Here is a 57,111-nt window from a genome sequence, read left to right on the forward strand (position 1 = left end):
CCTTTTCCGCCCCCCCCCCCCACGGCGCCGCCCACCGGCCCCGCCGCCGCGGGGGCGGCGGCGGGGCAGGTGGCCGGGTGCGCAGGTGGCTCGGAGCGCCCGGAGCGGTCAGGTTTTCTTGCGGGCCGTCATGGCGCGCTGGATCAGGATGAAGGCGCACAGCAGCACACCCGTGGCGATCTTCGTCCACCAGGAGCTGAGCGTGCCCTCGAACTGGATGATGCTCTTGATCAGGCCCAGCACCAGGACGCCGAACAGGGTGCCCAGGACGTAGCCGGAGCCGCCCGTCAGGAGCGTGCCTCCGATGACGACCGCGGCGATCGCGTCGAGCTCCATGCCGGTGGCGTGCAGCGGGTCACCGGACTGGATGTACAGGGTGAACAGCAGACCGGCCAGGGCCGAGCAGAAGCCGCTCACGGTGTACACAGCGATCTTCGTACCGCCCTGCGGAAGGCCCATCAGCAGGGCCGACTGCTCGTTGCCGCCGATGGCGTACACCCGGCGCCCGAAGCGCGTGTAGTGCAGCACGTAGAACGCCACGCCGAGGACGACCAGAGCGACGATCGCGCCGATCGACAGGAAGGCCCCGCCCAGTGACACCTGCGCCTGGGCCATGCTGCTCACCGAGGCGTCGCCGATGGAGATCGACTCCTTGCTGATGACCAGGCACAGGCCCCGGAAGAGGAAGAGCCCGGCGAGGGTCACGATGAAGGGCTGGATCTCGAAGTTGTGGATCACGTAGCCCATCACGAAGCCGCCGAGCGCGCCCACGGCCAGGGCCATGGGTATCACCAGCAGGATCGGCAGACCCTGACGCTCCACCAGCCACGCCGTGAACATGGTGGTGAAGCCGATCACGGAGCCCACGGACAGGTCGATCCCGCCGGACAGGATGACGAACGTGGCACCGACGGCGGCGACCAGCAGGTAGCCGTTGTCGATGAACAGGTTCAGGAAGACCTGCGGTTCGCCGAAGCCGTAGTTCGCGTAGCGGCTCAGCCCGCCCACGTACATCGCCAGGAAGAGCGCGGCCGTCACCAGGACGGGCAGACGCCGGTCGCCGAGCAGACGCGCGGCCTTGGACGCCGTACGGCCTTCCGACGCCGGCGCCGGACGGGTCTTGGTGGTCGCGCTCATCGCGACACCTCCATCTTGGGAGCGGCCTCGGCCGTCGCGGCGGTGTCCGTCGGCGCCGCGGACCGGCGCCCCTTGAGGCCCTTCGCGCCGAAGACCTTGGCGCGGAACTTCGGGGACTGCAGCAGGCAGACGACGATGACGACGACGGCCTTGAAGACCAGGTTGGTCTGGGTCGGCACGCCGATGGTGTAGATCGTGGTGGTCAGGGTCTGGATGACGAGGGCGCCGATCACGGTGCCGCCGATGGAGAACCGGCCGCCCAGCAGCGAGGTGCCGCCGATCACCACGGCGAGGATGGCGTCCAGCTCGATCCACAGGCCGGCGTTGTTGCCGTCCGCGGCCGAGGTGTTGGAGCTGATCATCAGGCCCGCGATGCCCGCGCACAGCGCGCAGAACACGTAGACCATGATCTTGATGCGCAGGGACCTGATGCCCACCAGGCGGCTGGCCTCGGCGTTGCCGCCGACCGACTCGACCAGCAGGCCGAGGGCCGTGCGGCGGGTCAGCGCCACGGTGATGGCGACGACCGCGGCCACCACGAAGATGGAGAAGGGCAGGGTCAGCCAGTAACCGCCGCCGATGAGCTTGTACGGCTCGCTGTTGATCGTGATGATCTGGCCGTCGGTGATCAGCTGGGCGACACCGCGCCCGGCGACCATGATGATCAGGGTGGCGATGATCGGCTGGATGCCCATCCTGGCGACCAGGAAGCCGTTCCACAGACCGCAGACGACCGCGGCCACCAGGCCCAGGCCCATCGCGAGCAGCACTCCGGACAGAGCGCTCTGATCGGCCTGGTCACTGATGTACGAACAGGTCAGGGCCCCGGTGATCGCGACCACGGCGCCGACCGAGAGGTCGATGCCGCCAGTGGCGATGACCAGGGTCATGCCGACCGCCACCAGGATGAGGGGCGATCCGAACAGCACGATCGAGACGAGGCTGCCGTAGAGGTGGCCGTCCGTCATCTTGATCGCGAAGAAGTCGGGGGTGAAGGGAACGTTGACGAGCAGCAGGACGACCAGCACGGCGACCGGCCAGAACAGGTGATGCTGCGTCAGCGCTCGCCATCGGGGGGTGGTGGTCACTGGTGCTCTCCGCTCGCGATGGTCTCCAGGATCCGGGTGGGGGTGATCTCGGGCCCGTTGGCGATCTGTGCGACCAGCTTGCGGTCACGCAGCACGCCGATGGTGTGACTGAGCCGGAGCACCTCCTCCAGCTCGGCCGCGATGTACAGCACGGACATGCCTTCCTCGGAGAGCGAGACCACGAGTTTCTGGATCTCCGCCTTCGCGCCGACGTCGATGCCGCGCGTCGGCTCGTCCAGGATCAGCAGCTTCGGCTGGGTGATGAGCCAGCGGGCGAGCAGCACCTTCTGCTGGTTGCCGCCGCTGAGCTGGCCGACGCGGGCCTCGGGGTTGGCGGGGCGGATGTCCAGCGCCTTGATGTACTTGGCGACGAGTTCGTCGCGCTGGGCGGCCGGGATGGGCCGGGTCCAGCCGCGCGAGGCCTGCAGGGCGAGGATGATGTTCTCCCGCACCGTCAGGTCGGGCACCAGGCCCTCCGCCTTGCGGTTCTCCGAGCAGAACGCGACGCCCGCGCCGATCGCGTCGTTCGGGGCGCTCATCGAGACCTGCTTGCCCGCGATGGTGACCTTGCCGCTGTCCGGCTGGTCGGCGCCGAAGAGCAGCCGGGCGAGTTCGGTACGCCCGGAGCCGAGCAGGCCGGCCAGTCCGAGGACCTCGCCCTTCTTGATCTCCAGGTCGAAGGGGGCGATGGCGCCGGTCCTGCCGAGGCCGTCGGCGTGGACCAGCGGTTCGCCGACGTCGGCGCGCAGCTGGTGGTCGTGGAGCTCCTCCAGCTGGTCCAGGGCCTTGCCGATCATCAGCTGGACGAGCCCGACCTGGTCGAGGTCGCCGACCATGTGCTCGCCGACGAGGGTGCCGTTGCGCAGGACGGTCATCCGGTCGCAGATCTCGTAGATCTGGTCGAGGAAGTGCGAGACGAACAGGATCGCGACGCCTTCGTCCCTGAGCTGCCGCATCAGGCGGAACAGTTCGAGGACCTCGTCGCGGTCGAGGCTGGAGGTCGGCTCGTCCAGAACCAGCACCTTGGTGCCGGCGCCCGCGCCGTCGCTGTCGCCGGTGCCCACCGACCGTACGATCGCGACCAGTTGCTGCACGGCCAGCGGGTACGAGGACAGGGGCGCGGTCACGTCGATGTCGAGGCCGAGCCGGTCGACCAGCTCCGCCGCCTCCTTGCGCATGCGCTTCCACTGGATGCGGCCGAAGCGGGTGGGTTCACGTCCGATGAAGATGTTCTCCGCCACCGACAGGTTGGGGCAGAGGTTCACCTCCTGGTAGACCGTGCTGATGCCGGCCTGCTGCGCCTGCAGCGGGCTGTCGATCCGCACGGCCTGCCCGTCGAGGGTGACCGTGCCGCCGTCCAGCGAGTAGACGCCGGTCAGCACCTTGATGAGGGTGGACTTCCCGGCCCCGTTCTCGCCCATCAGGGCGTGGATCTCGCCGGGGAAGAGCCGGAAGTCGACACCCGACAGAGCCCGTACCCCCGGAAACTCTTTGACTATGCCCGTCATCTCCAGGACGGGCAGCGGCTCTGCCATGGCAGCGCTCCTCATGGATTTCGTTTCAGGCCCGCAGGGAGCCCCCTGGACAGCCCTCTCGACGGAGGGACGGTCGGCGGAGGGCTCCCTGCCGGTGGGTGCGGTCGGTCAGTACTTGCGAGTGGGGAGCGCGGCCTTGGCCTGGTCCTGCATGAAGTCGCTCTCCTTGGTCTTGATCCAGCGCTCGACCGTCTCGCCGTCCTTGACCTTCTGGACGACCTCCATCAGCTGCGGGCCGAGCAGCGGGTTGCACTCGACGATGGCGTTGATCTTGCCCTCGGACATGGCGACGAAGCCGTCCTTCACGCCGTCGATCGTGACGATCAGGATGTCCTTGCCGGGCTTCTTGCCGGCCGCCTCGATGGCCTGGATGGCACCGATGCCCATGTCGTCGTTGTGCGCGAAGAGCACGTTGATGTCCGGGTTGGACTGGAGGAAGGCGGCCATGACCTGCTTGCCGCCGGCGCGGGTGAAGTCACCGGTCTGGCTGACGACGATCTTCCAGTCGTCGGCGTGGTCGGCGTCCATGACCTCCTTGAAGCCCTTGGCACGCTCGATCGCGGGGGCGGCACCGGTGGTGCCCTCCAGCTGTGCGATCTTGACGGCGCCCTTGTGGCCGGCCTTCTCGAGGACCTTCTCCAGGATCTTGGCCGCGCGCCGGCCCTCGTCCGTGAAGTCCGAGCCGACGAGCGTGACGTACAGGGACTCGTCGGAGGTCTCGACGGAGCGGTCGGTGAGGACCACGGGGATCTTCTTGGCCTTGGCTTCCTTCAGCACCGCGTCCCAGCCGGTGACGACCACCGGCGAGAAGGCTATGACGTCCACGCCCTGGGTGATGTAGCTGCGGATCGCGGAGATCTGGTTCTCCTGCTTCTGCTGCGCGTCGGAGAACTTGAGGTTGTAGCCCGCCTCCTTGGCCGCCGACTTCACCGAGTCGGTGTTGGCGCTGCGCCAGCCGCTCTCCGAACCGACCTGGGAGAAGCCCAGGGTGATCGTCTTGCTGCCACCGGCGGAGGAGGAGCCGGAGGAGTCGTCCTCCTTGGCGCACGCGGCGAGGCCGCCCGCAGCCGCCACGCCGACCGCCGCAGTGAGGAAGTTCCGTCTGTTGAGCATGTGCTTCTCCTTTGAAGTGCTGGTCCGGACGGACCGCTCGTACTCGATGGGACCGGCCACACTGCGTCCAGCCTGTCGATCATCGTTCGGAATATCGACCGCACCAAGAGGTGGAAGACGGTCGGTACCGGGTCAGGTGGGAGCACGCTCCGGTTCGGGGGCGATGCTCCGAGTGGTGTGTTGTGGGGCGTGAGGGAAGGTACTGGCGCGGACGACGAGTTGCGGTTCGATGGCGATCCGGGGCGCCCCGGGGTGTTCCCGGCCCTCGATGAGATCCAGGAGCAGGGCGATGCTGTGCTTGCCCACGGCCGAGAAGTCCTGCCGGACCGTGGTGAGCGGAGGTGCGAAGTACTCCGACTCCGGTATGTCGTCGAAGCCGACCACCGCGACCTCCTCGGGAGTTCGCACACCCGCTTCCCGCAGGGCCCGCAACACCCCCAGTGCCATCTGGTCGTTGGCGACGAAGACCGCGGTCAGCCCTCGTCCCACCCAGCCCGCCAGTTCTTGGCCGGCCCGGTATCCCGACAGCGGACTCCAGTCTCCGCGCAGCATCAACGGCGGCTCGACACCGCCCGCTTCGAGGGTCGCCCGCCAGCCGGCCGCCCGGTCGGCGGCCTCCTGCCAGTCGTCGGGCCCCGCGAGATGCCAGACCGTGCGGTGACCGGCCGCCAGGAGGTGCCCGGTGGCCAGCCGTGCGCCCAGGTGTTGGTCCACAGTGACGCAGGGGATGCCCACGTCGGCTCCGCTCCCCACGGTCACCACCGGGAACGGATGACGCAGTCCGGCCAGGGCCTCGACCGCCGATCGCTGGGGGGCGATGGCGACGACCCCCTCCACCCCGCCGTCGCCGAGGTGGTCCAGGGCTTCGGAGAGGGTGTCGACGGTCAGCTTGCGCACGCTGACCGTGGAGACGAGGTACCCCTCGGCCCGTGCCGCCTCCTCGAGCGCGAACAGGGTGCTGGCCGGTCCGTAGAGGGTGGTGTCGGAGGCGACCACACCCAGGGTGCGGGTGCGGCGGGTCGCCAGGGCTCGTGCGGAGGAGTTGCGCCGGTAACCCATCTCCTCGATCGCGCGCAGCACCTTGGCCCGTGTCTGGTCCCGGACGTTGGGGTGGTCCGCCAGCACCCGGGACACGGTCTGGTGGGACACGCCCGCCAGTCGTGCGACGTCGGCCATGGTGGGCGGCCGAAGCTGCGGTTGAGCCACGGCCGTACCTCCTTGGCGGTCGCCTGCCGATAAGACCTGCACTGCGTGCGGATGTTCTCGCGTGGACGGGTTCACGGCGGCCCCTGCGGCAGCCGTGCCGGCCGACGGGCCGGCAACCGTCCGTGCGGTCCGTCCCTTCCTGCCGGGGAGGCGAGCCTGGGCCTTGCGGTCATGTCGGTCACACCTCCACGGTTGGTCGCTCTGCCGACTGATGAACGTGGAGGTCATTGTGAGCGCTAACAATTCCTGGCGGTCAAGAGGATTGCAGCGGGAAGTCGTCACGGTTAAATAACGTGCCGGTACGGCCGGGCTCGCAGCGATCACCGGCACCGGCGGAACCTGCCCTCCGGGTCAAACGCCCCGGCCAAAAGGGGTTGACGCACCTGCGGAGCAACCCTATCTTCAGCAACGAAACTTCGAACCGTGTCCGAAGTATCGAATGTGGGCGTTGTTCATGGGTACCACCGGAGGAACATCCGCGACGTTGCCGGGCCATCGGCCGCTTGCTCCACCACCACATGGGCCAGGCCGACGCCGGCCGATGCATGGGCGCGCACATCAGCGGCCTGACACGGTGTCAGCCCGGCCCGAAACCGAACCGGCCCGCGCCCCCATCCTCGCCGTGCCGCCGTGCCCCGGCCGTCGACGGCCCCGCGGCCGCAACGAAGCTCGTACGGCACCCACGTCACCCGGGCGCGACCGCGGACGGCCCCGCAGCTCCGCACGCGGCGGCTGGCTCCGCGCGGGGCCCTGACGTCGGACGCACCCGTCACCGGGCAAGGCTGAGCCGCCGCGCAGGCGGCCCACGGCATCACCGGAGGGCCGACGCCGCGACGCCCGCGTACGCGCGCTGCTCTGCCCCGGCGCCCGGTCCCGGCTCGCCCGAACCCACGGCTCGTACCGGCGCATCGGGCGTCGGAGCCCCTCGGCAAGCTCGAGGGCGTACATGCGGGCAGGAGGGCGTCGGCGGCGCTCTGTGGGCCCGATCCCCGGGGGCGGCCACGCGGCTCTCCACCTGCAGCCGGCGCACGATCTCGGCAGTGCCCAGCGCGTCGCGGCACCCCCCCACCTTCTCCAGGCGCCTTCCCCGTGCACCGATTTCCGGCAGGCGGAGCCGGGCCTCGGGATACCCGAGGCCCGGCTCAGTGCTGATCCGTCAGCCAGGACCGGCTGGGACCGGCTAGGACCGGCCAGGACCGGCTAGGACCGGCTAGGACCGGCTAGGAGTTGAACGGTGTGGCGCCGTCGTCGGTGACGATCCGCCACAGGTGGTCGGCGGTGCCGGTGTCGTCCCACTGCAGGGCCGCGGCGCCCGATGATGTGGACATCCCGTCGATCCCGAGGACCATGCCACTGTTCTTGTTGACGATCTTGCAGTAGCCGCTGCCGGCGTCCACCACGGACCACAGATGGTCGGCGGTGAGGGTGTCGCCCCACTGCAGCGCGGTGGCACCGGCCGTCTTGGAGGCGTCCTTGATGCCGAGGACCTGGCCGCTGTTGGTGTTGAAGATCTTGTAGTAGCCGTTCTCCGCGGGGGCGATCGTCCATCGGTGGTTGGCCGTGGTGTTGGCCGTCTGCTGCTGGACAGCGCCTCCGGCGGCGATCGAGGAGCCGGCGATGCCGAGTTCCAGGCCGCTGTTCTTGTTGACGATCCTCACCGCCGGTGTCTCCGGGTACCAGGACTCCAGCTCGGTGACGCCGACGAACTTGCCTGCCTGCGGGGTGAGGACGACGCGGAACTGGGAGGTCGTGACCGTCGGGAAGGTCACCTCGTTCGAGTTGTTCGCTCTCGGTGTGGCCGGGCTCTTGACCTGACTGGGGACGGACGTCCACGCGCCGTCCTTCAGGTACTGGACGGTGTAGCTCGCCGGAACACGGATGTTCGCGCCGTCGTCGTAGGTGTAGAACTTGACCTCGTTGATCTTGCGTGGCGCACCGAAGTCGACACCGAGGTGGTCGGTGGCGTTCGGGGAGCCGGAGTTGGTCCACCGGTTGTCGGGGATCTTGTCGTAGCGGATCCAGCCGTCGGTGGCCCGCAGCGGGGCGTCGAAGGTGGTGGGCTTGCAGGTCTGGCCGCTGTGGCAGTGCGGACCGTTGGAGACGGTGTTGGTGTAGGAGGCGAAGGCCTTCGGGTAGGGCTGTGTGACCGTGCGGCCGAGCCAGTCCTGCTCGGCGGTCAGCGGGTTGGCCGCCACGTTCATCATCCGCGGGGGCTGCGCCGGGGTGACGGGGGCGGCCACGTTCACGGTGGTGTTGCCGACCGTCGAGGACTGGTGGATGCGTACGCCGTCCTGGAAGACCTGCAGGCCGGTGCCCTTGCCGTAGTGCGTGCCGTCCCGGTCCCAGCGGATCGAGAGGGTGTGCCCGTGGTAGGGGACGTTCTCCGCCGCGAAGTAGTCCCAGCCGGCCGGGATCAGCGGCTTCAGTACCAGCGTGTTGCCCGCCTGGGGCTTGATGCCCAGCAGACCGGAGAGCACGAGGTCGTTGAAGCTGGAGTGGTTGTAGTGCTCGCTGAAGTTGAAGCCGTCGTAGATCCAGTCGCCGGTGTCACCGTTGGCGGCCTCGGCGATGTAGGGCTTGCCGTCCTTGTGCTGGAGACCGGCGAACTGGGCCAGCATGGTCTGGTAGTCCTGCTTGGTGACGTAGCTCTGCGCCGGGTAGTCCTGGAGCAGGTTCGCCATGCCGGTCAGGATCTGGCTCGTCTCGAACGGCCAGCTCGGGCCGTTCCAGTGGCAGCAGTTGGCGTCGTCGCGCTTCTGGACGGCGGGGATCGCCTGGTAGTTGAAGTAGGGGTTCGCCGCGATCCGGTCGAGCTCGGCGAAACCCGTTCCCTTCGTGAACTTCAGCGTGTTGGCGCCGGCCTTCATCGGGACCTGCACGGTGACGGACTTCGACTCCGAGAACTGGCCCCAGCTGCCGGTGGGGGCATAGCTGACGGTGACCGGGTTGGCGGTGTCACCGTTCACGACGACCTTGTGGTTCGAGGTGGTGGAGGTTCCGTTGGCGTAGTGGACCGTCACCGGATACGTACCGTCACCGGGCGCGTCCACGGTGAAGGTGACCTCGCTGTCGGCGAAGTCGATCTGACCGACGTACTTGCCGTTGGAGGCCGTCGACGAGTCGTGGACGTTCGCATGAGTGACGGCGGCCTGCTCGGCCTCGAAGTCGTGCACCCGCTCCAGCGTCGTGGGCCCGAACGCCGCCCCGAACCGCTTCGGGTCCGTCAGGTACTTCCACGCCGAGGAGTACTGCGCGTCGGGCAGGTTGAACGCCCAGGGGGCGAAGCCCATTGCCTCACGCCAGGTCGTCCTGGTCTGCTTCAGGGTGCCGTTGGTGCTGTTCGTGTTGTAGACCTGCATGAAGAACTGGCGCTGCGGGTCCCAGAGCGAATTCTGCACCCCGGCCTTGAGCGAGGCGGCCTTGTCGCCGTACTCGGTCGCGGTCGCGCTGTCCCCGGTCATGGTGGCGATCTTGCTGATCGCCTGGGCGGCGCCGAACATGTACGCGTTGATCGTGGGCCGGTAGCCGGGACCGCCGCTGAACCAGTTGGTGCTGTGCATCGACGTCTCGGTGTATTCCGTGGCGTCGGACAGCGGCGTCTGGTGGTACAGGTCGCTGGTGGAGGGTGCGCCGTTCACCGTGATGTCGTTGGTGGAGTTCGAGTCCCACCTCTTGTACAGCGCGATGAGCTGCGGGAGTTCGGCCTTGATCTCGGTCGCGTCACCGGTGACCAGGAAGCGCTGGTATGCGGCGCTCGTGATCCACTCGCTGAAGTTCCGCGCGCCCGAGTTGCCCGCCCCGCGCAGCCAGAAGTCCAGGTAGTCACCGGCGTAGTCGCGGTTGTGCAGCCAGCGCCCGTCCAGGAGGTGGTAGCCGGTGGCGTCCGGGAGCGCGGTGTACGGGTTCCCGGCGTAGCCGATCGGCACGTCGTACTCGGTCGACACGTACCCGGTGCCCGGCACGGTGTAGCGGAGCGCGCGCTTGTAGGTGCTCCACCGGTAGTAGTAGACCTCGTCGATGGTGTTGTCGGGTGTGTCCAGGAACGGGATGTTGTCCTTGTACCACTGCGGCTCGTCGAGCTGGTTGGCAGCGAGGATCGCGTCCTTGTCGAGAGCGACCGCGTTGGGGTCGTCGGCCGCCTGAGCGGTACCTGCCCCGGGCCCGCCGGCCAGCAGGGCCATCGCCAAAATCGAACTGGACAGGGCAGCCGCCAGGGGTCTGCCACGTCTGGGGGATCGGTCGTGCATAGGGGTGTCCTCCGTCGCACACGCCACATTCGAGTCGTTCGACTTGTCGAACGATGTTCGAAATTCTGCGCGACGGTAGTGACACGCCCGAATTGAAGTCAAGAGGACGGACAGAACCGGGCTGAGCACCTCCCGCCCGACATCGCTCCCGAGAGCCGACCTGCGTCGAATCTCATGACGCGCTTCCGTAGCAGGCAGTCTGGATGTGCGATCCAGTGGACCTGCGGCACCGGCACCAACCAGCGGTTCAGGCGCGGGGCCTGAGCGGCTCCGGCGGCCCCAGGGCCGGGCCGCCGGAGCAGGCCCTTACCTCACCCCCCGCACTGGTCCAGCATGATCTGCCGGTCGGGCGCGGTCACCGCCAGTTCGTACTTGAGGGCGACCTGGGTGAAGCGGACCGCGTAGGCGCAGCGGATCTGTTTGTTCGGCGGGAGCCAGGACGCGGGGCCCGAGTCGCCCTTGGACGAGTTGGCCCGGCCCTCGGCCGGGACGAGGTTGAGCGGGTCGTTCGCCAGCTGCTCCCTCTTGTCCTCCGACCAGCGCGAGGCGCCCATCTGCCAGCTGTAGGAGAGCGGCACCACGTGGTCTATCTGCACTTCGGAGGCCTTCTGCTTGCGCCACTCGATGGTCGTACCGGTGTACGGGTCGTGCAGGGTCATGGCGATGACTACGCAGTCGGAACCGGAGCGGAAACGCAGGCCCTGGCCGTCGCGCTGCAGTAGGTCGTTGCGGGTGTCGCAGCCGTTGCGGGCCAGCGGGACTCCGTCGGCCGTGTCCATCCACGCGTAGCCGAACTCGTCCCGGTCGTAACCCGTCTTGGGTCCACGCCCCTTCGTCCGCAGGGTCTCGATGAGCTTGCGGGCGGCGGCCTCGTCGGGCTCGCTCGTCAACGGGGCGAGGCCCGGCTTGGTGCCGTCCGGGTTCTTCAAGGGGCTGACGGCACGACCGTCCTGTGCCGGTGCCGCGGCACCGCTGCCCGTTGAAGAGCCGCCCTCTTCAAGGCCTTCGCACCCGGCGACGAGAGCCATGGCGGCGAACACCGTAAGTCCGGTCCTGACGGCGGCTTGCGCCCCGCCCCTCAGACGCGTCATGCCGCGCCCCTCCCCTCGCCTCCCCGGTTCCCGCCTCCACACGGGCGGGGTCTGCCGGTCTCACCGTAGCGGCCGAGAGGTCCAGACCATACGGGGCCAAAACGAGCATTGTGCACAAGTCGGGCGTATCGTCGATGGCGAGTAGCCCTGGAAGGAGCTCTGGATGGGCATCTTCGACAAGTTCAAGCACCAGGCGAAGGGCAGCAAGGGCAAGGACATGTCCGACGCCGCGGAACGCAAAGCCAACGAGAAGTCGGGCAACAAGTACGAGAGCCAGGCCGACGACGCGCAGCAACGGATCGAAGGCCAGCTCGGCATGGATCGCGACAGGCCCGAACAGCCGTAGGCCAAAGACTCACGGAGGTCTCGAAGACCGCCGGGCACAGCGACCCGGCCGGGCTCCCTGAACCACCAGGCATCAGCGGCCGCCCGCGGAGACCCACCTCCCGCGGGCGGCTCCCTGATTTTCATCACCCGGGGGCACGGCGAACGCCCGACCCACCCGCACCCGGCCGACGCCCGCCCCTCAACCCGCTTCACACCTTCCCGATCCCCAAGGTCGTCTCCGAGGGCAGCAGTCCGGACGACAGCACCGCGACCCAGAAGTCGCCGAGCAGGTCGGCCAGGCGGTCGACCCCCTCCTGCCCGAGGGACTGCCAGGGGGCGGCGGCGAGTCGGTCGGTGTCCCGCTCGACGCGGCGACGCAGCTCGCGGCCCTCCTCCGTGGCCGTACCGTCCGCGTCGAGCAGACCGCGGGCGGACAGGCGGTCGCGTGCGGCTGCCCATTGCGCGGCGCTCCAGCCGCGGCTCTCGAAACGCTCGACGCTCGCGGCGCCTATCGCGGCGAAGGACACCAGCGACTCGACGGGGTCGAGGCCGGCGACCAGCAGGGCCGCGATGTGGCCGTCGCCGCGGTGCTCGCGCAGGATCGTCGCCGCATGCCACAGCTGCAGGTGCGGGGCCTTGGGCCACCCCAGCGCGGCGTTGGCAGCGGCGAGGGGTCGGCCCGCGGTGTTCGCCGCCTCGGCCGCGCGCCGGGCGAGGGCGGCGGCCTCCGCCAGTTCGGCGCCGTCCGTCCGGTCGCCGAAGATCGCGCGGTACGCCCCGTCGATCCCTCGCAGCCGCGCCTCCAGCATCGCCTCGGGGCTCGCGACCGACCACGCCGAGTCGACGTGCTCGGCAACCATGCTCGGGCTGAAGCTGTAGAAGGCGGACGTCACACGCTCGGCGCCCACCGGGCCCAACGGGGCCGCGCGGTACGGGAAGTAGGTCGGCCAGCGCTCCTCCGTGTCGTGCCCGAGTGCCGCGGCCTGTGCGAAGACCTCCGGCGCGTAGTACAGCACCGCGTGCAGCGGCTCCAGCAGGTGCCAGAGCTGACGCACGCGGGTGAGCTCCACACCATCGCCGCCGACCCCGCCGTCGTACTCCCCCATGACGTGCTCCCTCGCCGTATCCCACTCATCGACACAACTTGACACTGACAAGATTGCCCGACCCGCTTGAACTTGTCAATGCCTAGATCGGGCGTACGCTGCTGCTCATGAGCCCAAGCCCTGGCCCGAGCCCCAGCGAACCGAAGAAGACGAGCGCCTCCCACCCGGGCGCACCCCGCCCGGACACTCCCCGCCCGGAGACCCCCCGCCCCTACCACCACGGCGACCTCCGCCGCGCCATCCTCACCGCCGCGCTCGACGTCATCGCCGCCGACGGCCCCTCCGCGCTGAGCCTGCGCGACCTCGCCCGCCGGGCCGGCGTCTCGCACGCGGCGCCCGCCCACCACTTCAAGGACCGCACCGGACTGCTCACGGCGATCGCGGCCGAGGGCTTCGGGCTGCTCGCGGCCACCCTCAACGAGGCCGCGGACCTGAAGGACGCGGGGGTGCGCTACGTGCGCTTCGCACGCGAGCACCCCGCGCACTTCCAGGTGATGTTCACGCCCGAGCTGCTGCGCGGCGACGACCTCGAGCTGACCACGGGCCGTGCCCTGGCCGCCGACGCCCTGCGCGAGGCGGTCTCCGCCGTACGGGCCGAGGACTTCGGCGTCGACGCCCGGCTCGCCGGCGTCGCGGCCTGGTCCCTGGCCCACGGCTTCGCCACGCTGCTCCTCGGCCACAACCTGGACGGCGCGGTCGGCGGCCGGGACCCCGAGGAGGTGTTCCGGACGCTGGCGACCACGCTGTTCCGCTCCGCCTGACGCCCGCTCCAAGGGGCCCCGAAAGACCCCTACGACCCCAGAATCGACGCCAGGAACTCACCGACCCAGCCGAGCAACTCCCGCCCGACCAACGGCTTCCCGCCCACCTTCGCCGTCTTCGGGCGCGGCACCAGTACCTGATGTGCCGCCGGCTTGATGACGGTCCCCGGGTACAGCCGCTTGACGCGCAGTTCCTGGGACTCCCTCAACTCCACCGGCGCGAAGCGGATGTTGTTGGCCTGCAGGACGACTTCGCCGACACCACACGCGCGCGCGAGCATGCGCAGCCCCGCCACCAGGAGCAGGTTCTCCACCGGCTCCGGCAACTTGCCGTAGCGGTCGACGAGTTCCTCGCGTACGGCCTTGATGTCGTCCTCGGTGTTGATCGAGGCGATCGCCCGGTACGCCTGGAGGCGCAGCCGCTCGCCGGGGGCGTAGTCGTGCGGGACGTGCGCGTCGACCGGGAGCTCGATCTTGACCTCGAGGGGAGCCTCCTCCTCGACGCCGCCCTCCATGGAGGCGCGGTAGTCCGCGACGGCCTCGCCGACCATGCGGACGTACAGGTCGAAGCCGACGCCCGCGATGTGGCCGGACTGCTCGCCGCCGAGGAGGTTTCCGGCGCCGCGGATCTCCAGGTCCTTCATCGCGACGTACATGCCCGCGCCCATCTCGGTGTGCTGGGCGATGGTCGCGAGGCGCTCGTGGGCGGTCTCCGTGAGGGGCTTCTCCGGCGGGTAGAGGAAGTACGCGTAGCCGCGCTCGCGGCCACGGCCCACCCGGCCGCGCAGCTGGTGCAGCTGGGAGAGGCCGAAGTTGTCGCCGCGCTCCACGATCAGCGTGTTCGCGTTGGAGATGTCGATGCCGGACTCGACGATCGTGGTCGACACCAGCACGTCGAACTTCTTCTCCCAGAAGTCGACGACGACCTGCTCCAGCGACTGCTCCGACATCTGGCCGTGCGCGGTCGCGATGCGGGCCTCGGGGACGATCTCCCTGAGCCGGGCCGCGGCCCGGTCGATCGACTCCACCCGGTTGTGGATGTAGAAGACCTGGCCCTCGCGCAGCAGTTCGCGGCGGATGGCGGCGCCGATCTGCCGCTCCTCGTACGGGCCCACGAAGGTCAGCACCGGGTGGCGCTCCTCGGGGGGCGTGGTGATCGTCGACATCTCCCGGATGCCCGTGACCGCCATCTCCAGGGTGCGCGGGATGGGGGTCGCGGACATCGTCAGGACGTCGACGTTCGCACGCAGCTTCTTCAGCTGCTCCTTGTGCTCGACGCCGAAGCGCTGCTCCTCGTCGACGATGACCAGGCCCAGGTCCTTGAACTTGGTCTCGGCGGAGAACAGGCGGTGGGTGCCGATGACGACGTCCACCGAGCCGTCGCGCAGGCCCTCCAGGACCGCCTTGGCCTCGGTGTCGGTCTGGAAGCGGGACAGGGCGCGGACGTTCACCGGGAACTGCGAGTAGCGCTCGCCGAACGTCCCGAAGTGCTGCTGCACCAGCAGGGTGGTGGGGACGAGCACGGCGACCTGCTTGCCGTCCTGGACCGCCTTGAAGGCGGCGCGGACCGCGATCTCCGTCTTGCCGTAGCCGACGTCGCCGCAGACCAGGCGGTCCATGGGGACGGTCTTCTCCATGTCCTCCTTGACCTCGGCGATGGTGGTGAGCTGGTCGGGCGTCTCCGCGTACGGGAAGGCGTCCTCCAGCTCGCGCTGCCAGGGGGTGTCCGGGGCGAAGGCGTACCCGGGGGCGGCCATCCGCGCGCTGTACAACCTGATCAGGTCGGCGGCGATCTCCTTGACCGCCTTCTTCGCGCGCGCCTTGGTCTTCGTCCAGTCGGCACCGCCCAGGCGGTGCAGGGTGGGGGCCTCGCCGCCGACGTACTTGGTGATCTGCTCCAACTGGTCGGTGGGGATGTAGAGGCGGTCGCCGGGCTGGCCGCGCTTGGCGGGGGCGTACTCCACCACCAGGTACTCACGGGTCGCTGCCTGCACGGTCCGCTGCACCATCTCGATGTAGCGGCCCACACCGTGCTGCTCGTGGACGATGTAGTCGCCCGCCTCCAGGGTGAGCGGGTCGATGGTCTTGCGGCGCCGGGCGGGCATCCGGGCGCCGTCCTTGCCGGCCGCCTTCTGCCCGGTGAGGTCGGTCTCCGTCAGGACGGCGAGCTTCAGCGCCGGGTCGACGAAGCCGTAGTCGATCGAGCCGCACGCCACGTGCACGACGGAGGGGCTCAGCGAGGCGAGGTCCGCGTCCAGGCGGGCCGCGATGCCCTCCCCGCCGAGCACCTCGACGGTACGGGCGGCCGGGCCGTGCGCCTCGGTCACGTAGACCGCGCGCCAGCCGTCGGCGAGCCAGCCCTTGGTGTCGGCCAGGGCCTTCGCCGTGTCGCCGCGGTACGTCTCGGGCGCGTGCATGCCGAGCTTGAGGGTGTCCGCGTCGAGCTCTTCGTCGGCGGCGAAAGGCGACACCGACCACCACATCATGTCCAGCTCGCGCGCCCGGTCCCGGACGTCCGCGATGGCCCACAGGGACGCCGCGTCGACGTCGATGGGCGCCTCGCCGCCGCCGGCGGTGGCCGCCCAGGACGCCTGCAGGAACTCCTGTGAGGTCGCCACGAGGTCGGAGGCACGCGTGCGTACCCGCTCGGGATCGCAGACGACGGCCATGGAGCCCTTGGGCAGGACGTCGAGCAGCAGCTCCATGTCGTCGACCAGAACCGGCGCCAGGGACTCCATGCCCTCCACGGCGATCCCCTCGGCGATCTTTCCGAGCAGCTCACCCAGCTCCGGGTGCTCCTCGGCGAGGGCTCGCGCACGCGTGCGTACGTCTTCCGTCAACAGAAGTTCACGGCAGGGCGGCGCCCACAGGCCGTGCTCGGCGACTTCGAGGGAGCGCTGGTCGGCGACCTTGAAGTAGCGGATCTCCTCGACGTCGTCGCCCCAGAACTCGACGCGCAGCGGGTGTTCCTCGGTGGGCGGGAACACGTCGAGGATGCCGCCTCGTACGGCGAACTCGCCGCGCTTCTCGACGAGCTCCACGCGCGCGTACGCGGCAGCGGCGAGGGCCTGAACGATCTCGTTCAGGTCGGCGTTCTGCCCGGTCCTCAGAGCCACCGGCTCCAGGTCGCCGAGGCCCTTGACCTGCGGCTGGAGCACGGATCGTACGGGCGCCACGACGACGGAGACCGGGCCGGTCTCGGGGTCGTCGGGGCGGGGGTGGGCCAGGCGGCGCAGCACGGCGAGGCGGCGGCCGACGGTGTCGCTGCGGGGGCTCAGGCGCTCGTGCGGGAGCGTCTCCCAGGACGGGTACTCCACGACGCCCTCCGGCGGGAGCAGCGAGCGCAGGGCGGCGGCGAGGTCCTCCGCCTCGCGTCCGGTCGCCGTCACCGCCAGCACGGGGCGGCCTGCCTCGCGGGCGAGCGCGGCGATCGCGAAGGGGCGGGCGGCGGGCGGGCCGACCAGGTCGACGTGCATGCGGTTGCCGTCTGCGGCCGCGGTGATCGCTTCCGCGAGGGCGGGGTCCTTGACTACGGCGTCGAGCAGACCGTGCAGGCTCATTCGGGGGCGGCTTTCGTCCGGGGGTGGGCAACGCGAATCGCCCGACGCGCGCAGCGGGCCGGGGGTGCCTCCAGCGTACGTCGCTGCGCGGGCGGGTGCGGGAGCTGTGGACAACGCCCTGTGGATGACGTGCGTCGCCTGGTACTCGGCGTCGGTGTGGGCGTACCAGGGGCTCCGCCCCCTGGGCCCCCGGCCTGTGCCCACCCACCGCCCGACGCAGTGCGTCGAAAGGTGAACCTCGAAAGACGACAAGAACCCGGCGCCGAGAAGTCCCCCGTGACTTCTCGGCGCCGGGCGTCCCCCGTCCGCGGTGGCTATTCGGTCGCGATCGCGGCCAGTACGTTCATCCGCCCCGCCCGGAACGCCGGGATCAGCGCCGCGAACAGGCCCACGAAGGCCGAGCCGACGAAGACGCCGATGATCGTCGGCCAGGGGATCTCGAGGACGTTGAGGCCCTCCAGGGCGAGGAGCTTCTGGGCGGTGGCGCCCCAGCCCATGCCCAGCCCCAGCCCCAGCAGCGCGCCGAACAGCGCGATCACCACCGACTCCATGCGGATCATCCGCCGCAGCTGGCGCCGCGAGAGGCCGATGGCCCGCATCAGGCCGATCTCGCGAGTCCGCTCGACGACCGACAGCGCGAGGGTGTTCACCACACCCAGGACCGCCACGATGATCGCCAGGGCGAGCAGGCCGTAGACCATGTTCAGGAGCTGGCCGATCTGGTCCTTCAGTTCCTGCTTGTAGTCGGTCTGGTCGCGGACCTGGTACTGCGGGTAGTGGTCCAGCGCCTTCTTCAGCGCCGCGTACGCCTGCTCGGTCTGACCGGGCTCGGCCTTGGCGAACATGATGGTGTTCGGCGGGATCTGGTCGGCCGGGACGTACTTCCGCATCGTCTCGATGCTGATGTAGCGCGCACCCTGGTCGAGGGCGCTGTCGTCGTCCGTGATGGCCGCGACCTTCAGCTTCGCCGTCTCGCCGCCCTTGAAGGCGACGTCGACGGTGTCGCCGACCCGCACGCCGTGGGCCTTGGCGTAGTCGGAGCCGACCGACATGGCGTCCTTGCCGTACGCGGCAGTCAGGGTGCCCGCCGTGGTCGCCCGGCGCAGGTCCTCGGCGTACGAGGGGTCCGCGGCGGTGACGCCGGACGTGTCGGTCTTGCCGTCGGGCGAGGTGAGTGTGGCGTTGAGTTCCTTGTAGCTGGTGACGTGGGCCAGGCCGGGGCTCTGCTCCATCGCCTTCTGGGCCTGCGGGACGATCCGCTGGTTGCCCTGGACGATGAAGTCCGCGCCGACCGACTTGTCCAGCTCACTCGTCGCCGAGGCCACCATCGAGGAGCCGACCACCGACAGACAGGCCACCAGGGCCAGGCCGATCATCAGGGCGGCACCCGTGGCACCGGTACGGCGCGGGTTGCGCAGGGCGTTGCGTTCGGCCATGCGTCCCACCGGCCCGAAGGCCCGCAGCAGCACCGCGCTGATCACGCGGACGACCCCGCCGGCCAGCAGGGGGCCGATGACGACGAAGCCGATCAGGGTCAGCACCACGCCCGCGCCCAGCATCAGCGAACCGTCGCTCGCCTTGTCGGCGGTGCCGGCCGCGTAGAGGGCGAGCCCGCCCGCACCGGTCAGCACGAGCCCGATCAGGCCGCGCACCAGGCCGGCCCTGCCGTCGGCCGGCGTACCGGCGTCGCGCAGTGCGGCCATCGGGGAGACCTTCCCGGCGCGGCGGGCCGGGAGGTAGGCGGCGAGGACGGTGACCACGACGCCCAGCAGGACACCCGCGACCGGGGTGGTCGCCTTGATGGTCAGGTCGTCGGTGGAGAGGTTCATGCCGGCCGCCGACATGAGCTTCATCAGGCCGATGGCGATGCCGACGCCGGCCCCGACGCCCAGGATGGATCCGACGACGCCCAGCAGTGTCGCCTCGACCAGCACGGACCGGTTGACCTGCCCGCGGGACGAGCCGACGGCCCGCATCAGGCCGATCTCGCGGGTCCGCTGGGCGACCAGCATCGAGAACGTGTTGATGATCAGGAAGATGCCCACCAGGAACGCGATCCCGGCGAAACCGAGCATGGCGTACTTGATGACGTTCATGAACTCGCCGACGTCCTTGCGGTTCTCGTCGGCGTTCTCCTTGGCGGTCTGCAGCTTGAACGTGCCGTCCAGCGCCCGGTCGACGTTCTGCTTGAGCTGCGTGTCGCTGACGCCGGCCGCGGCCGTGACGTTGACCTGCGTGAACCGGCCGGTGGCGCCGAGGAGTTCGCGCTGTGCGGTCGGGGTGTCGAAGAAGACGATCGCGGCACCGGGGTTGGTCACCTTGAAGGTGGCGACACCGACGATCTTCGCGGTGAAGTCACCGGCGACGGAGATCGTGCGCAGTTCGTCGCCGAGCTTGAGGTCGTGCTTGTCGGCGGTGTCGGCGTCGACCATCAGCTCGGTCGGCCCGCGCGGGGCGTGCCCGGAGGTGATCTCCATCGACCGCAGGTCGTTCCTGGTCCAGTTGCCGGCGATGGTCGGGGCGCCGTTGCTGGAGCCCATGTTCTTGTTGTCCCTGTCGACGACGGTCACGTTCATCGAACTGACCGCGCCCTCGACCGACTTGACGCCGTCCGCCTTCGTCACCCGCTCCAGCGTGGATGCCGGCAGGGACTCGGGCTTGCCGTTCTGCGGGGTGTCGTCGCTCTTGGCCTCCTTCGGGGAGACCGTGACGTCGGACGCGCTCGTCGCGAACAGCTTGTCGAAGGTGGTGTTCATCGTGTCGGTGAAGACGAGCGTGCCGCACACGAACGCCACCGACAGCAGGACCGCGACGGCCGACAGGGCCATGCGTCCCTTGTGCGCGAAGAAGTTGCGCATCGAGGTCTTCAGGACGGTCATGACGTACGCCCCCGGGCGTCGAAGTCCTTCATGCGGTCCAGGACGGTCTCGGCGGTCGGCTTGTACATCTCGTCGACGATCCGGCCGTCGGCGAGGTACAGCACGCGGTCCGCGTACGAGGCCGCCACCGGGTCGTGCGTGACCATCACGATGGTCTGGCCGAGCTCGTCCACCGACCGGCGCAGGAAGCTCAGTACTTCGGCACCCGCGCGCGAGTCGAGGTTTCCGGTCGGCTCGTCACCGAAGATGATCTCGGGCCGGGCGGCCAGGGCACGGGCCACGGCGACGCGCTGCTGCTGACCGCCGGAGAGCTGGGTCGGCCGGTGCTTGAGCCGGTCGGAGAGCCCGACGGTGTCGACGACCCGCCCCAGCCACGCCTTGTCGGGCTTGCGGCCCGCGATGTCCATGGGCAGCGTGATGTTCTCGAGCGCGTTCAGCGTCGGCAGCAGGTTGAACGCCTGGAAGATGAACCCGATCCGGTCCCGGCGCAGCTGGGTGAGCTTCTTGTCCTTCAGCCCGGTGATCTCGGTCTCGTCCAGGTAGATCTGCCCGGACGTCACGGTGTCGAGCCCGGCGAGGCAGTGCATCAAGGTGGACTTGCCGGACCCCGAGGGGCCCATGATCGCGGTGAACTGACCGCGGGCGATGTCCACGTCGACGTGGTCGAGCGCGACGACGCGGGTCTCTCCGGACCCGTACGCCTTCACGACCTGCCGCGCCCGCGCGGCAACGGCCGTACGCCCGCCAGTGCCCCCGTGCCTGGTGATGGTCACAGCCGATGTCACGGTATGTCTCCTATGTCGTCCATCAGGTGAATCGTGAGAAGAAGTGCTTACGAAGAAGTGCTTACGAAGAAGTGGTTACACCGATGAGTCTGGTGCTCGGAGGGGGTCCGGCGCGCTGGTGCTCAGCGCAGTCTTTTCCTGGGGTAAACCCCACCCCCGGGGGTTCGGTGAACCACCCCGGCCGTTCCCCCACCGCCCCCCCCCACCGCCCCCCGACCGCTCCTCGACCGCTCCCCCGACCGCTCCCCAGCGGCGTAAAGCCAGGTTAAGGACGACCCCTGCCCCATCTCGTCCTCCGACGGTACGAACCCTCCCCCAGCCGTAGTACGGAGGTACCCCTAGGGGCAGTCCACCGCCGGGTGGAGTCGTTCTCGGGGTCCGCTCCACCCTCCGGCCCAGCCAGGCTCCACCCTCCCGTGGCGTCAGGGTCAAGCCCTCCCGTGATGTACGCGTCGGGCCTCCCGCGATGCACACCTCGGATGGGAAGCTGTCCGACGGCAGATAGGTGCAAGGGGAAAGGACTTCGCGTGGGCGACGCGCAACCCGCGATACAGCAGACCGTGCGGCACACCACCCCGGACCGGCGCGGTGCCGTGGTCGCCGCCCTGATGCTCGCGATGGCACTGGCTGCGCTCGACTCCACCATCGTCTCCACCGCCGTACCGCAGATCGTCGGCGACCTCGGCGGCTTCTCGGTCTTCTCCTGGCTGTTCTCCGGCTATCTGCTCGCCGTCACCGTCACCCTCCCCGTCTACGGCAAGCTCTCCGACACCTACGGCCGCAAGCCGGTGCTGATCGCGGGCGCGGCCCTGTTCCTGCTCGGCTCCCTGCTGTGTGCCGTGGCCTGGAACATGGGCGCGCTGATCGCCTTCCGGGTCGTGCAGGGCTTGGGCGGAGGGGCGCTGCAGGGCACGGTCCAGACGCTCGCCGCCGACCTGTACCCCCTCAAGGAACGCCCGAAGATCCAGGCCAGGCTGTCCACGGTCTGGGCGGTGTCCGCGGTCGCGGGACCCGGCGTCGGCGGCGTCCTGGCAGCGTACGCCGACTGGCGCTGGATCTTCCTGGTCAACCTGCCGGTCGGCGCGGTGGCACTGTGGCTGATCGCCCGCTGCCTCCACGAGCCGCGGCGGGACGTACGACCTGAGGAGGAGACAAAGGCGGCCACGCGCGCGCGTGTCGACTGGGCGGGCGCGCTCGCGGTGTTCGCGTGCGGCGGCGTCCTGCTCACCGCGCTGGTACAGGGCGGCGTGGCCTGGCCCTGGCTGTCGGCCCCCTCGACGGCCCTGTTCGGCACGGGACTCGCGCTCGTGGCGGTCGTGGTGCTGGTGGAGCGCAGGGCGGCCGAGCCGATCATCCCCGGGTGGGTGTGGCGACGCCGTACGATCGCCGCGGTCAACCTGGCCCTCGGCGCGCTGGGCCTGCTCATGGTGGCCCCGACCGTCTTCCTGCCGACGTACGCCCAGTCCGTCCTCGGGCTGGCGCCGATGACGGCCGGATTCGTGCTCTCCGTATGGACGTTGAGCTGGCCGGTGTCGGCGGCGCTCAGCCAGCACGTCTACCGGCGCATCGGCTTCCGCAACACCGCGATGCTCGGCATCGGCACGGCCGCGCTGATCCTGTTCGCGTTCCCGTTCCTGCCGTATCCGGGCGAGGCATGGCAGCCGACGCTGCTGATGCTGCTGCTGGGCTGTGCGCTGGGGTTGTTCCAACTCCCGCTGCTCGTCGGCGTCCAGTCGACGGTCGACTGGGCGGAACGCGGCACCACCACGGCCTCCGTCCTCTTCTGCCGTCAGACCGGCCAGACCCTCGGCGCGGCCCTCTTCGGCGCGGTCGCCAACGGCGTACTGGCCGCACGGCTCGGCGGCGCGAGCGACCTGGACTCCGTGACCCGGTCCCTGGACGCGGGCCCCGCGCCCGAGGCGACCCGCCACGCGATCGCGGACGCGGTGCACGCGGTCCATCTGGGGGCGGCGGGTGCGGCGGCGATCGCCTTCGTGGTGCTGCTGGTGCTGGCGCCGCGACGGTTTCCGGTACTGACGGAACAGTGAGCGGCCGGCGGTCGCCCCGGCAGCGCCTATCGACTGGCACGCCTCGTACCCCTCCCGCACTGACAGGGCTCTACCGCGCGCAAAAAAATCGGAGTTAATGCGGGTAACACCCGAGGTCAGCGGAGTAAGCGCGTACCGACCAATCAGTTTGGCGAAACCCTCGCGCACACGCCTACCTGCTAGTAGCGTGCGTGGCTCCGCTCGCCCACCCCCCCAAACTCCTGAGCCGCGCAAGGAGCACCGGGATGTCCTACGACCCGTCACCGTCGTACCCGTACCAGCACCCACCGCACCCACCGCACGACGTGTCACCGTCGTACGCCACCTACCCGTGGCAGCCGCCCATACCGCCCGAACCGGCAAGACAGCGCCCCCGACGGCACTCCGCCCTCGGCCACCACAGCGACCTACGCGTCCTGCGCAGCGCCTACCGCTGGCAGCGGCGCACGGCCACGCTCACCGCGCTCGGCTACTTCACGCTCTTCCTGATCCTGTCCGCGTTCGCGCCGGGCTTCATGACGAGCACGGTCGCCGACGGACTGCCCACCGGACTGCTGCTCGCCCTGATCCAACTGCCCGTCACCTGGCTGGCGGTGGGTCTGTACGAGCACACCGCCCGCCGTTACGTCGATCCGATCGCGGACCGCATCCGCAGGGAGTCCGAAGTGAACGCCAAGCGGGAGGGGGCGGCGCGGCGATGACGGGATTCAGCGATTCCGCGCAGGCGATGTCCCTGGTGGCGTTCTCGACGGTCGCCACCATCACGCTCCTGCTGTGCGTGATGACCGGCCCCGACCGGGACGACCTCGACGAGTTCTACACCGGCTACAGCTCCCTGTCCCCCATGCGCAACGGCCTGGCGATCGCCGGGGACTACATCTCCGCCGCGACCGTGCTGGGCACGGGCGGGATCATCGCCCTGTGCGGATACGACGGTGTCGTCCTCGCCCTCAGCACGGCACTGTCCCTGATGCTGCTGATGTTCCTGCTGGCCGAACCCCTGCGCAACGCGGGCCGGTTCACCATGGGCGACGCGCTGGCGCGGCGGATGCCCGGGCGGGGCGTCCGTATCGCCGCGTGTGTGGTGACCATCGCCGCGCTGATGCCGCTGATGCTGGTGCAGCTGGCCGGGACCGGCCAACTCCTCGCGTTCATCCTCGGCTTCTCCGGCGACTCACTGAAGACCGGCTGCATCATCGGGCTGGGCGCGATGATGATCAGCTATGCGGCGATCGGCGGCATGAAGGGCACCGCCCTCATCCAGATCATGAAGATCGTGATGCTGCTCGGGTCCGGCGCCGTCATCTCCGTACTGATCATGAACAGGTTCGACTGGGACCCGGGCGCGCTGTTCGACACGGCGGCGGAACAGAGCGGCGTGGGGTCCGCCTTCCTCCAGTCGGGGCTGGAGTTCGCGGGCAGTCCGCACCCCCGCCTCGACATGATCAGCGCTCAGCTGGCCGTGGTCCTCGGCGGCGGCTGCCTGCCGCACGTCACCATGCGTATGTACACCGCCTCCAGCGCCCGTCAGGTACGCCGTTCGATGTCCTGGGCGGTGTCGTCGGTGGTGCTGTTCGTGCTGGTCATCACGGTCGTCGGGTTCGGCGCGACGGCGCTGATCGGCCGGGCGGTGATCGCGCAGGCTGACCCGCAGGGCAACACGGCGTACCTGCTGGCCTCCCGGGCGGCGTTCGGCGCCGACGTCTCCACGACGGAGACCCTGCTCTTCACCACCGTCACCACGGCGATCTTCCTCACCCTGCTCGCCTCCGTCGCCGGCATGATCCTCGCCTGCGCCAACTCCCTCGCCCACGACGTGTTCGCGGCCCGTGTGCAGGAGATGTCCGAGCGCCGCGAGATGATGCTGGCGCGGTTGTCGGCCCTGGTGGTCGGCTTGGCGGCGATCGTGCTCGCCACGCTGGTCCAACACCGCAACCTGCAACCCCTGGTGACCCTGTCCTTCTGCATCGGCGCCTCCGCCATCGCCCCCGCCCTCGTCTACAGCCTCTTCTGGCGCCGCTACACCCGAACGGGCCTGCTCTGCACGCTCATCGGCGGCACGCTGGTGGTGCTGGTCCTGATGCCGGGCACGAACCTGGTCTCCGGATCCCCCGCCTCCGCCTTCCCCGAGGCCGACTTCAACTGGTTCCCGTTCACGACGACGGGCCTCGTGTCGATCCCCGCGGGCTTCGCCTTCGGGTGGCTGGGCACGGTGGCTTCGGGAAGGGCGAAGGCCGAGGAGCACAGGAGGCAGTACGAGGCAGTGGAGGGGTGGATTCTCGCCGGGGCGGTGCGGAAGGAGAACTGACGACTGCGAGGGGCGGGCGGGGCGGCTGACGGCTTTTGCTGACGGCCTCGGGGGGCGCCCGCTCCCGCTGAGTGCCGGGCGCCCCGCCACCCCCTCGCCGCCTCCCGCGATCCCCTCGCCCCCTCCCGTCACTCCCTCGCTTCCCCGCCCCCCGTCGCTTCCTCGCTGCTCCCGGCCTTCCCTCGCCGCCCGCCCCGCGTCACTCCATCGCCGCCCGCCCCGTCAGCGCCGTCAGACTGTTCCGTACGTGATCCATCTGCGCCCGCACGTCGTCCCACTGCTCCCCGTGCTCGCGCAGCACCCGCTCCGTCTCCCTGGCGATCTGCTCCTCGCGCGCCCGCGCCTCCGCGACCACCTCGGCCGCCCGCGCCTGCGCCTCCTCCTGCCGCTGCCGCGCCGACGCCTCCGCCTCGGCGAACGCCTGCTTCGCCTCCGACAGGACGGCCTCGGCCCGCGCCACCCGCTCGGCGTACAGCTCGTCCAGCGCGGCCGCCCGCTCCTCCGCCTCCCGCTCGGTCTCGGCCCAACGATCGGCATGTTCCCTGGCCTGCTCACCGAGCATCGCGGTGGTGCGCTGCCGTACCTCACGCAACGCCGCAAGGGCCTCCCCGCGCCCCTCCTTCACCTCGCGCCGGGCCCCGACGCGGATCTCGTCGGCCTCGGCGCGCGCCGCGAGCAGGCGCTGCCGGGCGCGTTCGTCGGCCTCGGAGCGTACGGCGTCGGCGTGCGCCTGCGCGGCCTCGCACACGGCGTCCGCACGCTCCCGCGCCTCCGCCACGAGGCGCTGCGCCTCCTGCCGCGCACCCTCCCGTACGGCCTCGGCCTCCTCCTGCCCGAGCTCGAAGAGCCGCCGGGCACGCTCACCGAGCGCCTCGTAGGTCTGCGGGGCGAGTTCCGCCACGGTCTCCCGCAGCAGCGCCGCCTCCGTCTCCATCTCCCTGGCGAGGACGGTGAGACGGGCGGCGCGCTCCCAGGCGGCGTCGCGGTCCTCGGAGAGGGCGCCGGCGTACGCATCGACCTGTTCGGGACGGTAGCCGCGCCCCCGTACCGCCATGACAGCCATGAATCCATGTGGCGCGACCGAAGCGCTGCTCATTCTGGAACCCCTCTCCGCCGAACCGACACGAATGGATGCGACATGATGATTTCGCGGCCATCTTGATATATCGGACGGATGTGTTCATAACGCGACACTCCGCATGAACGTCACGGTCACAGGTCCAGCTCTGAGTCCCAGGCCCGGGTCCACGGCCCCAATCCACCTCCCAGGTCCAGGTCCCAGGCCCCGGTCCGAGGTCCAGGTCATCGAGCGCACGCGAAAGGGCCGGACCCGGTCACACGACCAGGTCCGGCCCCTACCGCGCACAGCGCGTCCAGCTCAGCCGGGGCGCCTCACAGCAGCCCGTCCCACATCTGTTCCAGCAGTACCGACCACCAGCTCTCCGGCGAACCGAGCGCCGCCGGGTCGAGCGCGGCCAGCTGGGCCTGGAAGTCGACCGTCCAGCGTCCCGCCTGCTCCTGGTTCAGCCCGAACCTGAGCCGCCACATCCGGCCGAGCAGCGCCAGACACCGCTGGAACTCGGGCAGCCCCGTGTTCACGAACTGCGGCGGCACGGGCGCACCGCCCGGCCCCGTCTCCACGGGCACCGCCACGATGTTCGCCGTGCCGTACTGCACGCAGAGCGCCCGGCCGAAGTCGCTGCCCATGACGAGGTACGAGCCCGCGTCCGGGGCCGGCTGCACCCCGCGCTCGGCCGCCAGCTCCGCCAGCGTCGGCACCGGCCGCCCCGGCTGGGCCTGCGCCCAGAAGAACGGACCCATGTCCATCGGCAGTCCCGCGACCACCAGTGAGTGCGCCACGACCGGCGGCACGCCCTGCCGGGACACGGCGGCCTGCTCGAACCGGAACACCCCCGGCCCGAACGCCCCCGCCACCTCCTGCGCCACACCCTCCGGCGGAATCGGCGGCGCGGGCTGCACCTGCGGCAACGGCGCCCGGATCGGGACCGGGCGGGCAGGCCCGTCGGCGACCTGGTGCAACTCGCCCTGGTGCTCGATGAGTTGCTGCATGCCCTGCTGCCGGCTCGCGTGATCCGTGCCGTACGGCGCGATGCTCGCGATCCTCGCCTGCGGCCACTGCTCCCGGATCATCCGCGCGCAGTAAGCACCCGGCAACTCGCAGGACTCCAGCTCCGTGTGCAACTCCAGCACCTGGTCCGGCGGCACGTTCATCGCCCGCAGCTCGTGGAAGATCTGCCACTCCGGATGCGGCGTCCCCGGCGCCGAACGCCGGATCAGCTGCTGCTCGGACCCGTCCTGCGCGCGGTACCGCAGTACGGCCTGATAGCCGGGCCCGACGGTCGGCTGCCCCTGCTGCTGCGGATAGCCGTACGCCGCCGGCTGCCCCGGCATGGGCTGCCCGGGAGGCGGCATGGCGCCGGGCGGCGGCATGGCACCGGGCGGCATCGGCTGCGGAGCGCCGGGAGCTGCGCCGGGTGCCCCCGGAGGCATCCCCGGGGCGCCAGGAGCACCGGGGGCCGGCGGCGGAGGAGGCGGAGGCGCGCCGGGTCCGCCCACCGGGGGCCCGGCCAACATGGTCTCCGCGTGGTGCACGGCACCTCGCGCGCCACCGGAAGAGCCCTGTGCGCCGGGGGCGCCGGGCGGCTGAGGCGCACCAGGCGTACCCGGAACACCTGGCGCATGAGGAGCACCGGGCGCACCAGGAGCGGCCGGAGGCTGCGGCGCGGCCCCGCCAGGACCCATCCGCCCCGGATCGGCAAACATCGTGGCGGCATGGTGGACCTCGCCCGGAGGCGTACCGCCGGGCGGGTTCGGCGGACCGGCCGAGTTCGGCGCACCCGGAGCCTGCGGAGCCCCCGGCCCGCCGGCAGGTCCCCCAGGACCGTCGGGGCCGAGCGCCGACACCAACTGCGTCGGCACGTACCCACCCGCCGGCGCACCAGGCGCACCGGGCCCGGTCGGCGCGGGCGGCCCGCCCGGACGCGCGCCCGGAGTTCCCGGGGCACCCGGCGGAGGCGGCGGGTTGGCCCCGGCACGGCGTGGCGGAGGCGCCGCCTTGCTCGTCGCGGCATCGGCGATGTCCCCGGCGTTCGGCGCGAGCGACCGCCCGCCCGGAGCACCGGCCCCGGCGGCGGGAGGCTGAGGAGCCCCCGCGACACCGCCGGTCCCCTGCGGATACCCGTACGACGACGGCGCACCCGGCGGAGGCGGAGGCGTCGCACCGGGAGGCACTCCCGGCCCACCCCCAGCCTGCGGATACCCGTACGACGACGGCGCAGGCGGCGCAGGCGGAGGCGTCGCACCCGGAGACATCCCCGGCCCACCCCCAGCCTGCGGATACCCGTACGACGACGGCGCACCCGGACCGGCCGGCCCGGCCGGAGCCCCGTCCCCCGGGGGCACACCCGGCCCACCTGGAGCCCCGGCCCCCCGGGGCCCACCCGGCGCGTTCGCCTCGTCGACCGCCGGCGCGAACGCCGTCGGCGGAAGCCCGCTGCCGCCCGAGATCAGCGCCGTCTTGGCGTCCGGCGGCGCGTCCTCGTCGTCTGCGCCACTCAACGGAGGCGCGAACACGGTCGCGGGCAACGGCACCGAACGGTCCTCACCGGCATCCCCGTTGGTGTCCGTCCCGGCCCAGGGCGTGGCCCCGGCAGGCACACCGGAAGGACCGGCGGACACACCGGAAGGACCGGCCTGCGTCTGAGGAAGCGCCTCACCGCCCCTGGACGCCCCACCGGCACCAGCCCCGGCGGAAGCAGCAGCCGCACCGGAGCCGGAACCCCCGGAAGCCGCAGCCCCCCGCCGGTCCGGAATCCCCAGCTTGTCCGCCGCCTCCTGCAACCACTCCGGCGGACTCAACAAGAACGACGTCTGGTTCAGGTCGACCCGAGCAGCGGGAGCCGGCACCGCGTCGGCGACGGCATCCGCACGGCCGTACTCCTCCTCGTACCGGCGGATCACCTCACCCACCGCCAGCGAGGGCCACAGCGTGGCCTCCCCGCTGTCCCGGGCGATGACCAGCCGCTGAGCGCCGCCGTCCGAACGCGGCCCCTCCGCACGGTCCTCGGCCCACACCACGAACCCGAGGTCGAACTCCCGTACCCGCACCTCACGATGCTGGTACGCCGGCACATCCCCGTTGATCCACTCTTCGGCGCGCTCCTGCGCCTGCGCAAACGTCACCATCGTCCAGCTCACTCCCCCACCGACGAGACGGGAACGGACCGCGCGAACCCGCCGTCCACCATCAGGTTCGCCACCGTCTCCAACTCCGGCGGGTTGCCCGCCAGCCGCGACAGGAACGCGTCGAAGTCGTCACCGCACGGCAGCAGCAACCGCTCCACCCGCTCGGCCGGCGGCCACGACGGATCCACGTCCCGCACGTCGTCGTACGCGCAGAACCACACCGAACCGACCCGCTCGCCCTTCACCTTCACGGCCAGCAGACCGCCCTGCACGAAACCGACCGCCAGGTAGTCCTTGGTCAGATGGTCACGCAGGCACTTGTTGACGTACACGAGGTCGTTGACCGCCGCCTCGTCCCGCACCGTGAAGAACGGCTGGTCGATCAGCAAACCCAACTCGGCGTCCAGGGCCGCGCCCACCGGCGCACACCCACCCGCCGCCTTCAGGAACGACCGGTACGCGCCCGGCAACCGGTACCCGAGGTCCTCCTCGACGCCCAGCACCTGCGACTCCGTCACCGCCACACCCGACTTCGGCAGCCCGAAGTGCGCGGGACGCGTCTCCTGAAGCGGCCGCGTACCCCTCTTGTTCTGGTCCACCGCCGCCGTCGCGATACCGCCGTGATGCCGCAGCAACGCCTTCACGTCGACCGGCACCAACTCCAGCCTCCGCGAGATCGCCGCGTGATGCCACGTCCAGCCGTGCGGCGTCGCCACCGCCGGCACCGTGTCCCACAACTCGTGCCCCGTGGCCGCCAGGGCCGCGTTCGCCGACACGTAGTCCGTCAGCCGCAACTCGTCGACCCCGAAACCCTCAGGCGGATCGGCGATCTCAGCGACCGCACGCGCGTAGGGCGAGAAATCGGGGTAGCCGTGCTCGTCCACCCGTACCCCTCTCGGGTGACGGGCCGCCCGGACCGGATCCGGGAAATGCACGACCTGCCCGGCGTAGGCCGCGTTCGGCGGCGCGGCTTGCTGCCCGAGCCGACCTGTCGTCATGGCGGTTGCCCCCTGCGGCACTCTGGTACGACCCGTAGCGACCCTCTTCGGCCCCTACGCCCCGTATCGACTGTCTCGTCCGTCTCCACGCGTCGACCGCGTGGATCGCGGTGCCGACAGCCTATGCGGTACGACAAGACCGGTCACCGGGCACCGGTCAGCACCCCTCCGCTTCCGTGACCAGCCGTCACCCCGCCGTGACAGCCCGCCCAAACCCGGGCGTGTCGCACCGCCCCAGCTTCCGCAGCGGCCACGGCATTTGGCACTCTGTGTCGTCCGGGGGATGCTCGGGAGGGGATGACGATCATGAACGCGACACAGACGGGACCACACCCAGGACCGCGACCAGGCACGTCCGGCGACCCCCGGACCGCCCGGCACACAGGTCCGCACGCAGGCCCGCACAACGGCACGTCCGGCGATCCCCGCATCGGCTGGAGCAGCACCGACACCCCGCACGCCCCGACCCTGCGCCACCGCCGCGACGGCATACTTCCCACCGTCGCCGCCGCGCTCTCCGTACGCGGCGCCACCCTCACCGGCACCGCCGCCCGCGGCGACCAGCCCCCCGCCCTGCACCCCCTGGTCCAGGACTTCCTCGACAGCCTCCCCAGCGACCGACGCGACCGCTTCACCGGCCGCTGCGCCGAGACCCTGCTGATCTCCCGCCACATCGCCGCCATCGACGCCACCCGCAGCAAACGCGCCGCCCGCAGACCGATGACCAACGGCGAGGCCCGCAGAGCACTCAAGCAGGCCAAACTCACCGCGAGACGCATCCGCGAGGACGGCGACCCCCTGCACGGCAGCTTCGCTGCCCCCTGCCGCGCCTGCACCGCCCTCAGCGCCCACTTCGGCGTCCGCGTCGTCGACTCCACGGCGACGGACGACTGAGCCGATCAGGCACGCCCCACGTACATCACCCCGGACGTACATCACCCGGACCCACAACAACAGGACGTACACCAACAAGGCACCAGTCACGACCGCCCCCGGTCACGACAGCCGCGACCCCGACGATCTCGACGCACTCGACGCACTCGACGAACCAAGGGAAGATGCACCCCGACCGCACCTCCACCACACGCTTCCCCGTACCCGTCGACGCCGCCCTGCGCGCCGCCGGCTGGCAACCCGGACGCTGGGACATAAAGCAGGCCGAGATCTGGGCCGACGCCCTGCGGGAACACACCTCACCCGCCGGACACCGGCACGCCGTGTTCCCCGCCGCCGTCGAGGCCTGGGCCGAATTCGGCGGCCTCCACCTCGCACCCACCGGCCCCGGCCGCCAGATCGCCCCCGCCGAGCTGCACCTCGACCCGCTGCACGGCCTCCACATGGCCCGCACCCTCGGCGACCTCGGCCGCGCCCTCGACACCGCGGTCTGCCCCCTGGGCGCCGAGACCGAAACCCAGGCGCTCCTCGCCATCGACACCGAAGGCCGCGTCTACGCCCTCGACCACACCGGCGACTGGTACCTCGGCCCCGACCTCGACCAGGCCCTCGCCACCCTCGTCTCCGGCATCGAACCCATCCGCCTCACGGCAGCCTGAGGTCACACGAGCGACCGCCCTACGACGCGGCCGGAATCACCGCCGACACCCGGAAACCCCCCGCATCCGTCGGCCCCGACACGAACACACCGCCCAGCGCCACGACCCGCTCCCGCATCCCCACCAACCCGTTGCCCCCGGACGGCAACCGCGCCGACGACTCCGACGTCAGCTCCGGCGGCGGCTCGTTCTCCACCTGCATCGCGATCTCCGACACCCGGTGCGCGAGCCGTACGTGCGTCTTCGCCCCCGCCGCATGCTTGTGGACGTTCGTCAACGCCTCCTGCACCACCCGGAACGCCGTCTGCTCGATCCTCGCCGCGTACGACCGCGTCTCCCCCTCCACCGACAGATCGACCACCATCCCCGCAGCGGCCGACTGCCCCACCAGCACATCCAGATCCGACAGACACGGCCCGTCCGCACTCTCGTCGGCCGCCGCCCGAGACGCCACCGCGGCCGCGACCACCCCCACCGCCGCCAACGGCACACTGTCCCGCCGCACGGCCGCCCCACCGGTACGCAACACCCCGAGCATCTCCCGCAACTCGGTCAACGCCTGCCGCCCCATGTCCCCCACGAGCGCGGCGTTCTTCACCGCCTTCTCGGGATCCTTGCGGGCAACGGCCTGAAGCGCCGCGGCATGCACCACCATCAGGCTCACCCGATGCGCCACGACATCGTGCATCTCCCGGGCGATCCGCGTCCGCTCCTCGTTCCGAGCCCACTCCGCCCGCTCCTCGGCCCGCTCGGCGAGCAACTGAAGCTCCCGCTCCAGGCTGTCCGCCCGCTCCCGCAAGCTCTCCATCAGCCGCCGCCGGGCCCCCACATACAGCCCGAGGAGCAGCGGCGGCGCGGTCAGGCCTATCGACGTCGCGAGCGAGGCGAAGGGGACGAACCAGTCCCCCATCGTCCAGTCCCCCCGCGCCACCCCCTGCCGCACCCGCACGAACGTCACGATCAACGTCCCCACCAGCTGCATACCCGCCAGCGAACCGATGATCCGCCGCGGCAGCTCGGACGCCGCCAGCGTGTACAGGCCGACGATGCCCATCAGGAAGCCCATCCAGGCAGGCGTGATCGCGATCGACACCAGCACGACGGCGATCGGCCACTTGCGGCGCAACACCAGCACCGAGCCGGCCAGGACGCCGAACACCACCCCCGCGGCGTCCGGAAGCCCCGCGTCCCGCGCGAACGGAACCCCCTCCACCGCACACTCCACCGCGGACGCCACAGCCAGACCCACGTCCAGCACCGCACTGCGCCATCTGGTCCACCACCACGGCCCTCCCAAGGCCGTGGCGTGTTCTTCCCCCGTCGTGGTCATGCCTCCAGCCTACGGGCGCCGGGTGCCCCTTTTCCGGTGAGTTTCCTTGACTGGCCTACACCACATCGCGTGATCGAACGACAACGAAACCGACCGATATCCCTCGAACTGCTGAATCGATCACCGTTCGACCCCGGAAGATCGGATTCCACCCGGACGGTATGCCCATGGCACATCCACACGGCACAGACATGGACTTCGAGGGACTCCGGGAGCAGGCGCTCACGCTGCGACGAGCCGGCCTCAGCCGACGCCAGATCCGCGACCGCCTGCACGTCCACAACAACGACATCCTCAACCGACTTCTGGAGGGAGAGCCACCCCCGGCCTGGACGAAGCGCCCGAACGCGAAGGACGACCTGCGGGACAGGGCGAGGGAGCTACGCCTGCAGGGCTGGACGTACGACCAGATCCAGGTGGAGCTGGGGTGCTCCAAGAGTTCGATCTCGCTGTGGGTGCGGGATCTACCGAAGCCGGAGCGGCGTGACCCCGCCGAACAGGCACTGCTCGCCGCACAGAAGCGCTGGGAGCACGAGTTGCCCCTGCGCGACGCCGAGCGGCAGCAGACCAAGGCCGCGGCCACGCGCGAGGTGGGCGTACTGAGCGACCGGGAGCTGTTCCTGGCGGGCGTCGCCCTCTACTGGGCGGAGGGGGCCAAGGACAAGGCCCACGGTCGCCAGCGCCGCGAGAACCTCCAGTTCATCAACAGCGACCCGAACGTCATTCGCCTGTACCTGCGATGGCTGGAGTCGTTGGGCGTCGAACGCGAGCGCATGCGGTTCCGCGTCAGCATCCACGTATCGGCCGACCTGGGCGCCGCCCAGGCGTTCTGGGCCGAACTGGTCGGGGCGGACGCCTCCGAGTTCCAGCGCCCCACCCTCAAGAAACACAACCCCACAACGAACCGGAAGAACACGTCGGAGACCTATCGCGGCTGCCTGGTCGTCTACGTCACCAGGAGCGCCGAGTTGTACCGTCGCATGGAAGGCGCTTGGTACGGCATAGTGTTGGGTGCCATCTCGGCGATCTAACCGAATGTCCGGTTTAGCCGAGTTCCATCCCCCGTGGTGTAATTGGCAGCACTGTGGCTTTTGGTGCCATCTGTCCGGGTTCGAGTCCTGGCGGGGGAGCACATGCGCGATTCGGGCCCTGACCAGTGACAGCACTGTCAGGGCCCACTCTCATGTCCCCCACGAAACGCCCCGGTATCCTGCGGATGTCCGACCCCCACCCATCCAAAGCCGAAGGGCAACCCCGTGAGCGCCATTCGCCCGGCAGCCGTCGTCGTTCTCGCAGCGGGTGAGGGCACCCGTATGAAGTCGGCCACACCCAAGGTTCTGCACGAGATCTGTGGCCGGTCCCTCGTGGGCCATGTGCTCGCCGCCGCGCGTGAGTTGCAGCCGGAGAACCTCGTCGTGGTCGTGGGCCACGCCCGTGAGAAGGTCACCGCGCATCTGACGGAGACCGACGCCGAGGTGCGCACCGCGGTGCAGGCGCAGCAGAACGGTACGGGGCATGCCGTCCGGATGGCGTTGGAGGAGCTGGGCGGGCCGGTCGAGGGGACCGTGGTCGTCGTATGCGGGGACACGCCTCTGCTCACCGGTGCGACCTTGCGGCAGCTCGCCGCCACCCACTCCGCCGACGGCAACGCGGTGACCGTGCTGACCGCCGAGGTTCCGGACGCGACCGGTTACGGCCGGATCGTGCGCGACCACGGCTCCGGGGCCGTCACGGCGATCGTCGAGCACAAGGACGCGTCCGACTCGCAGCGGGCGATCCGGGAGATCAATTCCGGGGTGTTCGCCTTCGACGGGCAGCTTCTGGCCGACGCGCTGGGCAAGGTTCGTACGGACAACTCGCAGGGCGAGGAGTATCTGACCGACGTCCTCGGGATCCTGCGTGAGGCGGGGCATCGGGTGGGTGCCTCCGTCGCCGGTGATCATCGGGAGATCGCCGGGATCAACAACCGGGTGCAGCTTTCCGAGGCCCGGCGGATTCTCAACGACCGGCTGCTGACGGGTGCGATGCTGGCCGGCGTGACGGTCGTCGATCCGGCCACGACCTGGGTGGACGTGACCGTCACCTTCGAGCAGGACGCGGTCGTGCATCCGGGGACGCAGCTGCAGGGTTCGACGTACTTGGGTGAGGGTGCCGAGGTGGGGCCCAACAGTCGTCTCAGGGACACCCGGGTGGGTGCGGGGGCGCGGGTCGACAACACGGTCGCTGACGGGGCGGAGGTCGGTCCGCGGGCGACGGTCGGGCCGTACGCGTATCTGCGGCCCGGTACGCGTCTGGGTGCCGGGTCGAAGGTCGGTACGTACGTGGAGACGAAGAACTCCTCCATCGGGGAGGGGACGAAGGTCCCGCATCTCTCCTATGTCGGTGACGCGACGATCGGCGATCACACGAACATCGGTGCGGCGAGCGTGTTCGTGAACTACGACGGGCAGGACAAGCACCACACGACCGTCGGGTCTCACTGTCGTACCGGTTCGGACAACATGTTTGTGGCGCCTGTCACGGTCGGGGACGGTGCGTACACCGCCGCCGGGTCCGTGATCACGAAGGATGTGCCGCCCGGTTCTTTGGCCGTGGCCCGCGGTCAGCAACGGAATATCGAGGGTTGGGTGGCCCGCAAGCGTCCGGGGAGCGCGGCCGCGAAGGCGGCTGAGGCGGCCTCGCGGCAGGGTGAGAGCGAAGGCTGACCGGAAACGGGTGCGTCGGACACGGCGTACCGTGATAAGTGCACACCCGTACGCCCCACCAGCCGAGACGGTCCTCTCGCAGCCAGCTGAGACGGTCCATCGGTACCCAGTTGAGACACCTCTGAGGAGACAGTGCTGTGACCGGGATCAAGACGACCGGCGAGAAGAAGATGATGTTCTTCTCCGGCCGCGCCCACCCCGAGCTTGCCGAGGAGGTCGCCCAGCAGCTGGGTGTCGGGGTTGTCCCGACGAAGGCCTTCGACTTCGCGAACGGCGAGATCTATGTGCGCTATCAGGAGTCGGCTCGCGGTGCGGACTGCTTTCTGATCCAGAGCCACACGGCTCCGATCAACAAGTGGATCATGGAGCAGTTGATCATGATCGACGCGCTGAAGCGCGCGTCGGCCCGCTCCATCACCGTCATCGTGCCGTTCTACGGTTACGCGCGGCAGGACAAGAAGCACCGCGGACGTGAACCGATCTCGGCGCGTCTGATCGCGGACATGATGAAGACGGCCGGTGCCCACCGGATCCTGACCGTCGATCTGCACACGGACCAGATCCAGGGCTTCTTCGACGGCCCGGTGGATCATCTGTTCGCCCTTCCCCTGCTCGCGGACTACGTGGGCAAGAAGGTCGACAAGAACAAGCTGACGGTCGTGTCCCCGGACGCGGGCCGGGTGCGGGTCGCCGACCGCTGGTGCGACCGGCTGGGCGCTCCGCTGGCCATCGTGCACAAGCGGCGCGACAAGGACGTGGCGAACCAGGTGACCGTCCACGAGGTCGTGGGTGAGGTCAAGGGCCGGGTGTGTGTGCTGGTCGACGACATGATCGACACCGGCGGCACGATCTGCGCGGCCGCGGACGCGCTGTTCGCGCACGGTGCGGAGGACGTCATCGTGACGGCGACGCACGGTGTGCTGTCGGGTCCGGCGGCGGACCGGCTGAAGAACTCGCGGGTGAGCGAGTTCATCTTCACGGACACGCTGCCGACGCCGGGTGAGCTGGGTGCGGACCTGGACAAGATCAAGGTGCTGTCGATCGCGCCGACGATCGCGAGCGCGGTGCGTGAGGTGTTCGAGGACGGTTCGGTGACGAGCCTGTTCGACGAGCAGTAAGCACTGCCTCGAAGATCCTTTTGGGTGTGGCCTCCCTGCCGAGTAGACTGCTCAAGTTGCTCGGCGAGGGAGGCCGTACCGCTTTTCAGGAGGCGTACGGCGGTCCGTTATCGACGCGCTCTTCGTAGCAGGCCGATTGTTTGGCCGGGTGACCACCTTCCCCGACTGTTCTACGAGGAGTGACCATGGCTGACGTCAAGCTCGCCGCCGAGACCCGTACCGAGTTCGGCAAGGGTGCGGCCCGCCGTATCCGCCGTGACAACAAGGTTCCCGCCGTTGTCTACGGTCACGGTGCCGAGCCGGCCCACATCACGCTGCCGGGCCACGAGCTGCAGCTCGCCCTGCGCACCCCGAACGTCCTGCTGACGCTGGACATCGAGGGCAAGACCCAGCTGGCGATCCCGAAGGCCGTGCAGCGTGACGCGATCAAGGGCTTCCTGGAGCACGTCGACCTGCTTCTGGTGACGCGCGGCGAGAAGGTCAACGTCGAGGTCTACGTCCACACCGAGGGCGAGCTCGCGCCGGGCGCCTACCTGCTCGAGCACGTGCTGAGCACGCTGAACGTCGAGGCCGAGGCCACGCACATCCCGGAGTCGGTCACCGTCTCCATCGCGGGCCTGGAGGCCGGTGACTCCATCCTCGCCAAGGACATCCCGCTGCCCGAGGGCACCACGCTGGTGACCGACGAGGACGCGGTCGTCCTCCAGATCCTGGCCGCCCAGGCCGAGGAGGCCCCGGCGGAGGGCGAGGCCGAGGCCACCGAGGCCTGATCCTCCCCGGAATACCGGCTGTCGGCCGCCGCTCCCCTCGGGGGCGGCGGTCGGCGCGTATCAAGGAGACATGCACGTGACGACCGATGCAGGCGCCCCTTGGCTGATCGTCGGGCTGGGTAATCCCGGGCCGGAGTACGCCGCCAACCGGCACAACGTCGGCTTCATGGTCGCCGATCTGCTCGCGGAGCGGATCGGGGGCCGGTTCAAGCGGGCCGGGAAGGCGCAGGCGCAGGTCGTGGAGGGGCGGATCGGGCCCCCCGGGCCGGCGAACCGGCGGGTGGTGCTGGCCAAGCCGATGTCGTACATGAACCTGTCGGGCGGGCCGGTGAACGCGCTGAAGGACTTCTACAAGGTGCCTGTGGCGAACATCGTGGCCGTTCATGACGAGCTGGACATCGACTACGGCGTGCTGCGGCTCAAGCTCGGTGGCGGGGACAACGGGCACAACGGTCTGAAGTCGATGACGAAGGTGATGGGTGCGGACTATCACCGGGTGCGGTTCGGGATCGGGCGGCCTCCGGGGCGTATGCCGGTCGCGGACTTCGTGCTGAAGGACTTCTCGTCGGCGGAGCGCAAGGAGCTGGACTACTTCGTGGACCGGGCGGCGGACGCGGTGGAGTGCCTGGTGATCGACGGGCTGGAGCGGGCGCAGGGGACGTACAACTCCTGAGGCCTGAGGGAAGGGGCGGGGAAAGGTACGTACAACTGGCGACTTTTCCGCCACCGGCACCCGGCGAAGTTGACCGACCGCAGCGCCATGGCCAATGATCCCCGCCATGCCCGCCACTGCCGCCACCTCCCGCCAGGCCTCCGCCACCGCGCTGCGGTTCGGGCGGCTGGCGGCGATGGGTACGGTCGCGGCGCTGATCCTGATCGCCGGTGTGTGGGCGTCCTGGGGGACGGCCCAGCACGTGATGCTCACCAAGGGGCGCGAGCGGGGCACGGTCGAAGTGACGCGGTGCGGCGAGGACACCTGCACGGGGCCGTACACGCCGGCGTCGGTGGGGTCGACCGCCCGCAGGAGCGTGGTCATCGAGCACACGGTGGCCGTGCGCAAGGGGCGGACGTACGACGTGGTCGTGAAGCCCGGCAGCGACGACGTGGTGCGTTCCGGTCCCGCCGGGATCCTCTACTCGTGGGTGCCGATGGGCGGCGCGCTGCTGCTCGCCTCGGTCGTGGTGGCGGGCGGGCTGCGGCGGACTCGGGTCGCGTGGGTGATGGCGGGCTCGGGGGTCGCGCTGCTCACGGCCGTGTTCGTGACGATCTGATGGGTTTCGCCGTTCTCAGGTCCTGTGGAGGAACTGAGTGTTGCCTGTTCGTGATTGACCTGGTCACGGCGGGCGCTGGAAGCTGAGCCGCCCCCTCCACATCTTCCCGCTCACATCTCGAAGATGGACTGCTGCCCCATGCGTATTCTCCCTCGCGCCGGCGTTCTGTCCGCCGTCGCAGCGGCGGCCTTCCTGGCCGCTCCCCTCGCACACGCCACAGCTCCCGGCGACAACGGCACCGTGAAGATCCACGACGCCACCACCGGCGAGGAGCTCCGCAAGAACGAGCCCCACGTCTGCACCTTCTACCTCGACGCCTTCGGCTTCGACGCCGTCCAGGAGGTCGACTGGCACATCGAGGCGTGGGCCCCGACGGCCGACGTCAAGGGCGAGACGGTGAAGTCCGGCGAGATCACCCTGGACGCCGACGGCCACGGCCGTACGGACGACCTGTCGCTGCCCGACGGCCACTACAAGCTGTTCTGGAACTTCGAGGGCGAGAACGGCGCCGCCAAGCACAAGGTGTTCTGGACGGACTGCGAGGACGACGGGGACGGCGGCGGTTCGACGCCGTCCGGGTCTGCCTCGCCGAGCTCCTCGGCGGGCGAGTCGGCCGACCCGTCCGCGTCGCCGAGCCCGGGCTCCTCCGCGGGCGAGTCGGCGGCCCCGTCGGCCTCCTCCTCCCCGTCCGCCCAGGGCACCGGCGGCGACCTCGCCGAGACCGGCAACGGCGCCCCGGTCGGTCTGCTGTCCGGCCTCGCGGCCGCGCTGGTCGCGGGGGGCGGTTACCTGATGTTCCGTCGCCGTAAGGCCTGATCGCACGCACGAAGGTGCCCCCGAGCCCGCTGTTACGAGGCTCGGGGGCACCTTTGTGTCCGAGGGGGCCGTCAGCCGGTGTTGCGCAGGCCCGCCGCCACGCCGTTGACCGTCAGCAGCAGGGCGCGGGACAGCAGCGGGTCGGGCTGTTCGCCGGCGGCTGCCGCGTCGCGCTGGCGCTTGAGGAGGGTGACCTGGAGGTAGGAGATCGGGTCCAGGTAGGCGTCGCGGATGGTGAAGGTCTGCTTGAGGACCGGGGTGGCGTCGAGCAGTTCCTTCTCGCCCGTCACCTTCAGCACCTCGCGCACGGTCAGTTCGTGCTCGGCCTTGATGGTGTCGAAGACGTGCTTCAGGTCGTCCGGGACGAGGGTGTCGACGTAGTGGGTGGCGATCCGCAGGTCCGTCTTGGCCAGTGTCATCTCGACGTTGGAGACGAAGTTGCGGAAGAAGTGCCACTGCTCGTGCATCTCGTCGAGCACGGTGTCCAGGCCGGCCTCGCGCAGGGCCTTCAGGCCGGAGCCGACGCCGAACCAGCCGGGCACGATCTGCCGGGACTGGGTCCAGCCGAACACCCACGGGATGGCGCGCAGGCCGTCGAGACCGGCGCCGGAGTCGGGCCTTCTGGAGGGCCGCGATCCCAGGTGCAGGTCGGCGAGCTGGTCGACCGGGGTGGCCTTGAAGAAGTAGGCGGGCAGGTCGGGGTCCTCGACGAGGCGGCGGTAGGCCGAGTGGGCGGCGTCGGACACCAGGTCCATGGCCGCGTCCCAGCGGGCCAGCGCCTCGTCGGACTGGCGGGGCGCGGTGTGCAGGGCGGAGGCCTGCAGGGTGGCCGCGACCGTGAGCTCCAGGTTCTCCCGGGCCAGGGAGGGCACGAGGTACTTGTCGGAGATGACCTCGCCCTGCTCGGTCACCTTGATCTCGCCCTCCAGGGTGCCCCAGGGCTGGGCGAGGATCGCGTCGTGCGAGGGGCCGCCACCGCGGCCGACGGTGCCGCCGCGGCCGTGGAACAGCCTCAGCCGCACCCCGTACCGGTGGGCGACGTCACGCAGGCGCCGCTGGGCGCGGTGGATCTCCCACTGCGAGGTCGTGATGCCGCCGAACTTCGAGGAGTCGGAGTAGCCGAGCATGACCTCCTGGACGTCGCCCCGCAGCGCGACCAGGCGCCGGTAGGACGGGTCGGAGAGCATGTCCTCCAGGATGGTGTCGGCGGCCTTGAGCTCGTCGGTGGTCTCCAGGAGCGGCACGATGCCGATCTTGGCCCAGCCGGCGTGCAGGTCGAGCAGACCCGCCTCGCGGGCGAGGACGGCGGCGGCGAACACGTCGTCGGCGCCCTGGCACATCGAGATGATGTACGACTCGATGACCTCGGGCCCGAAGACCTCCAGGGCCCGCTTCACGGTCTGGAAGACGCCGAGGGTCTTCTCGCCGGCCGCGTCCACGGGCGCCGGGCTGGGCGCGAGAGGACGGCGGGAGCGCAGCTCCTTGGCGAGCAGCTTGCCCCGGTACTCGCGGGGCATGTCGGCGTAGCGCCAGGACTCCTCGCCGAGCCGGTCGAAGAGCTGGCCGAGGGCGTGGTGGTGGGCGTCCGCGTGTTCGCGTACGTCCATGGTGGCGAGTTGGAGGCCGAACGCGCCGAGCGTGCGGATCGTACGGTCCATGCGGCCGTCGGCGAAGAGGCCGCCGCGGTGCTCGCGCAGGGAGGTCTGGATCAGCTTCAGGTCGTGCAGCAGCTCGGCGGTGCCTAGGTAGTCGCGGCCCTCCTCGTGCGGGATGCCCTTGGCCAGGCGCGTCTTGGTGTTCTCGAGCTTCTGCCGGATGCAGGTGGCCTTGAGGCGGTAGGGCTCCTCGGCGTTGAGGCGCTTGTAGCGGGGGCTGATCTCCGGGAGGCGCTCCAGGTCGGTGCCGAGGGAGTCCAGGAGGTCGTCGGTGGCGCCGGTGTAGCGGATGGAGTTGGAGAGGAAGCCGCGGAGCTCGTCGATCATGTCCAGGGCGTCGTTGATGCCGTGCTCGTGCTGGAGGATCAGGACGTCCCAGGTGACCTGCGGGGTCACGTTCGGGTTGCCGTCGCGGTCGCCGCCGATCCAGGTGCCGAAGGTGAGGGGCCGGGTGTTGTCGGGGAGCTTCACCCCGACCCGCTCCAGCTCGGCCGTCAGGTCCTCCAGGACGTCACCGACCGCGCCCGCGTGCAGCTCGTCCAGGTAGTAGATGGCGTTGCGGGCCTCGTCGGCGGGCTCCGGGCGGACGACGCGCAGCTCGTCCGTCTGCCACACCAGGTCGATGTTCTCGGCCAGGCGGGTGTCGTAGCGGCGGCGGTCGGCCTCTATCACCGGCGTCTCCAGGAGCGCGGCGATGCGCCGCAGCTTGTTGAGGACCGAGCGGCGGGCGGCCTCGGTGGGGTGGGCGGTGAACACCGGGCGGACGTTCAGGTTGGCGACCGACTGGCGCAGGTGCTCGGGGTCGGCGTCCTTGAGGCGGTCGGCCGTACGGGCCAGGAGGCTGCCCTCGGCGGCGCGCTTGGCGCGCAGTTCCCGGCCGCGGTGGACCTGCTCGGTGACGTTGGCCAGGTGGAAGTAGGTGGAGAAGGCGCGGACCAGCTTGGCCGCGGTCTGCAGTTCGGTGCCGCGCAGCAGCTCGGCGGCGGCTTCGCCGTCCTCACGGGTGAGGCGGCGGACCTTCTCGACCAGTTCGAGCAGCTCGGGACCCTCCTGTCGGACGAGGGTCTCGCCGAGGAGGTCACCCAGTCGCCTGATGTCGGCGCGCAGCTCACTGCTGGTCGACATGGTGCTCGTAGTCAGGTCGTCGGCACTGCTCACAGGTGCGGCTCCTTGCAGTGTTGAAGCTCGTGCGAGAGGGGAACCCGGATGGCGGTCAGGCGGCTGCTGCCGCATACGGGCCGGATCATCCGGGAAGAAATCAGAGCGGACCGCGCTGTCCGACCGATCCAAGGATAGGTGTCCATGCGGACGCGCAGAATGTCGGGCTCTTGCCGCAGGGCGACCCGCTGCCATACTTACGATGCCGTAGGTTACGGAACCGTAGGAAACACCGCACGGTTCTCCTTGCCCGGCACCAGCCTCAATCCAAGACCCCACAGGGGACACGCATGACCTCAAGCTCCGACGTGATCGAAGGCTCCTCGAAGCCGGCCGACGAGACCCCCGCGCCCTCCGCCACGCTGGGTGGCGAGCAGAAGCGTTCGATCGAGCAGATCACCTTGCTGCTCTTCATCACCGTCCCGTTCCTCGCGCTGCTGGCGGCCGTGCCCCTGGCCTGGGGCTGGGGCGTGAGCTGGCTGGACCTCGGCCTTCTGGTCTTCTTCTACTACCTGGGGTGCCACGGCATCACGATCGGTTTCCACCGCTACTTCACCCACGGCTCCTTCAAGGCGAAGCGACCCCTGCGGATCGCCCTGGCGATCATGGGCTCGATGGCTGTCGAGGGGCCGTTGGTGCGCTGGGTGGCCGACCACCGCAAGCACCACAAGTTCTCCGACGCCGAGGGCGACCCGCATTCGCCGTGGCGTTTCGGGGAGACGCTCCCGGCGCTGATGAAGGGCCTGTGGTGGGCGCACATCGGCTGGATGTTCGACGAGGAGCAGACCCCGCAGGACAAGTACGCCCCGGACCTGATCAAGGACAAGGCGATCCGGACGATCTCCCGGCAGTTCATCCTGTGGACGATCCTCTCGCTGGCGCTGCCCGCGGTGATCGGCGGTCTGGTGACGATGTCCTGGTGGGGCGCGTTCACCGGCTTCTTCTGGGGCTCGCTGGTCCGGGTGGCCCTGCTGCACCACGTCACCTGGTCGATCAACTCGATCTGCCACGCGGTCGGCAAGCGGCCGTTCAAGTCGCGCGACCGTTCGGGCAACGTGTGGTGGCTGGCGGTCCTGTCGTGCGGCGAGTCCTGGCACAACCTGCACCACGCCGACCCGACGTCGGCACGGCACGGGGTGGAGCGGGGGCAGCTGGACTCCTCGGCGCGGTTCATTCGCTGGTTCGAGATGCTCGGCTGGGCCTATGACGTGCGCTGGCCGTCACGCTCGCGTATCGATTCTCGCCGTAATGCGGATGAGGACGGTTCCCGACGCAAGAGGGAGACGGCCGAGGCGGCATGATTGACGCCGTGGCGACCGACTCCAGCAGCACCCCGAGCAATGAGAAGCCGCGGCGTGCGCGTCGCACCCGGATGACCGGTGCGGAGCGTCGCCAGCAGCTGCTGGAGATCGGTCGCACCCTCTTCGCCGCGAAGGGCTTCGAGGGCACGTCGGTGGAGGAGATCGCGGCGAAGGCCGGGGTGTCCAAGCCGGTGGTCTACGAGCACTTCGGCGGCAAGGAGGGGCTGTACGCGGTGGTGGTCGACCGTGAGATGCGGCGCCTGCTGGACATGGTGACGAGCTCGTTGACGGCCGGTCATCCGCGTGAGCTGTGCGAGCAGGCCGCTTTCGCGTTGCTGGACTACATCGAGGAGTACACGGACGGTTTCCGGATCCTGGTCCGTGACTCCCCCATCCCCCAGTCGACGGGTTCCTTCGCGTCCCTGATCTCGGACATCGCCACCCAGGTGGAGGACATCCTGGGCCGCGAGTTCAAGAACCGCGGCTTCGACTCCAAGCTGGCCCCGCTGTACGCGCAGGCGCTGGTCGGCATGGTCGCGCTGACCGGCCAGTGGTGGCTGGACGTCCGCCGCCCGAAGAAGGCGGAGGTCGCAGCCCATCTCGTGAACCTGGCGTGGCACGGGCTGGATGGGCTGGAGGCGAAGCCGCACCTGATAGGGCGCCGGAAGAACTGAATCAATGGATCACAAGATTAACCTTGTGACACATGTGGGCGTGACTGAGATCACGATCAGCGCGGCCCGTGCCCAGCTCGGCGACCTGGTGCGTCGCGCGGCCCACAGCCGCGAGACCATCGCCCTCACCGACCACGGGCATGTGGCCGCGCTCCTCGTCTCTCCGCAGGTGATAGAGGACCTCGAAGACGCCCTGGCAGTCGCCGATTACCAGCGGCGCAAGGCGGAGGGAACGCTGAAGCCCGGCATTCCCATGGCCGAGGTGCGCAGGCGACTGGGGCTCGAGCGAGAGTGACCTACGAGATCATCTTCGAACCGCATGCCCTCGACTCCGCGGCCCGGTTCCTGAAAGAGGACCCGCGCGGCCTGGCCGCGACCTTGGCCGCCATCGATGAGCTCGCGCACAATCCACGTCCGGCGTCCTCGGCACCGTACGGCGTGAACATCCGGCGCCTCCGCGTCGGCGACCACCGCGTCGTGTACGTCATCGACGACGAAGTGATCCACATCGTCACCCACCTGGGCCGAACGGACTGACCACCGGCTCCAGGAACTCCAGGCGGTTGCCCACCGGGTCCTCGGTGTAGAACCGCCGGTGACCCGGCAGGTCGTCGTCCCAGGTGACCGTCGCTCCACGGGCCTCCAGCGCGGCCGCGTACGCCCCGATGCCCGTCACCCGCAGCCCCGGATGGGCCTTCTTCGCGGCCCGGAAGTCGTTCTCGATGCCCAGGTGCAGCTGTACGCCGCCCGCCTGGAACCAGCACCCGCCGCGCGCCGCGAGCACCGGTGGTTTCGGGATCTCCGTCATGCCGAGGACGCCGGCGTAATACGCCCGCAGCCGCTCCTCGGAGCCGGGCGGGGCCGCGAGCTGCACATGGTCCACGGCGGTGATCATCACGCCTCCTTGCGGGCGACCGCGAAGATTCGGCGGAAGGGGAAGGGTGTGCCGTGCGCGCCGGTCGGATAGGCCTCGCGCAGGGCCGCCCGGTAGGTGCTCACGAACTCGTCCCTGGCCGCCGGGTCGTCGTCGAGGGCGGTGAGGACGGGGCGCAGGCCGGTGCCCTTCACCCAGTCCAGCACCGGGTCCTCGCCCTCCAGCAGATGGACGTACGTCGTCTCCCACACGTCCGCGGTGCAGCCGAGGTCGGCCAGCCGCTCCAGGTAGGCCTCGGGTACTAGGACGGCGTCGTCGTGCCGCAGGGTGTCGGCGAGGCGGTTTTTCCAGCGGGCGGAGTGGGCGAGTTCGCGCATCAGCAGGTGGCTGGGGGCGTCGAAGTTGCCGGGGACCTGGAAGGCGAAGGTGCCGCCCGCCTTCAGGCCGGCCACCCACTCCGCGAACCGTTCCACGTGGCCGGGCACCCACTGGAGGGTGGCGTTGCTGACGATCAGGTCGTACGGCTCCGGCGGCGTCCAGCTCCGTACGTCGGCGTGGGCGAAGTCGAGGCGGCCGCCGCCGGGGGTGGACCCGGCGTGGTCCACGTGTGCCTTGTCGAGCATCTCCGGCGAGTTGTCGTACCCGGTGATGTGCGCGGTGGGCCAGCGGTCGGCGAGCAGGGTCGTGACGTTGCCGGGCCCGCAGCCGAGGTCGGCGACGCGGGGCGGCTCACCGGGAAGGTCGGGGACGCGGGCGAGGAGGTCGACGAAGGGGCGGGCGCGGTGGTCGGCGTGGCGCAGGTACTGGGCGGGGTCCCAGGTGGGGGCGGCGGGCATGGGGGGCCTCCTCGTCGTCGTGGCCGTTCTGACGGGTTCCCAGCCTGACCCCGATTTAGCTCGCCGTCAAGAATGTTGACGTCAAGAGACTTCACATCGACACAACCACTACACTGATCGTCATGGAGGACGAGGTCGATCGGCTGGTATCAGCATGGCGCCGGGAGCGCCCGGACCTCGACGTGGAACCGCTCGAGGTACTCAGCCGGGTGAGCAGACTGGCCCGGCACCTGGACCGGGCCCGCCGGCTGGCCTTCGCCGAGCACAGCCTGGAGCCGTGGGAGTTCGACGTGCTGACGGCACTGAGGCGCGCGGGAACGCCGTATCAGCTCTCGCCGGGGCAACTGCTGACCCAGACGCTGGTCACGTCGGGCACGATGACGAACCGCATCGACCGCCTGACCAAGAAGGGCCTGGTCGAGCGGCTGCCCGACCCCAGCGACCGGCGCGGAGTGCTGGTCCGCCTCACGGCCGAGGGCCGCGACCGCGCGGACCAGGCCCTGGCCGGACTGCTGGACCAGGAGCGGGCGATCCTCGCGGAGCTGTCCCGGGCCCAGCGGAGCGAACTGGCCGGACTGCTACGCCAGCTCACCGCCCCGTTCGACAACATCCCCGGCTGAGGCCCTGCCCGGGCGCATCCTGCGGTGGGCGCGGGGTCCGGCACGCACATCCACCGCGTTGATCAGGCACTGCTGCTTTCCTCGGGCATGATCCGCCCGGCGGGTCCCAGGTCGACCGGACCCACCCCCGCCCGCCGCGCCAGCGCGACGGCGGCCAGCGTGGAGTGCACCCCGAGCTTGCCGAGCACGTTCTGCATGTGGGTGCGGACGGTGTGCGGGGAGAGGAACAGGCGCTCGGCGACGGCCTTGCGGCCCAGCCCCGCGACCATGCAGCGCAGCACTTCGCGCTCCCTCGGTGTGAGGGACTCCACCAGCTGTTCGCTCTCAGTGCGGTGCTTGCGCGCGGCGGTCAGCTCCCGCAGGACGCCGGTGAGCAGGGCGGGCGGCAGGTGCGTCTCCTCGCGCAGGACCCCTCGGATGACCGTCAGCAGACGGGACAGCGAGCAGTCCTTGGCGACCCACCCGGAGGCACCGGCCTGCAGGGCGAGCGCGGCCCGCCGCGGGTCGTCCTTCTCGGCGAGCACGACGATCCGGACGGCGGGCTGCGACGAACGCACCCCGACGACCAGGGATATCCCGTCGACGAGGCCGTCCTCGCCCACCTCCTGAACCGGCGTCGCGGGCCGCACGCCGGGCACGTTGCCGCCCAGGTCGGCGTCGACCAGCAGCACGTCGTAGCGGCGCCCCTCGGCGGCCGCGCGCTCCAGACTGCGCACCGCTGCGGGACCGCTGCCCGCCGCGGAGACGTCCACGTCGGGCTCGGCCGCCAGCGCCGCGGCGAGTGACTCGGCGAAAATGCGATGGTCGTCGACGACCAGAACTCGGATACGAACCACGAAACCCCCTTCCCCAAGCTCCTGAAAAGCAGGGGATACCCCAAGGTCCGGAGAACGACGACATATACGTGGATACGACGCCCAGAGGCACCCGTCACCGCACGGCCGCCGCCGTGCAGAACCGCTACCCCCACTTCGGGCGTCGTACCCGACTGTCTCGCCCCCTGATCACACCGGCCCCCACCGGTGCTGTTCATCAGAGTACGGCCGGGGGGCAGGAGCGGAAGGTAATTTGCAGAACTGGCTGTCCGACGCGTTTATGGTGAGCCGCATGTTTCGTATGGAGACAGGAGTCGACAGACAACGGCGCGATCTGCTCCGGATCCGGCTGCGGGAGACGAACACGGCGGCCTCCCCCGTCCTGCGCGCCCTGCGCGGCACCCCCGGCGAACGCGAATCCCCGCTGCACGTCTGGATCCTGGACGACGCGGACCGCCTGGCCGGCGGCCTCGTCGGCCACACCTGGGCGACCTGGCTCCACGTGACGTACCTGTGGGTCGACGACCGTCACCGGGGCGCGGGCCTGGGCTCCGAGCTGCTCGCACAGGCCGAGCGGACGGCCCGTCGCGAACGGGGCTGTGCGGCCGCACGACTGGAGACCTGGGACTTCCAGGCGCCGCGGTTCTACCAGAAGCAGGGGTACGAGGTGGTGTGCGTGATCCCCGACTATCCGCCGGGGATCACGGAGTACACGCTGACGAAGCGGCTCAGCTGATCCTGCGCGCCCCCGCCGCCGGCACCGCCTCGAACACCCGCGGGGCGGTGAAGTCGGCCGCGGCGAAGGCCTCCTGGACGGCCTTGCTGATGGTGTCGACGTCGGCGGCCTCCGCGAGGACGATCGCCGAGCCGCCGAAGCCGCCGCCGGTCATGCGGGCGCCCAACGCACCCGCACCCAGCGCCGTGTCCACCACCAGGTCCAGCTCCGGGCAGGAGATACGGAAGTCGTCCCGGAGCGAGGCGTGACCCTCCACCAGCACCGGGCCGATCGCGCGGGTGTCGCCCGACTCCAGCAGGGACACCACCCGTTCGACCCGCTCGTCCTCGGTGACGACGTGGCGGACCAGGCGGCGGACCTCCTCCTCGTCGCCGAGGCGGTCGAGGGCGGTGTCGAGTTCGGCGTACGGCACGTCCCTGAGGGCGTTCACGCCCAGCAGGTCGGCGCCCTTCTCGCAGCCGGCGCGGCGCTTGCCGTACTCGCCGTCGCTGTGGGCGTGCTTGACCTGGGTGTCGACGACCAGCAGGCGCATGCCCTCGGCGGCCAGGTCGAAGGGGATCTGCTTCTGGGAGAGGTCCCGGGTGTCGAGGAACAGGGCGTGGCCTGCCTCGCAGCAGGCGGACGCGGTCTGGTCCATGATCCCGGTGGGGGCGCCGACGTAGACGTTCTCGGCGCGCTGGCACAGGCGGGCCAGCTGCCAGCCCTTGAGGCCGAGGTCGTAGAGGTCGTTCAGGGCGAGCGCCACCACGACCTCCAGCGCCGCCGACGAGGACAGGCCCGCGCCGGACGGCACCGTCGACGTCAGGTGGACGTCCGCGCCCGTGATCGCGTGGCCCGCCTCGCGCAGGGCCCAGACCACGCCCGCCGGGTACGCCGTCCAGCCGCGGTCGGTCTCCGGGGCCAGGTCGTCGAGGCGCAGCTCGACGACGCCGCCGTCGACGTCCGCCGAGTGCAGGCGCAGTACGCCGTCCTCGCGCCGGGACACCGCCGCGACGGTGACGTGCGGCAGGGCGAACGGCATGACGAAGCCGTCGTTGTAGTCGGTGTGTTCGCCGATGAGGTTGACCCGGCCCGGCGCCGCCCACACCCCTTGCGGCCCGGTCCCGTACAGCTCCTCGAACCGCTCGGCGACAGCCCCTGCGACAGCCTCGCTCATGCCCTGACCCCTGACCTTTCCGTACCTACTTGTGCAGCTGCCGGTGCAGCCGGTTGCCGCGTTGCCGCGGGTGCCGCTAGTTGCCGCGTCGCTGTGCGAAGTCCCACGCGTCCGCGACGATCCCCGCGAGGTCCGCGCGGGACGGGTTCCAGCCCAGCTTCTCGCGGGCGGTGGCGGCCGACGCCACCAGGACCGCCGGGTCGCCGCCGCGGCGGGGGGCGACGACCTCGGGGATCGGGTGGCCGGTGACCTGCCGGACCGTCTCGACGACCTCGCGGACGGAGAAGCCGTTGCCGTTGCCGAGGTTGCAGATGAGGTGCTCGCCGGGGGTGGCGGCCTTGACCGCGAGGAGGTGGGCCTCGGCCAGGTCCGCGACGTGGATGTAGTCGCGCACGCAGGTGCCGTCCGGCGTCGGGTAGTCGTCGCCGTAGACGGAGATCGCGTCGCGCCGGCCCTGCGCGACCTGGAGGACGAGCGGGATGAGGTGCGACTCGGGGTCGTGGCGCTCGCCGTACTCCCCGTACGCGCCCGCCACGTTGAAGTAGCGCAGCGACACGGCGCCGAGCCCGTGGGCCGCCGCCTCACTTGTGATCATGTGGTCGACCGCGAGCTTCGTGGCGCCGTAGGGGTTGGTGGGCTGCGTCGGAGCCGACTCGACGATCGGCACCTCGGTGGGCTCGCCGTAGGTGGCGGCCGTGGAGGAGAACACGAGCTTGTGCACGCCCGCCTCGCGCATGGCGCCGAGCAGGGCCATGGTGCCGCCGACGTTGTTCTCCCAGTACTTCTCGGGCTTCACGACCGACTCGCCGACCTGGGAGGAGGCGGCGAAGTGCAGGACGGCGTCGAAGGAGGAGTCGAGCCACTTGGCGGCGTCGCGGATGTCGCCCTCGACGAAGGTGGCCCCGGCCGGGACACCCTCGCGGAAGCCGGTGGAGAGGTTGTCGAGGACGACGACCTCGTGCCCCGCCTCCAGCAGGTGCTGGGAGACCACACTGCCGACGTACCCCGCACCGCCCGTGACCAGAAACTTGCCGCTCATGAACTCGCTACCTCTCGCAGTCGCTCGGCCGCGGCCTCCGGCCGGATGTCGTTGATGAACACACTCATACCGGACTCGGACCCCGCGAGGAACTTCAGCTTGCCGGACGTACGGCGAATGGTGAAAAGCTCGAGGTGCAGCGCGAAGTCGTCACGGCTGACGCCCTCGAAGTCCTCCAGCGCGCCGAACGGCGCCTGGTGCCAGGCGGCGATGTAAGGCGTCTGAGGCTCGCCCTCCCCTTCCTTCCCTCCACCCGGCCCGGCGAAGATCCGGTCGAAGCGCCTCAAGAGTTCCAGATACACCTGGGGGAACTCTGTGCGCGCGTCCTCGTCGAGGCCGAGCAGGTCCGGCACCCGGCGCTTCGGGTACAGGTGCACCTCGTACGGCCAGTGCGCCGCGTACGGCACGAAGGCGACCCAGTGCTCGCTCTCCAGGACGACCCGCTCGTCGGCGAGTTCGCGCTCCAGGATCGCGTCGAAGAGGTTCTCCCCGCCGGTGGCTTCCTTGTGCGCCGCCACCGAGCGCAGCATCAGCGCGGTGCGCGGCGTGGTGAAGGGGTAGGCGTAGATCTGCCCGTGCGGGTGACCCAGCGTCACACCGATCTCCGCGCCACGGTTCTCGAAACAGAACACCTGCTCGACGGAGGGCAGATTCGACAGCTCCGACGTCCGGTCGGTCCACGCGTCCAGGACCAGGCGCGCCTGCTCCTCGGTAAGGTCGGCGAAGGACGCGTTGTGGTCGGAGGTGAAGCAGACCACCTCACAGCGGCCGGAGTCGCCGGCGAGCGAGGGGAAGCGGTTCTCGAAGACCGCCGCGTCGTACGAGGAGTCCGGGATCTCGCTCAGCCGGTCACCCTGGGACGGGCACAGGGGGCACTCGTCGGCCGGCGGGTGGTAGATGCGGCCCTGGCGGTGCGAGGCGATGGCGACCTCGTCGCCGAGCAGGGGGTCCCGGCGGACCTCGGACGTGGTGACGGTCGGATCCAGCGGCCGGCGGTCGACCGCGTCCCGCACGGTGTCGTCGCGCAGGTCGTAGTAGATCAACTCGCGACCGTCGGCCAGTCGGGTCGAGGTCTTCTTCACTGCGGACTCCCTATTCGAGCCACTCAATCATCAAACAGAACCAAACACATCGAAACACAAGCGACCACCACCGTCAACATCACAATCAAACAAGAAACGTCAACCGACGTGTTCATTTTCTGAACACGGAGGCATGGGTTCCGCCGCTCTGGATCGGTTCACGCAACGAAGCGAGTACGGACCTGCTCGCGAGCACCACGGCCGCGATGATCGACTACTTCGTCATCCACAAGCAGGGCGGCCGAGGAGCTCCACAAAGACGTCCAGCACGAGGTCTGCGAACTGCAGACCAAGTCCGCGACCCGCGGGCCCGCCTCTTCGCCATCCGCCGCATCATCGGCGGCCTGTTCGTCCTCCACGGCGTCATCGTCACGATCGCCGGCCTCACCGCGTCCGACGCCGACATCGACAAGGCGGAGGGCGTCAAATTCAACCTGTGGGCCGGGGTGGGGATGCCGGCCCTTGGCCTGTTCTTCCTGGTCTGGCCGAAGCTGCGGCCGGTGGTTCCGCCGCCGGTGGACGCGGTGGCGGGGGACGAGACGGTGGAGTGAGCCCCGGGGCGGGACGGAAGTCTCCCGTCCCGCCCCACGCCCCGCCGGAAGTGCTCGAAAGCACCCGGCGTCTAGAACTCCGCCCCCGCCTCCGGCGACGGGTGGGACACCGGCCCCGCCCTGTCCAGCAGCCCCGTCCGCGCCGCCAGCGCCGCAGCCTCCAGCCTGGATCCCACGCCGAGCTTCATCAGGACCCGCTGGACGTGGGTGCGGGCCGTGGACGGGGCGATGCCCATGCCGGCCGCGATCAGGCGGGTGTCCTCGCCGTCGGCGACCCTGACCAGGACCTCGACCTCCCGGGGGGTCAGCATCTGCAGCAGACGCTGTCCCTCGTCGTCCGGTTGGGCCACCGGGTTGAGCAGTTCACTGAACGCGCCCTGGAGCAGCTGCGGCGCCACCGCCGCCTCCCCCGCCCGGGCCTTCATGATCGCGCGCTCGACCCCCTCGATCCGCTCGTCATGCCGTACGTAGCCGGAGGCCCCCGCCGCGAACGCCGCCGCGATCCCGCGCGGGTTGGGCACCGGGCCCAGCACCAGCACCGCCACCTGCGGACGCTCCCGCTTGATGCGGACCACCGGGTCGAACATCCCCGGCTCCGCCGGTGTCGCCGTGCCCAGCAGGCACACCTCCGGCGCCCGGCTGATCACCAGTTCCGCCGCGCCCGCGGCGGGCGCCGCCGCGGCGAGCACCCGGTGCCCCCGCAGTTTCAGCGCCGAGGCCAGCGCCTCGGCGAGCAGACGGTGGTCGTCGACCACCATGAGCCGCACTCCCATCGAGCCCAACCCCCCAGTCCCCCCAGTGGATCCCCATGCATCACCGTGGATGCCCCAATGGATGCCCACTGGTCCGCACGGACAGAAGCCCCCTCCCGGCTCCCCCCGCCCTTCATGCCCCCGGAAGCTACACGCTTGTTCGACGTTGCGCTTCCCCTACCGGGAGAGAAGTGCCCCGGATCGACGGAAATTCTGGTTTTCCTAGCATTCGAGGGTGATGAGCGGTACGCGCACGGCCCCACCCCTGAGCAGGGGCGGGGCCGTGCGGGAAGGCCGGTCGGGCGGGTCAGCTCGCGCCGAACGCGATCACCAGATACTCCTTGTCCGATCCCGACAGAGCACTGGCGAAGATCGCGGACATGAACAGGTGGCCCTGCGAGTACTGGTACTCCGAGTAGTCCGGCAGCATGCTGGTCTCCACGTCCCGCACCGACTCCGTCGCCGGGTTCTCCAGCAGCTTGGTCTCCTTGAAGGAGCCGCCGTCGATGCTGACGATCTGACCGCCCTTGTCGTACGGCGGACGCTTGTACGCGATCAGGTTGGTGCCGTCCATGCGCAGCGGGGAGATCGTGTAGTCGTCGCCCGAGTCGGCGCGCTGGCCGGTCTGCTTGCCGGTGGCGAGGTCGATCGCGACGATCGCGTTGGCCTGGGTGTACTCCTCGGCGCCGTCGTCCTCCTCGGTCGGCAGGTAGAGCCGGTCGTTGCCGACCGCGATCTGGTGGCACTCCTCGATCTTGGTGATGCCGTCGCAGCTGGCCGCGTACTGGTCGCTGGGCGCCGAGATGCGGGTGCGCAGCTTGCCGGTCTTGTTGTCGATGGAGAAGAAGTCCGAGATGCCGCTGCCGTCCTTCGCGGCCTCGCCGATGTCGGCGGCCACCACCAGCGGGTCGGTCGACACGACACTGGCGTAGGAGATGCCCTGCGCCATCTTGTAGTCGGAGATCACCTTCCCGCCCGTCGGGTCGAGGGTCTGGATGTGCAGCTCGGGTGCGTCGTACGAACCGCACCTGCGCACGGCGACCAGCTTCGCGCCGCCGCCGTACCCGGCGTCGTAGCAGGTGTCGGTCGGCTTCGGGGCCCACAGCTGCTTGCCGGAGCCGAGGTCGAAGGCGGCGCCACCGCTGGAGCTGCCCACGGCGACGGTGTTCGCGCTGACGGTGACGTTGTTGAAGCTGATCGCCTCGTCACCGGAGTTGGCGGTCTTCGTCCACAGCTTCTTGCCGGCGGCGAGGTCGATCCCCGCGACCTGGCTGCAGCCGTGCGAGGGCTCGGCCTTGGTCGGCATCTGCGGCTGGTAGATGATCGCCGTCCGGCCGTCGGTGGTGACGTGGTTGCTGCCCTGGCACACCGGGCCGGGGAGCTTGATCGTCCACAGCTTGGTGCCCTTGTCGGGGTCGTAGCCGACGACCTCGGCGACGCCGCTCTTGGCGTACACCTTGTCGGTGAGCCACGAACCGGCCGTGGAGATCGTGCTGTCCTTGCCGACCTCGGGCGCCGGGACCTGGAAGAGGACCTTGGAGGCGGGGTTGCCGGGCACCTTCTCCACCGGGGTGGTGGAGGTGCCGGTGGTGCCGCCGGAGCCGTCCGTGCCGCCCCCGCCGGTGCTGCCGCCGTCCTTGTCGTCGGTGCCGCCCGTGCTACCGCCGGAACTCGCGGTGTCGTCCTTCTTGCCGCTCTCGTCACCGGAGGTCGACGCGTACCAGACACCGCCGCCGACGATCAGCGCGATCGCCACGACGGCGGCGACGATGATGGTCAGCTGCGCGTTGAACTTCTTGCCGCCGCCGGCCGGCTGACCCGGCTGCGGCTGCAGCGGCATGGTCCCCTGCGGGTAGCCGTAACCGGGCTGCTGGCCGTACGGGTTGGGCTGCTGCCCATACGGGTTGGGCTGCTGGCCGGGATAGCCGTAGCCGGGGGGCGGCGGCGGGGTCTGGTGTGCCTGGGGTGCCTGGGCCGGCGGCGCCTGCGGATAGCCGTAGCCCGGAGGGGTCTGGGGGGGTGTGGGCTGCTGCGGGTAGCCGTAACCCGGCTGCGGCTGACCCGGCGGCTGCGGAGGCTGCGCGGGCTGCGCCGGTTGCGGCGGCTGCGGAGGCTGGTCCTGCGGCGGGCCGAAACCGCCCTGCTGCGGGGGCTGGTTGGGGGGCGGAGGGGGCGGCTGGGTCATGACGTGAGTACCTCGGGAGCGGAGTCGGCGGAGACGGCGGGAAGGGCGGGGAACCGAGGGGGAAGAGTCACTTGCCGTAGGCGAGCATCAACTTCTCCTTCTTGTCGGTGTCGCCGGCCAGCCGTGTGGTCGAGATGTAGAAGCGTCCGTCGACCCAGTCGATGGCCTTCGAGTAGAAGCTGCTCTCGATGTCCGCGGTGCCCGTCGGCATCTGCAGCAGCGTCGACGGGGTGTGCTTGGCGCCGGTCGTCGGGATCGACACGATCCGGCCGCCCCCGTCGTACGACGGCTGGACATACGCGACGAGCTTGCCGCCCTCGACCTTCAGCGGCAGCATCGACTCGTCCGTCGGGGACTTGACCCGCCACTTCTCCTTGCCGTCGGCGAGGTTGATCGCGACGACCTCGTTCGCGCCGGTGGTCGCCTCGGTGGGCAGGTAGAGCGTGTTGGCGTCGGCGGCCACGCCCTCGCAGGCCTGGAGGTCACCGCCGAGGAATCCCCAGCCGCACTCAGGAGCGAAGTCCTCGTCGAAGGCGACCTGCGAGCGGAACTTGCCGGCGGCGGTGACCGCGGAGATGTTCCACGCGTCCTTGTCGTCGTTGGTGCTGTAGATGACCAGCGGGTCGACGGAGTAGGTGTGCTCGACGGACCAGCCCTTGTCGAACTTCTGGGTCCACTTGACCTTGCCGGTCCTGGGGTCCAGCTCCTGCACCTCGTCGTGCGCGGTCGCCTGGCCGGCGTCGCAGGACGCGGCGACGACCAGGCGGGCGCCGCCCGCGAACGCCTTCGGGAAACAGGCGTCGCCGTACCGCTTCTTGTCGAAGAGCTTCTTGCCGGTCGTCACGTCGTACGCCGTGCCGGACTGCGAGCGGCCCACCATCAGGGTCTTGCCGGTGACGGAGAGCTCGATCGAGGCGGTGCTGTCGAACAGCGCGCCGTCCGCGACCTCGCCGGTCCAGCCCTTCGCCCCGGTGTCGAGGTCGATCTCCTGGAGCTGGTTGCACTCGGCGCGGTCGCTGACGCCGTCCATGTACGCGACGACGATCTTGTCGTCGGACGTCTTCTGCGGGGTGACCGCGCAGATCTTCTGCGGGAAGGTCACCGTGTCCCAAGTGGGGGCGCCATCGCCGACGTTGTAGGCGACGAGCTGCTTGTACGCCGCCTTCACCGCGGTCTTGTCGGTGATCCACATACCGGGGGCATCGGCTCCGTCACCGGGGGCGTCGGGCGCCTCCTTGTACCAGAGCACCTTGGCCTCGCCGGCCTGCCGGCCCTCGTTGAGGTTCTCCGGGTCCGCGCCGCCGGCACCGCTGCCGTCACCGGGGTTGACCGGGGAGTCGGACGCGGTGGGCTTGGGGTCGTCGCTCTTCCCGGCGATCGGCTCCTTGCCGTCGTCACCGCCGCTGGTGACCGCGAACACGGTCCCGCCGATGACGAGCAGTACCGCCACGGCGGCACCGATGATGACGGCCGGCTTGCCCTTGAAACGGTTGCCGGAGCCGGGCGGCGGGGTGCCGGGCGCGCCCGGGAACTGGGGCTGCGGCGGATAGCCGTACCCCTGCGGCTGCGCGTACGGCCCGGGCTGCTGCGGCTGCGCGTACGGCCCCGGCTGCTGCGGCTGGCCGTACGGTCCCGGCTGACCGTAGGGACCGGGCTGCGGCTGGCCGTACGGACCGGACTGGTCGTACGGGCCGGACGATTGCGCGGGCTGCTGCGGAT

46 protein-coding genes, 1 tRNA gene and 1 pseudogene (1 of these 48 only partly in view) are annotated in these 57,111 nt (G+C 70.2%); 23 read left to right on the plus strand and 25 right to left on the minus strand.

Going from position 1 to position 57,111, the window contains the following annotated elements; genetic code table 11:
- Positions 1-108: 108 nt before the first annotated feature.
- The 7 genes from yjfF to ACFWWR_RS21435 form a co-directional block, all read right to left on the minus strand.
- A complete protein-coding gene (yjfF, locus tag ACFWWR_RS21405; protein WP_383858743.1) occupies positions 109-1,137 on the minus strand; it encodes a galactofuranose ABC transporter, permease protein YjfF in 1,029 nt (342 codons plus the stop codon).
- Positions 1,134-2,225, minus strand: a complete 1,092-nt coding sequence (locus tag ACFWWR_RS21410) for an ABC transporter permease (RefSeq protein ID WP_383858746.1) — start codon at positions 2,223-2,225, stop codon at positions 1,134-1,136. Before ACFWWR_RS21410 ends, yjfF begins: the two co-directional genes overlap by 4 nt.
- On the minus strand, positions 2,222-3,760 hold the full coding sequence (locus ACFWWR_RS21415; protein WP_383858748.1) for a sugar ABC transporter ATP-binding protein: 1,539 nt from the start codon (positions 3,758-3,760) through the stop codon (positions 2,222-2,224). Before ACFWWR_RS21415 ends, ACFWWR_RS21410 begins: the two co-directional genes overlap by 4 nt.
- A gap of 108 nt (positions 3,761-3,868) precedes the next feature.
- On the minus strand, positions 3,869-4,873 hold the full coding sequence (locus ACFWWR_RS21420; protein ID WP_383858751.1) for an ABC transporter substrate-binding protein: 1,005 nt from the start codon (positions 4,871-4,873) through the stop codon (positions 3,869-3,871).
- Positions 4,874-5,005: 132 nt separating this feature from the next.
- A complete protein-coding gene (locus ACFWWR_RS21425) occupies positions 5,006-6,079 on the minus strand; it encodes a LacI family DNA-binding transcriptional regulator (RefSeq protein WP_383858754.1) in 1,074 nt (357 codons plus the stop codon).
- A 1,220-nt stretch (positions 6,080-7,299) separates the two neighbouring features.
- Entirely contained in the window at positions 7,300-10,260 is a 2,961-nt protein-coding gene (locus ACFWWR_RS21430) for an RICIN domain-containing protein (RefSeq protein ID WP_384304797.1), read from the minus strand.
- Between the two features lie 377 nt (positions 10,261-10,637).
- Positions 10,638-11,417: an HNH endonuclease family protein gene (locus tag ACFWWR_RS21435; protein ID WP_383858760.1), complete on the minus strand. Its 780-nt coding sequence runs from the start codon at positions 11,415-11,417 to the stop codon at positions 10,638-10,640.
- 163 nt (positions 11,418-11,580) lie between these two features.
- Here ACFWWR_RS21435 and ACFWWR_RS21440 point away from each other — a divergent pair, with 163 nt between their 5' ends.
- Positions 11,581-11,763, plus strand: a complete 183-nt coding sequence (locus tag ACFWWR_RS21440; RefSeq protein WP_383858764.1) for an antitoxin — start codon at positions 11,581-11,583, stop codon at positions 11,761-11,763.
- Positions 11,764-11,953: 190 nt separating this feature from the next.
- Here ACFWWR_RS21440 and ACFWWR_RS21445 read toward each other — a convergent pair whose 3' ends face one another.
- Complete coding sequence (locus ACFWWR_RS21445; RefSeq protein ID WP_384304800.1) at positions 11,954-12,850, minus strand: hypothetical protein; 897 nt, start codon at positions 12,848-12,850, stop codon at positions 11,954-11,956.
- Between the two features lie 107 nt (positions 12,851-12,957).
- On the opposite strand from ACFWWR_RS21445, the gene ACFWWR_RS21450 reads away from it, so the two are divergent.
- The gene (locus ACFWWR_RS21450; protein WP_383858770.1) at positions 12,958-13,611 is read left to right on the plus strand and encodes a TetR/AcrR family transcriptional regulator; all 654 of its coding nucleotides are present in this window, start codon (positions 12,958-12,960) and stop codon (positions 13,609-13,611) included.
- Between the two features lie 29 nt (positions 13,612-13,640).
- Here ACFWWR_RS21450 and mfd read toward each other — a convergent pair whose 3' ends face one another.
- The 3 genes from mfd to ACFWWR_RS21465 form a co-directional block, all read right to left on the minus strand.
- Complete coding sequence (mfd, locus tag ACFWWR_RS21455) at positions 13,641-17,171, minus strand: transcription-repair coupling factor (protein WP_383858773.1); 3,531 nt, start codon at positions 17,169-17,171, stop codon at positions 13,641-13,643.
- A gap of 314 nt (positions 17,172-17,485) precedes the next feature.
- Entirely contained in the window at positions 17,486-20,050 is a 2,565-nt protein-coding gene (locus ACFWWR_RS21460) for an ABC transporter permease (protein WP_383858776.1), read from the minus strand.
- Complete coding sequence (locus ACFWWR_RS21465) at positions 20,047-20,835, minus strand: ABC transporter ATP-binding protein (RefSeq protein WP_053755648.1); 789 nt, start codon at positions 20,833-20,835, stop codon at positions 20,047-20,049. Before ACFWWR_RS21465 ends, ACFWWR_RS21460 begins: the two co-directional genes overlap by 4 nt.
- A gap of 527 nt (positions 20,836-21,362) precedes the next feature.
- Between ACFWWR_RS21465 and ACFWWR_RS21470 the strand changes: the two genes are divergently transcribed.
- The 3 genes from ACFWWR_RS21470 (at position 21,363) to ACFWWR_RS21480 (ending at position 25,191) form a co-directional block, all read left to right on the plus strand.
- A complete protein-coding gene (locus tag ACFWWR_RS21470) occupies positions 21,363-22,883 on the plus strand; it encodes an MFS transporter (protein WP_384304802.1) in 1,521 nt (506 codons plus the stop codon).
- A gap of 245 nt (positions 22,884-23,128) precedes the next feature.
- Positions 23,129-23,584, plus strand: coding sequence for a DUF485 domain-containing protein (locus ACFWWR_RS21475; protein ID WP_383858783.1), 456 nt, complete (start codon positions 23,129-23,131; stop codon positions 23,582-23,584).
- Positions 23,581-25,191: a cation acetate symporter gene (locus ACFWWR_RS21480; protein ID WP_383858786.1), complete on the plus strand. Its 1,611-nt coding sequence runs from the start codon at positions 23,581-23,583 to the stop codon at positions 25,189-25,191. The genes ACFWWR_RS21475 and ACFWWR_RS21480 overlap by 4 nt, the downstream gene beginning before the upstream one ends.
- Positions 25,192-25,390: 199 nt before the next feature.
- Here the strand turns inward: ACFWWR_RS21480 and ACFWWR_RS21485 are convergent, their stop codons facing one another.
- Complete coding sequence (locus ACFWWR_RS21485) at positions 25,391-26,245, minus strand: DivIVA domain-containing protein (RefSeq protein WP_383859124.1); 855 nt, start codon at positions 26,243-26,245, stop codon at positions 25,391-25,393.
- Positions 26,246-26,583: 338 nt separating this feature from the next.
- Entirely contained in the window at positions 26,584-29,118 is a 2,535-nt protein-coding gene (locus ACFWWR_RS21490) for an SUKH-4 family immunity protein (protein WP_384304888.1), read from the minus strand.
- On the opposite strand from ACFWWR_RS21490, the gene ACFWWR_RS21495 reads away from it, so the two are divergent.
- The gene (locus ACFWWR_RS21495) at positions 29,033-29,239 is read left to right on the plus strand and encodes a hypothetical protein (RefSeq protein WP_383859140.1); all 207 of its coding nucleotides are present in this window, start codon (positions 29,033-29,035) and stop codon (positions 29,237-29,239) included. The genes ACFWWR_RS21490 and ACFWWR_RS21495 overlap by 86 nt on opposite strands.
- A gap of 166 nt (positions 29,240-29,405) precedes the next feature.
- On the opposite strand, the gene ACFWWR_RS21500 is transcribed toward ACFWWR_RS21495, so the two are convergent.
- Positions 29,406-30,395, minus strand: coding sequence for an SMI1/KNR4 family protein (locus ACFWWR_RS21500; protein ID WP_383858789.1), 990 nt, complete (start codon positions 30,393-30,395; stop codon positions 29,406-29,408).
- Between the two features lie 297 nt (positions 30,396-30,692).
- Here ACFWWR_RS21500 and ACFWWR_RS21505 point away from each other — a divergent pair, with 297 nt between their 5' ends.
- Both ACFWWR_RS21505 and ACFWWR_RS21510 read left to right on the plus strand, forming a co-directional pair.
- Entirely contained in the window at positions 30,693-31,289 is a 597-nt protein-coding gene (locus ACFWWR_RS21505) for a YwqJ-related putative deaminase (RefSeq protein ID WP_383858792.1), read from the plus strand.
- A gap of 164 nt (positions 31,290-31,453) precedes the next feature.
- On the plus strand, positions 31,454-31,948 hold the full coding sequence (locus tag ACFWWR_RS21510) for an SUKH-3 domain-containing protein (protein ID WP_383858795.1): 495 nt from the start codon (positions 31,454-31,456) through the stop codon (positions 31,946-31,948).
- A 19-nt stretch (positions 31,949-31,967) separates the two neighbouring features.
- Here ACFWWR_RS21510 and ACFWWR_RS21515 read toward each other — a convergent pair whose 3' ends face one another.
- Complete coding sequence (locus tag ACFWWR_RS21515; RefSeq protein WP_383858798.1) at positions 31,968-33,278, minus strand: sensor histidine kinase; 1,311 nt, start codon at positions 33,276-33,278, stop codon at positions 31,968-31,970.
- Between the two features lie 167 nt (positions 33,279-33,445).
- Between ACFWWR_RS21515 and ACFWWR_RS21520 the strand changes: the two genes are divergently transcribed.
- The 8 genes from ACFWWR_RS21520 (at position 33,446) to ACFWWR_RS21555 (ending at position 39,958) form a co-directional block, all read left to right on the plus strand.
- Positions 33,446-34,309, plus strand: coding sequence for a hypothetical protein (locus ACFWWR_RS21520; protein ID WP_383858801.1), 864 nt, complete (start codon positions 33,446-33,448; stop codon positions 34,307-34,309).
- Between the two features lie 27 nt (positions 34,310-34,336).
- Positions 34,337-34,408, plus strand: a tRNA-Gln gene (locus ACFWWR_RS21525).
- Between the two features lie 126 nt (positions 34,409-34,534).
- Positions 34,535-35,983, plus strand: a complete 1,449-nt coding sequence (glmU, locus tag ACFWWR_RS21530) for a bifunctional UDP-N-acetylglucosamine diphosphorylase/glucosamine-1-phosphate N-acetyltransferase GlmU (RefSeq protein WP_383858804.1) — start codon at positions 34,535-34,537, stop codon at positions 35,981-35,983.
- A gap of 137 nt (positions 35,984-36,120) precedes the next feature.
- Positions 36,121-37,101 (plus strand): ribose-phosphate diphosphokinase, encoded by a 981-nt coding sequence (locus tag ACFWWR_RS21535; RefSeq protein ID WP_383858807.1) that lies wholly within the window; start codon positions 36,121-36,123, stop codon positions 37,099-37,101.
- A gap of 185 nt (positions 37,102-37,286) precedes the next feature.
- Positions 37,287-37,871, plus strand: a complete 585-nt coding sequence (locus ACFWWR_RS21540; RefSeq protein WP_383858810.1) for a 50S ribosomal protein L25/general stress protein Ctc — start codon at positions 37,287-37,289, stop codon at positions 37,869-37,871.
- 70 nt (positions 37,872-37,941) lie between these two features.
- Positions 37,942-38,544: an aminoacyl-tRNA hydrolase gene (gene pth / locus ACFWWR_RS21545; RefSeq protein ID WP_383858813.1), complete on the plus strand. Its 603-nt coding sequence runs from the start codon at positions 37,942-37,944 to the stop codon at positions 38,542-38,544.
- 94 nt (positions 38,545-38,638) lie between these two features.
- Positions 38,639-39,142, plus strand: a complete 504-nt coding sequence (locus ACFWWR_RS21550) for a hypothetical protein (RefSeq protein WP_383858816.1) — start codon at positions 38,639-38,641, stop codon at positions 39,140-39,142.
- A gap of 138 nt (positions 39,143-39,280) precedes the next feature.
- Positions 39,281-39,958: an LPXTG cell wall anchor domain-containing protein gene (locus ACFWWR_RS21555; protein ID WP_383858819.1), complete on the plus strand. Its 678-nt coding sequence runs from the start codon at positions 39,281-39,283 to the stop codon at positions 39,956-39,958.
- A 71-nt stretch (positions 39,959-40,029) separates the two neighbouring features.
- Here ACFWWR_RS21555 and ppc read toward each other — a convergent pair whose 3' ends face one another.
- Positions 40,030-42,771, minus strand: a complete 2,742-nt coding sequence (ppc, locus tag ACFWWR_RS21560) for a phosphoenolpyruvate carboxylase (protein WP_383858822.1) — start codon at positions 42,769-42,771, stop codon at positions 40,030-40,032.
- Positions 42,772-43,061: 290 nt separating this feature from the next.
- Here ppc and ACFWWR_RS21565 point away from each other — a divergent pair, with 290 nt between their 5' ends.
- From ACFWWR_RS21565 to ACFWWR_RS21580, 4 genes are read left to right on the plus strand one after another with little or no spacing between them, the layout of a single operon-like run.
- Positions 43,062-44,072, plus strand: a complete 1,011-nt coding sequence (locus tag ACFWWR_RS21565) for an acyl-CoA desaturase (protein WP_383858825.1) — start codon at positions 43,062-43,064, stop codon at positions 44,070-44,072.
- Positions 44,069-44,746: a TetR family transcriptional regulator gene (locus ACFWWR_RS21570; RefSeq protein ID WP_383858828.1), complete on the plus strand. Its 678-nt coding sequence runs from the start codon at positions 44,069-44,071 to the stop codon at positions 44,744-44,746. Before ACFWWR_RS21565 ends, ACFWWR_RS21570 begins: the two co-directional genes overlap by 4 nt.
- A gap of 40 nt (positions 44,747-44,786) precedes the next feature.
- Entirely contained in the window at positions 44,787-45,041 is a 255-nt protein-coding gene (locus ACFWWR_RS21575; RefSeq protein WP_383858831.1) for a type II toxin-antitoxin system Phd/YefM family antitoxin, read from the plus strand.
- The gene (locus ACFWWR_RS21580) at positions 45,038-45,283 is read left to right on the plus strand and encodes a type II toxin-antitoxin system RelE/ParE family toxin (protein ID WP_384304804.1); all 246 of its coding nucleotides are present in this window, start codon (positions 45,038-45,040) and stop codon (positions 45,281-45,283) included. Before ACFWWR_RS21575 ends, ACFWWR_RS21580 begins: the two co-directional genes overlap by 4 nt.
- Here the strand turns inward: ACFWWR_RS21580 and ACFWWR_RS21585 are convergent.
- Entirely contained in the window at positions 45,258-45,641 is a 384-nt protein-coding gene (locus tag ACFWWR_RS21585) for a VOC family protein (RefSeq protein ID WP_383858838.1), read from the minus strand. The genes ACFWWR_RS21580 and ACFWWR_RS21585 overlap by 26 nt on opposite strands.
- Complete coding sequence (locus ACFWWR_RS21590; RefSeq protein ID WP_383858841.1) at positions 45,641-46,456, minus strand: trans-aconitate 2-methyltransferase; 816 nt, start codon at positions 46,454-46,456, stop codon at positions 45,641-45,643. Before ACFWWR_RS21590 ends, ACFWWR_RS21585 begins: the two co-directional genes overlap by 1 nt.
- 122 nt (positions 46,457-46,578) lie before the next feature.
- Here ACFWWR_RS21590 and ACFWWR_RS21595 point away from each other — a divergent pair, with 122 nt between their 5' ends.
- Positions 46,579-47,076: a MarR family winged helix-turn-helix transcriptional regulator gene (locus tag ACFWWR_RS21595; RefSeq protein WP_217242434.1), complete on the plus strand. Its 498-nt coding sequence runs from the start codon at positions 46,579-46,581 to the stop codon at positions 47,074-47,076.
- Positions 47,077-47,138: 62 nt separating this feature from the next.
- Here the strand turns inward: ACFWWR_RS21595 and ACFWWR_RS21600 are convergent, their stop codons facing one another.
- On the minus strand, positions 47,139-47,912 hold the full coding sequence (locus ACFWWR_RS21600; RefSeq protein WP_383858844.1) for a LuxR C-terminal-related transcriptional regulator: 774 nt from the start codon (positions 47,910-47,912) through the stop codon (positions 47,139-47,141).
- Between the two features lie 259 nt (positions 47,913-48,171).
- Here ACFWWR_RS21600 and ACFWWR_RS21605 point away from each other — a divergent pair, with 259 nt between their 5' ends.
- Positions 48,172-48,627, plus strand: a complete 456-nt coding sequence (locus ACFWWR_RS21605; RefSeq protein WP_383858847.1) for a GNAT family N-acetyltransferase — start codon at positions 48,172-48,174, stop codon at positions 48,625-48,627.
- On the opposite strand, the gene galK is transcribed toward ACFWWR_RS21605, so the two are convergent.
- From galK to galT, 3 genes are all read right to left on the minus strand, one after another.
- The gene (galK, locus tag ACFWWR_RS21610) at positions 48,620-49,783 is read right to left on the minus strand and encodes a galactokinase (protein ID WP_384304807.1); all 1,164 of its coding nucleotides are present in this window, start codon (positions 49,781-49,783) and stop codon (positions 48,620-48,622) included. The genes ACFWWR_RS21605 and galK overlap by 8 nt on opposite strands.
- A gap of 76 nt (positions 49,784-49,859) precedes the next feature.
- The gene (gene galE / locus ACFWWR_RS21615; RefSeq protein ID WP_383858853.1) at positions 49,860-50,822 is read right to left on the minus strand and encodes a UDP-glucose 4-epimerase GalE; all 963 of its coding nucleotides are present in this window, start codon (positions 50,820-50,822) and stop codon (positions 49,860-49,862) included.
- A complete protein-coding gene (gene galT / locus ACFWWR_RS21620) occupies positions 50,819-51,904 on the minus strand; it encodes a galactose-1-phosphate uridylyltransferase (RefSeq protein WP_383858856.1) in 1,086 nt (361 codons plus the stop codon). Before galT ends, galE begins: the two co-directional genes overlap by 4 nt.
- 282 nt (positions 51,905-52,186) lie before the next feature.
- On the opposite strand from galT, the pseudogene ACFWWR_RS21625 reads away from it, so the two are divergent.
- Positions 52,187-52,455: pseudogene (locus ACFWWR_RS21625) on the plus strand (hypothetical protein).
- A 71-nt stretch (positions 52,456-52,526) separates the two neighbouring features.
- On the opposite strand, the gene ACFWWR_RS21630 reads toward ACFWWR_RS21625, so the two are convergent.
- The 3 genes from ACFWWR_RS21630 to ACFWWR_RS21640 all read right to left on the minus strand — a co-directional run.
- Entirely contained in the window at positions 52,527-53,228 is a 702-nt protein-coding gene (locus ACFWWR_RS21630; protein WP_383858859.1) for a LuxR C-terminal-related transcriptional regulator, read from the minus strand.
- 286 nt (positions 53,229-53,514) lie between these two features.
- A complete protein-coding gene (locus ACFWWR_RS21635) occupies positions 53,515-55,392 on the minus strand; it encodes a PQQ-binding-like beta-propeller repeat protein (protein ID WP_384304808.1) in 1,878 nt (625 codons plus the stop codon).
- 67 nt (positions 55,393-55,459) lie between these two features.
- A protein-coding gene (locus ACFWWR_RS21640; RefSeq protein ID WP_383858865.1) for a PQQ-binding-like beta-propeller repeat protein crosses the window boundary here: on the minus strand, positions 55,460-57,111 show its 3' portion. Its footprint extends 136 nt past the window's final position; the window shows 1,652 of its 1,788 coding nt (coding positions 137-1,788); the start codon falls outside the window, past its right edge — the gene reads right to left on this strand; it ends in the stop codon at positions 55,460-55,462.

It is taken from the genome of Streptomyces sp. NPDC058678, from assembly GCF_042714835.1.
Lineage (GTDB): Bacteria > Actinomycetota > Actinomycetes > Streptomycetales > Streptomycetaceae > Streptomyces.

Coding starts and splice junctions, on each gene's coding strand:
- ACFWWR_RS21430 (WP_384304797.1), bottom strand. CDS start 10,260: ATGGCCCTGCTGGCCGGCGGGCCCGGGGCAGGTACCGCTCAGGCGGCC.
- ACFWWR_RS21510 (WP_383858795.1), top strand. CDS start 31,454: ATGCACCCCGACCGCACCTCCACCACACGCTTCCCCGTACCCGTCGAC.
- ACFWWR_RS21635 (WP_384304808.1), bottom strand. CDS start 55,392: ATGACCCAGCCGCCCCCTCCGCCCCCCAACCAGCCCCCGCAGCAGGGC.
- ACFWWR_RS21460 (WP_383858776.1), bottom strand. CDS start 20,050: ATGACCGTCCTGAAGACCTCGATGCGCAACTTCTTCGCGCACAAGGGA.
- galK (WP_384304807.1), bottom strand. CDS start 49,783: ATGAGCGAGGCTGTCGCAGGGGCTGTCGCCGAGCGGTTCGAGGAGCTG.
- yjfF (WP_383858743.1), bottom strand. CDS start 1,137: ATGAGCGCGACCACCAAGACCCGTCCGGCGCCGGCGTCGGAAGGCCGT.
- ACFWWR_RS21475 (WP_383858783.1), top strand. CDS start 23,129: ATGTCCTACGACCCGTCACCGTCGTACCCGTACCAGCACCCACCGCAC.
- ACFWWR_RS21550 (WP_383858816.1), top strand. CDS start 38,639: ATGATCCCCGCCATGCCCGCCACTGCCGCCACCTCCCGCCAGGCCTCC.
- ACFWWR_RS21445 (WP_384304800.1), bottom strand. CDS start 12,850: ATGGGGGAGTACGACGGCGGGGTCGGCGGCGATGGTGTGGAGCTCACC.
- ACFWWR_RS21565 (WP_383858825.1), top strand. CDS start 43,062: ATGACCTCAAGCTCCGACGTGATCGAAGGCTCCTCGAAGCCGGCCGAC.
- ACFWWR_RS21480 (WP_383858786.1), top strand. CDS start 23,581: ATGACGGGATTCAGCGATTCCGCGCAGGCGATGTCCCTGGTGGCGTTC.
- ACFWWR_RS21420 (WP_383858751.1), bottom strand. CDS start 4,873: ATGCTCAACAGACGGAACTTCCTCACTGCGGCGGTCGGCGTGGCGGCT.
- ACFWWR_RS21590 (WP_383858841.1), bottom strand. CDS start 46,456: ATGCCCGCCGCCCCCACCTGGGACCCCGCCCAGTACCTGCGCCACGCC.
- pth (WP_383858813.1), top strand. CDS start 37,942: ATGCACGTGACGACCGATGCAGGCGCCCCTTGGCTGATCGTCGGGCTG.
- ACFWWR_RS21540 (WP_383858810.1), top strand. CDS start 37,287: ATGGCTGACGTCAAGCTCGCCGCCGAGACCCGTACCGAGTTCGGCAAG.
- ACFWWR_RS21440 (WP_383858764.1), top strand. CDS start 11,581: ATGGGCATCTTCGACAAGTTCAAGCACCAGGCGAAGGGCAGCAAGGGC.
- ACFWWR_RS21515 (WP_383858798.1), bottom strand. CDS start 33,278: ATGACCACGACGGGGGAAGAACACGCCACGGCCTTGGGAGGGCCGTGG.
- ACFWWR_RS21630 (WP_383858859.1), bottom strand. CDS start 53,228: ATGGGAGTGCGGCTCATGGTGGTCGACGACCACCGTCTGCTCGCCGAG.
- ACFWWR_RS21595 (WP_217242434.1), top strand. CDS start 46,579: ATGGAGGACGAGGTCGATCGGCTGGTATCAGCATGGCGCCGGGAGCGC.
- ACFWWR_RS21485 (WP_383859124.1), bottom strand. CDS start 26,245: ATGGCGGTACGGGGGCGCGGCTACCGTCCCGAACAGGTCGATGCGTAC.
- ACFWWR_RS21415 (WP_383858748.1), bottom strand. CDS start 3,760: ATGGCAGAGCCGCTGCCCGTCCTGGAGATGACGGGCATAGTCAAAGAG.
- ACFWWR_RS21435 (WP_383858760.1), bottom strand. CDS start 11,417: ATGACGCGTCTGAGGGGCGGGGCGCAAGCCGCCGTCAGGACCGGACTT.
- ACFWWR_RS21520 (WP_383858801.1), top strand. CDS start 33,446: ATGGCACATCCACACGGCACAGACATGGACTTCGAGGGACTCCGGGAG.
- mfd (WP_383858773.1), bottom strand. CDS start 17,171: ATGAGCCTGCACGGTCTGCTCGACGCCGTAGTCAAGGACCCCGCCCTC.
- ACFWWR_RS21450 (WP_383858770.1), top strand. CDS start 12,958: ATGAGCCCAAGCCCTGGCCCGAGCCCCAGCGAACCGAAGAAGACGAGC.
- ACFWWR_RS21505 (WP_383858792.1), top strand. CDS start 30,693: ATGACGATCATGAACGCGACACAGACGGGACCACACCCAGGACCGCGA.
- ACFWWR_RS21605 (WP_383858847.1), top strand. CDS start 48,172: ATGGTGAGCCGCATGTTTCGTATGGAGACAGGAGTCGACAGACAACGG.
- ACFWWR_RS21570 (WP_383858828.1), top strand. CDS start 44,069: ATGATTGACGCCGTGGCGACCGACTCCAGCAGCACCCCGAGCAATGAG.
- ACFWWR_RS21555 (WP_383858819.1), top strand. CDS start 39,281: ATGCGTATTCTCCCTCGCGCCGGCGTTCTGTCCGCCGTCGCAGCGGCG.
- galE (WP_383858853.1), bottom strand. CDS start 50,822: ATGAGCGGCAAGTTTCTGGTCACGGGCGGTGCGGGGTACGTCGGCAGT.
- ACFWWR_RS21585 (WP_383858838.1), bottom strand. CDS start 45,641: ATGATCACCGCCGTGGACCATGTGCAGCTCGCGGCCCCGCCCGGCTCC.
- ACFWWR_RS21500 (WP_383858789.1), bottom strand. CDS start 30,395: ATGACGACAGGTCGGCTCGGGCAGCAAGCCGCGCCGCCGAACGCGGCC.